Source organism: Citrobacter sp. Cpo221 (assembly GCF_030332345.1).
Classification (GTDB): domain Bacteria; phylum Pseudomonadota; class Gammaproteobacteria; order Enterobacterales; family Enterobacteriaceae; genus Citrobacter; species Citrobacter portucalensis.
This window is the reverse complement of sequence record NZ_JAOWIA010000056.1, coordinates 173,015-228,876: the sequence shown is the minus strand read 5'-3', so window position 1 is coordinate 228,876 and position 55,862 is coordinate 173,015. Positions and strand designations below refer to the sequence as shown.

Annotated in this window: 59 protein-coding genes, 2 tRNA genes and 1 pseudogene (2 of these 62 running past the window's edge); 38 read left to right on the top strand and 24 right to left on the bottom strand. The window is 52.8% G+C overall.

Going from position 1 to position 55,862, the window contains the following annotated elements; genetic code table 11:
* The 6 genes in view from lptB to OGY72_RS15290 are tightly spaced (at most 20 nt apart) and all read right to left on the bottom strand, a layout consistent with a single transcriptional unit that may run on beyond the window.
* A protein-coding gene (gene lptB / locus OGY72_RS15315) for an LPS export ABC transporter ATP-binding protein (RefSeq protein ID WP_003828761.1) crosses the window boundary here: on the bottom strand, positions 1-717 show its 5' portion. The gene continues 9 nt to the left of window position 1, outside the view; 717 of the gene's 726 nt are visible here — the first part of the coding sequence; the start codon lies at positions 715-717; its stop codon lies beyond the left edge, outside the window.
* Between the two features lie 6 nt (positions 718-723).
* Positions 724-1,272: a lipopolysaccharide ABC transporter substrate-binding protein LptA gene (lptA, locus tag OGY72_RS15310; protein WP_003828759.1), complete on the bottom strand. Its 549-nt coding sequence runs from the start codon at positions 1,270-1,272 to the stop codon at positions 724-726.
* Positions 1,241-1,816, bottom strand: a complete 576-nt coding sequence (gene lptC / locus OGY72_RS15305; protein WP_003828757.1) for an LPS export ABC transporter periplasmic protein LptC — start codon at positions 1,814-1,816, stop codon at positions 1,241-1,243. Before lptC ends, lptA begins: the two co-directional genes overlap by 32 nt.
* A complete protein-coding gene (gene kdsC / locus OGY72_RS15300; RefSeq protein ID WP_003025065.1) occupies positions 1,813-2,379 on the bottom strand; it encodes a 3-deoxy-manno-octulosonate-8-phosphatase KdsC in 567 nt (188 codons plus the stop codon). Before kdsC ends, lptC begins: the two co-directional genes overlap by 4 nt.
* Before the next feature lie 20 nt (positions 2,380-2,399).
* Positions 2,400-3,386, bottom strand: a complete 987-nt coding sequence (gene kdsD / locus OGY72_RS15295; RefSeq protein ID WP_126956972.1) for an arabinose-5-phosphate isomerase KdsD — start codon at positions 3,384-3,386, stop codon at positions 2,400-2,402.
* A gap of 13 nt (positions 3,387-3,399) precedes the next feature.
* A complete protein-coding gene (locus tag OGY72_RS15290; protein ID WP_003828751.1) occupies positions 3,400-4,377 on the bottom strand; it encodes a calcium/sodium antiporter in 978 nt (325 codons plus the stop codon).
* Positions 4,378-4,592: 215 nt separating this feature from the next.
* Between OGY72_RS15290 and mlaF the strand changes: the two genes are divergently transcribed.
* From mlaF to murA, 7 genes are all read left to right on the top strand, one after another.
* Complete coding sequence (gene mlaF, locus OGY72_RS15285) at positions 4,593-5,405, top strand: phospholipid ABC transporter ATP-binding protein MlaF (RefSeq protein WP_003828749.1); 813 nt, start codon at positions 4,593-4,595, stop codon at positions 5,403-5,405.
* A 7-nt stretch (positions 5,406-5,412) separates the two neighbouring features.
* On the top strand, positions 5,413-6,195 hold the full coding sequence (gene mlaE / locus OGY72_RS15280) for a lipid asymmetry maintenance ABC transporter permease subunit MlaE (protein WP_003025053.1): 783 nt from the start codon (positions 5,413-5,415) through the stop codon (positions 6,193-6,195).
* Positions 6,196-6,199: 4 nt separating this feature from the next.
* A complete protein-coding gene (gene mlaD, locus OGY72_RS15275; protein ID WP_003828747.1) occupies positions 6,200-6,757 on the top strand; it encodes an outer membrane lipid asymmetry maintenance protein MlaD in 558 nt (185 codons plus the stop codon).
* An 18-nt stretch (positions 6,758-6,775) separates the two neighbouring features.
* Positions 6,776-7,411, top strand: coding sequence for a phospholipid-binding protein MlaC (mlaC, locus tag OGY72_RS15270; RefSeq protein ID WP_003025047.1), 636 nt, complete (start codon positions 6,776-6,778; stop codon positions 7,409-7,411).
* Positions 7,411-7,704 carry a lipid asymmetry maintenance protein MlaB gene (gene mlaB, locus OGY72_RS15265; protein WP_003025045.1) on the top strand — a complete coding sequence of 98 codons (294 nt, stop codon included), beginning with the start codon at positions 7,411-7,413 and terminating at the stop codon, positions 7,702-7,704. The genes mlaC and mlaB overlap by 1 nt, the downstream gene beginning before the upstream one ends.
* Positions 7,705-7,873: 169 nt before the next feature.
* The gene (gene ibaG / locus OGY72_RS15260) at positions 7,874-8,128 is read left to right on the top strand and encodes a BolA family iron metabolism protein IbaG (protein WP_003025040.1); all 255 of its coding nucleotides are present in this window, start codon (positions 7,874-7,876) and stop codon (positions 8,126-8,128) included.
* 53 nt (positions 8,129-8,181) lie between these two features.
* Positions 8,182-9,441 (top strand): UDP-N-acetylglucosamine 1-carboxyvinyltransferase, encoded by a 1,260-nt coding sequence (gene murA, locus OGY72_RS15255; protein ID WP_087052964.1) that lies wholly within the window; start codon positions 8,182-8,184, stop codon positions 9,439-9,441.
* Positions 9,442-9,497: 56 nt separating this feature from the next.
* Here the strand turns inward: murA and sfsB are convergent, their stop codons facing one another.
* Both sfsB and ispB read right to left on the bottom strand, forming a co-directional pair.
* Entirely contained in the window at positions 9,498-9,782 is a 285-nt protein-coding gene (gene sfsB / locus OGY72_RS15250) for a DNA-binding transcriptional regulator SfsB (protein WP_063941611.1), read from the bottom strand.
* A 221-nt stretch (positions 9,783-10,003) separates the two neighbouring features.
* A complete protein-coding gene (gene ispB, locus OGY72_RS15245; RefSeq protein WP_079938266.1) occupies positions 10,004-10,975 on the bottom strand; it encodes an octaprenyl diphosphate synthase in 972 nt (323 codons plus the stop codon).
* A gap of 258 nt (positions 10,976-11,233) precedes the next feature.
* Here ispB and rplU point away from each other — a divergent pair, with 258 nt between their 5' ends.
* From rplU to cgtA, 4 genes are all read left to right on the top strand, one after another.
* Positions 11,234-11,545, top strand: a complete 312-nt coding sequence (rplU, locus tag OGY72_RS15240; protein ID WP_003025032.1) for a 50S ribosomal protein L21 — start codon at positions 11,234-11,236, stop codon at positions 11,543-11,545.
* Positions 11,546-11,564: 19 nt separating this feature from the next.
* Positions 11,565-11,822 carry a 50S ribosomal protein L27 gene (rpmA, locus tag OGY72_RS15235; protein ID WP_003025030.1) on the top strand — a complete coding sequence of 86 codons (258 nt, stop codon included), beginning with the start codon at positions 11,565-11,567 and terminating at the stop codon, positions 11,820-11,822.
* 127 nt (positions 11,823-11,949) lie between these two features.
* Complete coding sequence (locus OGY72_RS15230; protein WP_032945110.1) at positions 11,950-12,915, top strand: DMT family transporter; 966 nt, start codon at positions 11,950-11,952, stop codon at positions 12,913-12,915.
* Positions 12,916-12,930: 15 nt separating this feature from the next.
* Positions 12,931-14,103, top strand: coding sequence for an Obg family GTPase CgtA (gene cgtA / locus OGY72_RS15225; RefSeq protein ID WP_003828732.1), 1,173 nt, complete (start codon positions 12,931-12,933; stop codon positions 14,101-14,103).
* A gap of 105 nt (positions 14,104-14,208) precedes the next feature.
* On the opposite strand, the gene dacB is transcribed toward cgtA, so the two are convergent.
* Positions 14,209-15,642, bottom strand: coding sequence for a serine-type D-Ala-D-Ala carboxypeptidase (gene dacB, locus OGY72_RS15220; RefSeq protein ID WP_032945109.1), 1,434 nt, complete (start codon positions 15,640-15,642; stop codon positions 14,209-14,211).
* Between the two features lie 248 nt (positions 15,643-15,890).
* Between dacB and greA the strand changes: the two genes are divergently transcribed.
* Positions 15,891-16,367 carry a transcription elongation factor GreA gene (gene greA, locus OGY72_RS15215; RefSeq protein WP_003025019.1) on the top strand — a complete coding sequence of 159 codons (477 nt, stop codon included), beginning with the start codon at positions 15,891-15,893 and terminating at the stop codon, positions 16,365-16,367.
* Between the two features lie 153 nt (positions 16,368-16,520).
* Here greA and yhbY read toward each other — a convergent pair whose 3' ends face one another.
* Positions 16,521-16,814: a ribosome assembly RNA-binding protein YhbY gene (gene yhbY, locus OGY72_RS15210; RefSeq protein WP_003025016.1), complete on the bottom strand. Its 294-nt coding sequence runs from the start codon at positions 16,812-16,814 to the stop codon at positions 16,521-16,523.
* A gap of 125 nt (positions 16,815-16,939) precedes the next feature.
* Here yhbY and rlmE point away from each other — a divergent pair, with 125 nt between their 5' ends.
* The 4 genes from rlmE to glmM all read left to right on the top strand — a co-directional run bounded on the left by rlmE (position 16,940) and on the right by glmM (position 21,880).
* Positions 16,940-17,569, top strand: coding sequence for a 23S rRNA (uridine(2552)-2'-O)-methyltransferase RlmE (gene rlmE, locus OGY72_RS15205; RefSeq protein WP_003025015.1), 630 nt, complete (start codon positions 16,940-16,942; stop codon positions 17,567-17,569).
* Between the two features lie 99 nt (positions 17,570-17,668).
* A complete protein-coding gene (gene ftsH, locus OGY72_RS15200; RefSeq protein ID WP_003025013.1) occupies positions 17,669-19,603 on the top strand; it encodes an ATP-dependent zinc metalloprotease FtsH in 1,935 nt (644 codons plus the stop codon).
* 98 nt (positions 19,604-19,701) lie between these two features.
* Positions 19,702-20,550 carry a dihydropteroate synthase gene (gene folP, locus OGY72_RS15195; RefSeq protein WP_048225717.1) on the top strand — a complete coding sequence of 283 codons (849 nt, stop codon included), beginning with the start codon at positions 19,702-19,704 and terminating at the stop codon, positions 20,548-20,550.
* Positions 20,543-21,880 (top strand): phosphoglucosamine mutase, encoded by a 1,338-nt coding sequence (glmM, locus tag OGY72_RS15190; RefSeq protein ID WP_008785919.1) that lies wholly within the window; start codon positions 20,543-20,545, stop codon positions 21,878-21,880. The genes folP and glmM overlap by 8 nt, the downstream gene beginning before the upstream one ends.
* 44 nt (positions 21,881-21,924) lie before the next feature.
* Here the strand turns inward: glmM and dcuC are convergent, their stop codons facing one another.
* Together dcuC and iadA are read right to left on the bottom strand one after the other, a co-directional pair.
* Entirely contained in the window at positions 21,925-23,391 is a 1,467-nt protein-coding gene (gene dcuC / locus OGY72_RS15185; protein ID WP_286548172.1) for a C4-dicarboxylate transporter DcuC, read from the bottom strand.
* Between the two features lie 10 nt (positions 23,392-23,401).
* The gene (gene iadA, locus OGY72_RS15180; protein WP_286548170.1) at positions 23,402-24,535 is read right to left on the bottom strand and encodes a beta-aspartyl-peptidase; all 1,134 of its coding nucleotides are present in this window, start codon (positions 24,533-24,535) and stop codon (positions 23,402-23,404) included.
* A gap of 148 nt (positions 24,536-24,683) precedes the next feature.
* Between iadA and OGY72_RS15175 the strand changes: the two genes are divergently transcribed.
* From OGY72_RS15175 to OGY72_RS15165, 3 genes are all read left to right on the top strand, one after another.
* Positions 24,684-25,577, top strand: a complete 894-nt coding sequence (locus OGY72_RS15175) for a LysR family transcriptional regulator (protein WP_003828716.1) — start codon at positions 24,684-24,686, stop codon at positions 25,575-25,577.
* 167 nt (positions 25,578-25,744) lie between these two features.
* On the top strand, positions 25,745-26,077 hold the full coding sequence (secG, locus tag OGY72_RS15170) for a preprotein translocase subunit SecG (RefSeq protein WP_003025000.1): 333 nt from the start codon (positions 25,745-25,747) through the stop codon (positions 26,075-26,077).
* A 9-nt stretch (positions 26,078-26,086) separates the two neighbouring features.
* Positions 26,087-26,173 (top strand) — tRNA-Leu (locus OGY72_RS15165).
* 196 nt (positions 26,174-26,369) lie between these two features.
* Here OGY72_RS15165 and argG read toward each other — a convergent pair.
* Positions 26,370-27,713 (bottom strand): argininosuccinate synthase, encoded by a 1,344-nt coding sequence (gene argG / locus OGY72_RS15160; protein WP_003828714.1) that lies wholly within the window; start codon positions 27,711-27,713, stop codon positions 26,370-26,372.
* 334 nt (positions 27,714-28,047) lie between these two features.
* Between argG and OGY72_RS15155 the strand changes: the two genes are divergently transcribed.
* The 12 genes from OGY72_RS15155 to mtr all read left to right on the top strand — a co-directional run bounded on the left by OGY72_RS15155 (position 28,048) and on the right by mtr (position 41,928).
* Positions 28,048-28,124: transfer RNA gene (locus OGY72_RS15155), tRNA-Met, on the top strand.
* A 207-nt stretch (positions 28,125-28,331) separates the two neighbouring features.
* The gene (gene rimP, locus OGY72_RS15150; RefSeq protein WP_003024996.1) at positions 28,332-28,784 is read left to right on the top strand and encodes a ribosome maturation factor RimP; all 453 of its coding nucleotides are present in this window, start codon (positions 28,332-28,334) and stop codon (positions 28,782-28,784) included.
* 28 nt (positions 28,785-28,812) lie between these two features.
* Positions 28,813-30,300, top strand: a complete 1,488-nt coding sequence (gene nusA, locus OGY72_RS15145; protein ID WP_003024992.1) for a transcription termination factor NusA — start codon at positions 28,813-28,815, stop codon at positions 30,298-30,300.
* A 24-nt stretch (positions 30,301-30,324) separates the two neighbouring features.
* The gene (infB, locus tag OGY72_RS15140; RefSeq protein WP_003828710.1) at positions 30,325-33,015 is read left to right on the top strand and encodes a translation initiation factor IF-2; all 2,691 of its coding nucleotides are present in this window, start codon (positions 30,325-30,327) and stop codon (positions 33,013-33,015) included.
* A gap of 149 nt (positions 33,016-33,164) precedes the next feature.
* Positions 33,165-33,569: a 30S ribosome-binding factor RbfA gene (gene rbfA, locus OGY72_RS15135; protein ID WP_003024988.1), complete on the top strand. Its 405-nt coding sequence runs from the start codon at positions 33,165-33,167 to the stop codon at positions 33,567-33,569.
* Positions 33,569-34,513 (top strand): tRNA pseudouridine(55) synthase TruB, encoded by a 945-nt coding sequence (gene truB / locus OGY72_RS15130; RefSeq protein ID WP_048225707.1) that lies wholly within the window; start codon positions 33,569-33,571, stop codon positions 34,511-34,513. Before rbfA ends, truB begins: the two co-directional genes overlap by 1 nt.
* 273 nt (positions 34,514-34,786) lie before the next feature.
* Positions 34,787-35,056, top strand: a complete 270-nt coding sequence (gene rpsO, locus OGY72_RS15125; protein ID WP_000059465.1) for a 30S ribosomal protein S15 — start codon at positions 34,787-34,789, stop codon at positions 35,054-35,056.
* A gap of 246 nt (positions 35,057-35,302) precedes the next feature.
* Positions 35,303-37,435, top strand: coding sequence for a polyribonucleotide nucleotidyltransferase (gene pnp / locus OGY72_RS15120; protein WP_008785911.1), 2,133 nt, complete (start codon positions 35,303-35,305; stop codon positions 37,433-37,435).
* Between the two features lie 109 nt (positions 37,436-37,544).
* Positions 37,545-38,429 carry a lipoprotein NlpI gene (nlpI, locus tag OGY72_RS15115; protein ID WP_003024982.1) on the top strand — a complete coding sequence of 295 codons (885 nt, stop codon included), beginning with the start codon at positions 37,545-37,547 and terminating at the stop codon, positions 38,427-38,429.
* A gap of 106 nt (positions 38,430-38,535) precedes the next feature.
* On the top strand, positions 38,536-38,616 hold the full coding sequence (yrbN, locus tag OGY72_RS15110) for a protein YrbN (RefSeq protein WP_010723222.1): 81 nt from the start codon (positions 38,536-38,538) through the stop codon (positions 38,614-38,616).
* Positions 38,609-40,537, top strand: a complete 1,929-nt coding sequence (locus OGY72_RS15105) for a DEAD/DEAH family ATP-dependent RNA helicase (protein WP_003828643.1) — start codon at positions 38,609-38,611, stop codon at positions 40,535-40,537. Before yrbN ends, OGY72_RS15105 begins: the two co-directional genes overlap by 8 nt.
* 146 nt (positions 40,538-40,683) lie before the next feature.
* Positions 40,684-41,928 carry a tryptophan permease gene (gene mtr / locus OGY72_RS15100; RefSeq protein ID WP_003828642.1) on the top strand — a complete coding sequence of 415 codons (1,245 nt, stop codon included), beginning with the start codon at positions 40,684-40,686 and terminating at the stop codon, positions 41,926-41,928.
* Between the two features lie 87 nt (positions 41,929-42,015).
* Here mtr and OGY72_RS15095 read toward each other — a convergent pair whose 3' ends face one another.
* From OGY72_RS15095 to ubiU, 3 genes are all read right to left on the bottom strand, one after another.
* Entirely contained in the window at positions 42,016-43,023 is a 1,008-nt protein-coding gene (locus OGY72_RS15095; RefSeq protein ID WP_286548164.1) for a luciferase-like monooxygenase, read from the bottom strand.
* 178 nt (positions 43,024-43,201) lie between these two features.
* Entirely contained in the window at positions 43,202-44,080 is an 879-nt protein-coding gene (locus OGY72_RS15090; RefSeq protein ID WP_412098584.1) for a U32 family peptidase, read from the bottom strand.
* An 8-nt stretch (positions 44,081-44,088) separates the two neighbouring features.
* Positions 44,089-45,084 (bottom strand): ubiquinone anaerobic biosynthesis protein UbiU, encoded by a 996-nt coding sequence (gene ubiU / locus OGY72_RS15085; RefSeq protein WP_003024971.1) that lies wholly within the window; start codon positions 45,082-45,084, stop codon positions 44,089-44,091.
* A gap of 220 nt (positions 45,085-45,304) precedes the next feature.
* On the opposite strand from ubiU, the gene ubiT reads away from it, so the two are divergent.
* Complete coding sequence (gene ubiT, locus OGY72_RS15080) at positions 45,305-45,829, top strand: ubiquinone anaerobic biosynthesis accessory factor UbiT (RefSeq protein ID WP_003828637.1); 525 nt, start codon at positions 45,305-45,307, stop codon at positions 45,827-45,829.
* Positions 45,823-46,326, top strand: a complete 504-nt coding sequence (locus tag OGY72_RS15075) for a GNAT family N-acetyltransferase (RefSeq protein ID WP_003024966.1) — start codon at positions 45,823-45,825, stop codon at positions 46,324-46,326. The genes ubiT and OGY72_RS15075 overlap by 7 nt, the downstream gene beginning before the upstream one ends.
* On the opposite strand, the gene OGY72_RS15070 is transcribed toward OGY72_RS15075, so the two are convergent.
* Complete coding sequence (locus OGY72_RS15070) at positions 46,313-46,612, bottom strand: GIY-YIG nuclease family protein (RefSeq protein WP_003828636.1); 300 nt, start codon at positions 46,610-46,612, stop codon at positions 46,313-46,315. The genes OGY72_RS15075 and OGY72_RS15070 overlap by 14 nt on opposite strands.
* 52 nt (positions 46,613-46,664) lie before the next feature.
* Between OGY72_RS15070 and OGY72_RS15065 the strand changes: the two genes are divergently transcribed.
* Positions 46,665-47,093, top strand: a complete 429-nt coding sequence (locus tag OGY72_RS15065; protein WP_003828634.1) for a YhbP family protein — start codon at positions 46,665-46,667, stop codon at positions 47,091-47,093.
* A gap of 37 nt (positions 47,094-47,130) precedes the next feature.
* Complete coding sequence (locus OGY72_RS15060; RefSeq protein ID WP_003828632.1) at positions 47,131-47,766, top strand: NAD(P)H-binding protein; 636 nt, start codon at positions 47,131-47,133, stop codon at positions 47,764-47,766.
* A gap of 84 nt (positions 47,767-47,850) precedes the next feature.
* Here OGY72_RS15060 and dolP read toward each other — a convergent pair whose 3' ends face one another.
* The 4 genes from dolP to OGY72_RS15040 are packed head-to-tail and all read right to left on the bottom strand — an operon-like array spanning position 47,851 to position 51,465.
* The gene (dolP, locus tag OGY72_RS15055) at positions 47,851-48,426 is read right to left on the bottom strand and encodes a division/outer membrane stress-associated lipid-binding lipoprotein (protein ID WP_003024954.1); all 576 of its coding nucleotides are present in this window, start codon (positions 48,424-48,426) and stop codon (positions 47,851-47,853) included.
* A 9-nt stretch (positions 48,427-48,435) separates the two neighbouring features.
* Positions 48,436-49,026 carry a DnaA initiator-associating protein DiaA gene (gene diaA / locus OGY72_RS15050; RefSeq protein WP_003024948.1) on the bottom strand — a complete coding sequence of 197 codons (591 nt, stop codon included), beginning with the start codon at positions 49,024-49,026 and terminating at the stop codon, positions 48,436-48,438.
* A 34-nt stretch (positions 49,027-49,060) separates the two neighbouring features.
* Entirely contained in the window at positions 49,061-49,456 is a 396-nt protein-coding gene (locus OGY72_RS15045; RefSeq protein WP_063941604.1) for a YraN family protein, read from the bottom strand.
* The gene (locus OGY72_RS15040; protein WP_286548158.1) at positions 49,414-51,465 is read right to left on the bottom strand and encodes a penicillin-binding protein activator; all 2,052 of its coding nucleotides are present in this window, start codon (positions 51,463-51,465) and stop codon (positions 49,414-49,416) included. The genes OGY72_RS15045 and OGY72_RS15040 overlap by 43 nt, the downstream gene beginning before the upstream one ends.
* 63 nt (positions 51,466-51,528) lie before the next feature.
* Between OGY72_RS15040 and rsmI the strand changes: the two genes are divergently transcribed.
* The 3 genes and pseudogenes from rsmI to OGY72_RS15025 all read left to right on the top strand — a co-directional run bounded on the left by rsmI (position 51,529) and on the right by OGY72_RS15025 (position 52,758).
* A complete protein-coding gene (rsmI, locus tag OGY72_RS15035; protein WP_003024942.1) occupies positions 51,529-52,392 on the top strand; it encodes a 16S rRNA (cytidine(1402)-2'-O)-methyltransferase in 864 nt (287 codons plus the stop codon).
* Between the two features lie 2 nt (positions 52,393-52,394).
* Positions 52,395-52,508, top strand: a pseudogene (locus OGY72_RS24955) (Fic family protein); the annotation flags it as partial.
* 52 nt (positions 52,509-52,560) lie between these two features.
* Entirely contained in the window at positions 52,561-52,758 is a 198-nt protein-coding gene (locus OGY72_RS15025) for a winged helix-turn-helix transcriptional regulator (protein ID WP_032934188.1), read from the top strand.
* On the opposite strand, the gene OGY72_RS15020 is transcribed toward OGY72_RS15025, so the two are convergent.
* The 3 genes from OGY72_RS15020 to OGY72_RS15010 form a co-directional block, all read right to left on the bottom strand.
* On the bottom strand, positions 52,755-53,528 hold the full coding sequence (locus OGY72_RS15020; protein ID WP_003828620.1) for a DeoR/GlpR family DNA-binding transcription regulator: 774 nt from the start codon (positions 53,526-53,528) through the stop codon (positions 52,755-52,757). The genes OGY72_RS15025 and OGY72_RS15020 overlap by 4 nt on opposite strands.
* Positions 53,529-53,639: 111 nt before the next feature.
* Positions 53,640-54,683, bottom strand: coding sequence for a galactitol-1-phosphate 5-dehydrogenase (gene gatD / locus OGY72_RS15015; protein ID WP_286548147.1), 1,044 nt, complete (start codon positions 54,681-54,683; stop codon positions 53,640-53,642).
* Positions 54,684-54,727: 44 nt separating this feature from the next.
* On the bottom strand, positions 54,728-55,862 hold the 3' portion of the coding sequence (locus OGY72_RS15010; RefSeq protein ID WP_003828618.1) for a galactitol-specific PTS transporter subunit IIC. It continues 239 nt past the right edge of the window; only the last 1,135 of its 1,374 coding nucleotides appear in the window; its start codon lies off the right edge, out of view; it ends in the stop codon at positions 54,728-54,730.

Below are 55,862 nucleotides of genomic sequence, written 5' to 3'. Positions count from 1 at the left end.
GAAGTCTTCCCCAAGGTATACGCGCTTAACGTGCTCATCCTGCAGTATTTCTGTTGGCGTGCCGTGCGCGATCAGGTGCCCCTGACTTACGATATAGGCGCGCTCACACACTGCCAGCGTTTCGCGGACGTTGTGGTCGGTAATCAGCACGCCAAGGCCGCTGTCGCGCAGGTGTTCGATGATCCGTTTAATATCAATAACAGAAATCGGGTCAACACCGGCAAACGGTTCATCCAGCAGGATAAATTTCGGATTGGCGGCCAGTGCGCGAGCGATCTCCACGCGGCGTCGTTCACCACCGGAGAGCGACTGACCTAAGCTGTCGCGCAGGTGCTCGATGTGGAATTCTTCCATCAGCTCGTTAGCGCGATCTTCTCGCTGCTCGCTGGTCAGATCGTCACGAATTTGCAGCACCGCCATCAGGTTATCAAACACGCTCAGGCGACGGAAAATCGATGCTTCCTGCGGTAAGTAGCCGATGCCGCGACGCGCGCGCGCATGCAGAGGCAGCAGGCTGATGTCTTCGTCATCAATGATAATGTTACCCGCATCGCGCGGGACAATGCCGACCACCATGTAAAAGGTCGTTGTCTTGCCTGCACCGTTAGGACCGAGCAGACCGACGATCTCCCCGGAGTTGACGGTCAGACTGACATCTTCAACCACACGACGGCCTTTATAGGCTTTTGCAAGGTTCTTTGCAGTTAATGTTGCCATAACGAATCAGTTACCTTTTTTCTCTGCCGGAGCCTTGTTTTTGTCCTGCAACTGCGACGGAACCAGAACAGTGGTGACGCGTTTGCCTTTATCGCTGAAGGCCTGCATTTTCTGCTCTTTTACCAGATAGGTGATTTTATCGCCCGTAATGTTGCTATCGAGCTGTTCCAGATAAGCCTTACCGGTGAGAACGACGAAGTCTTTCGCCAGTTCATAGTGCATCTGCGAGGCGTGGCCTTTAACCGGTTTACCGTTGTCCTGCATCTGGTAAAAGGTTGCTGGATTGCCATAGCCGTCAATCACTTCTTTTCCGTCTTCGCCACCAGGACGAGTCACGACGACTTTATCGGCGTTAATTTTGATGGTGCCCTGAGTCACAATCACGTTGCCAGTAAACGTCACCACGTTGCCCTGCATATCCAGGGACTGCTGGTCCGATTCAATGTGAATCGGCTGCTCGGTATCGCCGGTGACGGCAAATGCCGGAATGCTGGCGGCCAGAAGTGAGCTGGCAAGTACAAGATTAAGGCTGAGTTTGTTTGTTTTGGATTTCATATGAGGTTCTAACCTTTTCAATCAGCTCGGCGTTCTTGCTGCGTAAGTTGCCGCGCATCTTCAGTCCGCTGGAGTTAAATGTTGTGCCATACAACGTCACCAGATCATCGGAAGTGACGTCTTGTGTCACCAGGTTAATCTGCGCGTTATCGGTCGTAATTCTGCGTAGTTGAGAGTCAGGCACCAGGGCGTTAACCTCAACATGGCCGTACAGATACAGCATCCGATCGTTGGTCAATTTGGCTTTATCGGCCTTGATCGTCCAGGTCGGTACTTTATCCTTATCAAACGTGGTTAATACCGGTTGAGTAAACCACGAAACCGCTTGTTCCGAATAATATTCAACGTGTTGTGCGATCAAGTGATAGCTCAGCGCGCCTTCCGGACTATACACAACGGTATCAGTATGTTCGCTCTTATAGGTTGGCTCGTTGTTATTGACGACGACCTGAGCGGTGTCATCTTTGTCTGCCAGATTAATACCAATCATCACAAGGACAGCCAGCGACAGTAGAATGATAACCCAACGTCTGGTTTTGCTCATATCGATTGCCCTTTGGCCTCGTCCAGTTTGCCCTGCGCCAGGAGTAATAAATCGCAGACTTCACGCACAGCGCCACGTCCCCCATTAATACGGGTGACATAATCGGCCCGCGGGATCAGCAAAGGGTGGGCATCTGCCACCGCTACACTCAATCCCACTTGTGCCATCACCGGCCAGTCGATCAGATCATCGCCAACGTAGGCGACATTCTCCGGCGCGATCGCCAGTTTGCTAAGGAGATCGCCAAAGGCAACCAGTTTGTCTGACTGCCCCTGATACAGGTGGGTGATCCCCAAAGTGGCACAGCGATCTTCTACAAGTTTAGCCTTTCGTCCGGTAATAATGGCAACCTCAATACCGGAAGTGAGCGCACAGCGAATTCCGTAACCATCACGGACGTTAAAAGCCTTCAGCTCTTCACCGTTGTTGCCCATATAAATCAGACCATCAGACAGTACGCCATCCACATCCAGGATCAGCAAACGGATGTTTTCTGCCCGGGTGATAACGTCTGCGCTGACGGGTCCATAACAGGTCGCAAGCGACGCACCTGCTTTACTCATTTTCGTTATCCTTGAGTTTCTTACACTACACCTGCACGCAGCAGATCATGCATATGTAACACACCGAGTAACTGGTCGCCATCAGCAACCATTACCGAGGTGATATGACGGGACTGCATTAAGTTCAGGGCATCGACGGCAAGAATGCCCGGACGCACGCGAATGCCTCCAGGGGTCATCACATCGGCAATGCCTAACTGGCGTACATCAACGCCCATATCGAAGACACGACGTAAATCGCCATCGGTGAAAATACCGTCAATCTTCATGGCATCATCGCAAATGACGGTCATGCCGAGATTTTTACGCGTGATCTCAAGTAAGGCGTCACGCAGGCTGGCGTTTTTGGTCACATGCGGGATCTCGTCGCCCGTATGCATAATATCGTTAACGCGCAGTAAAAGCTTACGGCCCAGTGCGCCACCGGGATGAGACAACGCAAAATCTTCCGCGGTAAAGCCGCGCGCTTTTAATAACGCCACCGCCAGGGCATCGCCCATCACCAGTGTTGCTGTCGTACTGCTGGTCGGCGCCAGGCCTAACGGACAAGCTTCCTTGGGCACTTTAACACACAGATGCACATCTGCCGCACGCGCCATGCTGCTTTCCGGACGACCGGTCATGCAGATAAGCGGTACATGAAGACGTTTTAATACTGGGATCAACGCCGCTATCTCATTGGATTCACCGGAGTTAGAGATGGCGATGACCACATCCTGCGGCGAGACCATACCCAAATCGCCATGTGCGGCTTCGCCTGGGTGTACAAAAAATGAGGGGGTGCCGGTGCTGGCAAATGTGGCTGCCATTTTCCGCCCGATATGGCCGGATTTCCCCATTCCCATCACCACCACTTTGCCCGGGCAGCTGAATATTTTCTCGCATGCGAGGGTAAAATTTTGGTTGATGTACTGATCAAGCTCCGCCAGGCCTTCACGTTCAATTGCCAGGACTTCCTTGCCTGCTTGCTGAAAGTCAAAACCCGGTTGCAACTCTAAGTGCGACATAATGCGTTTCCAGTTATCCAACGAGAAGTGGCGATAACCAATACAGCATCGCCAGCCATATGATAAAACCGCCGGTCAGCAGCGCACCTGCGCCGCGACCAATCTGGCGCGGACGTCGCCAGCAGAGTAGTGCAAAAATTACGCTCACCAGCAGCATGACGCTATAGTCGCGGGTGAAGGCCATCGGATTGACTTCACCCGGCGTAATCAGCGCCGGTAGCCCGAGGACGATAACAATATTAAAAATGTTCGCGCCGATAATGTTACCGACGGCAATATCGTTTTCACCTTTACGCAGACCCGCAATCGCCGTTGCCAGCTCCGGCAGACTGGTACCAATGGCGACCACCGTCAGCCCGATGGTAAGTTCGCTCATGGCGAAATAGTTCGCCAGTACGGTAGCGTTATCCACCACCATACGTGTTGCCATTGGCATGATAATCAGCGCAATGCCCAACCACAAAAATGCGACAGGTAATCCGCCTTCGCGCGGCAGCTCAGCTATCTGCTCACGTGTCAGGCTGTCATTGCCTTGTCGCTCGGCCAGACGGGCGATTTTAACAATGAATAGCAGCCATAGCACGGCCAGAAGCAGAAGAAAGAAACCGTCGCTGCGGCTCAACTGCCCGTCATACAGGACAGATGCAGCTAAAATACTTACCAGCAACATTAGCGGTAATTCACGACGCAGAACATCAGAATGCACGGTAAAAGGATGAATCAGCGCCGACAGGCCTAAAATAAGCAGAATGTTGGTGATGTTAGAACCTATGGCGGTCCCGACAGCCAGATCGAGTTGCCCATTCATCGATGCGGCAACGGAGACAATTATCTCGGGTAACGACGTACCCATGCTGACCACGGTCATTCCGATGATAATGGGAGGAATACCGAAATTTCGACATAAAATGGATGCGGCAAATACCAGACGGTCGGCACCGTAGACCACCAGAAGTAAACCAATTATTAACAGCGCCGTCGCTAAAAGCATCTAAAGTCCTTTCTTCAGGTATACTCGCCGGTCCACTTGAAGGATCTTCTGGAAGCCGTAACGAAGTCTTAATTTTGACTTTATGCGGCTAAAAAGTAAAACAAATGCCAGCTTTCGCTAACCAGGACAGGCAATAATCTGTAAATATGTTGGGTTCAGGGCTAAATTGAGCGCCAAACTCTTCGATCAACGAGGCAATAGTAAAGGATGAATCAATGGGTCAGTCTGTGGCGAATCTAGTCGATATGCGCGATGTCAGCTTTTCCCGGGGTGACCGCTGCATCTTTGATAATATTTCCCTGACGGTACCGCGCGGTAAGGTGACGGCGATCATGGGGCCATCAGGCATCGGCAAAACGACGCTGTTGCGTCTGATTGGCGGACAGATCCCCCCGGATAAGGGCGAGATCCTGTTTGACGGTGAGAACGTCCCGGCCATGTCCCGTTCGCGTTTATTTACCGTGCGTAAGCGCATGAGTATGCTGTTTCAGTCTGGTGCGCTATTTACCGACATGAATGTTTTTGACAACGTCGCGTACCCTCTGCGCGAGCATACGACGTTGCCAGCGCCGTTGCTGAAGAGCACGGTGATGATGAAGCTCGAGGCCGTCGGCCTGCGGGGTGCGGCCAAATTAATGCCTTCTGAATTATCCGGTGGGATGGCGCGTCGCGCCGCGTTAGCACGTGCTATCGCGCTGGAGCCAGACCTCATCATGTTTGATGAGCCGTTCGTCGGCCAGGATCCCATCACCATGGGCGTTCTGGTGAAGCTGATTTCAGAACTGAACAGCGCGCTGGGCGTCACCTGTGTGGTGGTATCCCATGATGTGCCTGAGGTACTGAGTATTGCGGATTACGCCTATATAATGGCGGACAAAAAAATAGTGGCCTACGGTAGTGCTCAGGCGCTACAAGAAAATGCCGATCCGCGCGTACGCCAGTTCCTTGACGGCATTGCCGATGGACCGGTTCCGTTCCGTTACCCGGCGGGCGACTACCACATCGATTTACTCAAAACAGGGAGTTAAGCCACCCATGTTGTTAAATGCGCTGGCATCACTCGGACATCGGGGAATAAAAACCCTCAGGACGTTCGGGCGAGCCGGATTAATGTTGTTCAATGCGGTTGTCGGCAAGCCGGAGTTTCGCAAACATGCGCCGCTGCTGATACGCCAGCTCTATAATGTCGGTGTCTTATCGATGCTGATCATTATTGTTTCTGGCGTGTTCATCGGTATGGTGCTGGGGTTGCAGGGATACCTGGTGCTGACGACTTACAGCGCGGAAACCAGCCTCGGTATGCTGGTGGCACTGTCATTGTTACGTGAGCTGGGACCGGTTGTTGCGGCGCTGCTGTTTGCCGGGCGGGCCGGGTCGGCCTTAACCGCAGAAATTGGCCTGATGCGGGCGACCGAACAGCTTTCCAGTCTGGAAATGATGGCCGTCGATCCACTGCGCCGGGTGATTTCCCCACGTTTTTGGGCCGGTGTTATTTCATTGCCGCTGCTGACGATTATTTTTGTCGCAGTCGGGATCTGGGGTGGTTCACTGGTTGGCGTAAGCTGGAAGGGTATTGATGCGGGCTTTTTCTGGTCGGCTATGCAAAATGCCGTCGACTGGCGTCTGGACCTGGTCAACTGTCTGATTAAGAGCGTGGTGTTCGCCATTACGGTCACATGGATTGCATTGTTCAATGGTTATGATGCGATCCCGACCTCTGCCGGGATTAGCCGGGCAACGACACGCACCGTTGTGCACGCCTCTCTTGCCGTTCTGGGGCTGGATTTTGTGCTGACCGCACTGATGTTTGGGAATTGAGTTCATGCAAACGAAAAAAAATGAAATTTGGGTCGGGTTATTCTTGCTGGTTGCGCTGCTGGCTGCGCTGTTTGTCTGCCTGAAGGCAGCGAACGTCACCTCAATGCGTACTGAGCCGACTTACACGATTTATGCGACCTTTGATAATATCGGCGGCCTGAGAGAGCGTTCTCCGGTGCGGATTGGCGGGGTGGTAGTTGGACGCGTATCGGACATCTCGTTAGATCCGAAAACGTACCTGCCGCGCGTGACGCTGGAAATCGAATCGCGTTTTAACCATATTCCTGACACCAGTTCTCTGAGCATCCGTACTTCCGGTCTGCTGGGCGAACAGTATCTGGCATTGAACGTGGGTTTTGAAGATCCTGAGCTGGGAACGTCTATCCTCAAAGATGGCGGTACGATTCAGGACACGAAATCCGCGATGGTGCTGGAAGATATGATTGGTCAGTTCCTTTACAACAGCAACAGTAAAGGTGATGACAATAAGAATTCTGGCGATGCGCCAGCCGCAACTGACGGCAATAATGAAGCCACTACGCCTGCGGGCGCAACGAAATAATCTCAGGAGAATCGACGTATGTTTAAACGATTGATGATGGTGGCTATGCTGGTGATTGCTCCACTTAGCGCGGCAACCGCAGCAGACCAGACTAACCCGTACAAACTGATGGATGAGGCGGCGCAGAAGACCTTTGACCGTCTGAAAAACGAGCAACCAAAAATCCGTTCCAACCCCGATTACCTGCGTCAGGTCGTCGATCAGGAACTGCTGCCTTATGTGCAGGTTAAGTATGCCGGTGCGCTGGTGCTGGGCCGTTACTACAAAGATGCGACTCCTGCCCAACGTGAAGCCTATTTTGCCGCATTCCGTGAATATCTGAAGCAGGCTTACGGCCAGGCACTGGCGATGTACCACGGCCAGACCTATCAGATTGCCCCTGAACAACCGCTGGGTGATGCGACTATCGTACCTATCCGCGTAACCATCATCGATCCAAACGGTCGTCCTCCGGTACGTCTGGATTTCCAGTGGCGTAAAAACTCCCAGACCGGTAACTGGCAGGCGTATGACATGATCGCCGAAGGCGTAAGTATGATCACCACCAAACAAAATGAGTGGAGCGACCTGCTGCGTACCAAAGGTATTGATGGCCTGACGGCGCAGCTGAAATCTATTTCTCAGCAGAAAATCACGCTGGAAGAGAAAAAATAATGACGCAGTCACTCACCTGGACGCGTGAAGGCGACAAGCTGGTGCTGGTGGGAGAGCTGGATCAGGACGTGTTAAATCCCTTATGGGATGCGCGAATTGAGGCGATGAAAGGGGTATCTTGCATCGATCTGAACCAGGTATCCCGGGTAGATACCGGCGGTCTGGCGTTACTGTTGCATCTGATTAATCAGGGCAAGCAGCAGGGAAACAGCGTTTCGCTCACTGGCGTGAACGATAAAGTGTACACGCTGGCGCAGCTTTACAATTTGCCTGACGACGTCCTTCCGCGTTAATTTTTCCAGGCCGGATAAGGTCTTGTGCCACTATCCGGCAAAACCCCTGAGGGGGATCTGCTACTAAAGCCTTGTCTGATTTATCAGCGAGGCTTTTTGCTTATTTATGACAGCGCCACTTTGCTCTAAGATGTTGGGCTGTTTTCACTATCTGACGAATGAAGAGCCCATGGAAAATAATGAAATTCAGAGCGTGCTGATGAATGCACTCTCCCTCCAGGAAGTCCACGTTTCTGGCGACGGCAGTCACTTTCAGGTTATTGCCGTGGGTGAGATGTTTGAAGGCATGAGCCGGGTCAAGAAGCAGCAATCGGTCTATGGCCCGTTGATGGAGTACATTGCGGACAACCGCATTCATGCCGTGTCGATTAAGGCGTTTACCCCAGCGGAATGGGCGCGCGATCGCAAACTTAACGGTTTTTGAGCTACGGGTGATGTGCCGGTAGCGAAGATAAATTCTTAACAGAGAACAGAATAATGGATAAATTTCGTGTTCAGGGGCCAACCAAGCTCCAGGGCGAAGTCACAATTTCAGGCGCTAAAAATGCCGCACTGCCGATCCTGTTTGCGGCGCTGCTGGCTGAAGAACCTGTAGAGATCCAAAACGTCCCGAAACTGAAGGACGTTGACACCTCGATGAAGCTGCTGAGCCAGCTGGGTGCGAAAGTTGAGCGTAATGGTTCCGTGCACATTGATGCGCGTGATGTGAACGTCTTCTGTGCGCCATACGATCTGGTGAAAACCATGCGTGCATCCATTTGGGCGCTCGGGCCGCTGGTTGCCCGCTTTGGTCAGGGCCAGGTTTCACTGCCGGGCGGCTGCACCATCGGCGCGCGTCCGGTTGACCTGCACATTACCGGTCTGGAGCAGTTAGGCGCGACTATCAAGCTGGAAGAAGGCTATGTGAAGGCGTCCGTTGATGGTCGTCTGAAAGGCGCGCATATCGTCATGGACAAAGTGAGCGTCGGCGCGACGGTCACCATCATGTGCGCAGCAACGCTTGCCGAAGGCACCACCATCATCGAAAACGCCGCGCGCGAGCCGGAGATCGTGGATACCGCGAACTTCCTGATTGCGCTGGGCGCGAAGATCACGGGTCAGGGCACCGATCGTATTACCATCGAAGGCGTTGAGCGTCTCGGCGGCGGTGTTTATCGCGTTCTGCCAGACCGCATCGAAACCGGTACCTTCCTGGTGGCTGCGGCAATTTCTCGTGGCAAAATTATCTGCCGTAATGCACAGCCGGACACGCTGGATGCCGTTCTGGCGAAGCTGCGTGATGCGGGTGCGGATATCGAAGTCGGCGAGGACTGGATTAGCCTCGACATGCACGGCAAACGTCCGAAAGCGGTCAATGTGCGTACTGCGCCGCATCCGGCGTTCCCTACCGATATGCAGGCCCAGTTTACATTGCTGAACCTGGTAGCAGAAGGGACCGGCTTCATCACGGAAACCGTGTTTGAGAACCGCTTTATGCACGTGCCTGAGCTGAGCCGTATGGGTGCTCACGCAGAAATCGAAAGCAATACCGTGATTTGCCACGGCGTGGAAACGCTCTCTGGTGCACAGGTTATGGCGACCGATCTGCGCGCATCTGCAAGCCTGGTGCTGGCAGGCTGTATTGCTGAAGGTACGACGGTAGTCGACCGTATTTATCACATCGATCGCGGCTATGAGCGCATCGAAGATAAACTGCGTGCGCTGGGCGCAAACATTGAGCGCGTGAAAGGCGAGTAATCGTCAACGTCTCTTGTAACCCCCAGTTCAGTTGGCCGGGGGTTACAGCTCAATGTTCATTCCGGATTCTTTTTCTCTTTGCGACTCCTCATCATCCGCGTTCTGTCGATGAACTCATGCGTTTTGGCATCGTGATAGCGTGACGGCCAAATTACCCAGGGGTCAGTTCCCAGCGCCTGGGCGATTATCAACTCACCTTTTGGCCATGGTCTCGTTAACGCATTTGCCAGCGTTGATGAACTCAATCCATTTTTACGTGATTCAGCGGCCATTGAGGTCCCTTTCTTGCGCAGTCCGGCGATGATGTCGGCCGGATGCCAGTCAATCAGCTTGCTTTCCATAAATTCATCTCTCCTTTGGTTAACGACTTACGGTTCCACGATCGCTTGTGGCGACACTATAACGCCCGAAGAACGAATGTTCTAAAATGTTCATGTAAAGTGTGTGTATATTCAGAATATGCCAAGATTGTGCGTGATTTTCTGGAGAGGAGGAAATGCTTACTGGAGCTTATAAGAAAATCCCGTGCAGGGCACGGGATGAGAGAGGATGCAGTAGGGAATTAACGGTCGCGCTGTACGGCGATATGTGCCAGACCAATCAGCGCTTCTCTCCACGGCGTATCAGGCAGCACCTGCAGCGCAGCGATAGCCTTATCAGCCTCTTCTTCTGCACGTTGGCGAGTCCACTCCAGGGAGCCGCAGGCGTTCATTGCTTCCAGAACCGGCTCCAGAAGGTGACGACCATTACCTTGCTCAATGGCGTGGCGAATCATTTGCGCTTGTTCTGGGGTGCCGTGGCGCATGGCATGCAGCAGTGGCAGCGTTGGTTTACCCTCATTGAGGTCATCACCGACGTTTTTACCCAGCTGCTCGCCATCTGCGCTGTAATCCAGCAAATCGTCAATTAACTGGAAAGCGGTACCGAGATAACGGCCATAATCCTGCAACCCTTTTTCTTGTTCTTCGCTACAGCCAGCCAGAATACCTGAACATTGGGCTGCCGCTTCAAACAAACGCGCGGTCTTACTGTAGATGACGCGCATATAGTTTTCTTCGGTGATGTCCGGGTCGTTGACGTTCATCAACTGCAAGACTTCACCTTCGGCAATGACGTTGACTGCTTTCGACATGACTTCCAGCACTTTCAACGAGCCAAGGCTGGTCATCATCTGAAATGCTCGGGTATAGATAAAATCGCCAACCAGTACGCTGGCCGCATTACCAAACGCCGCATTTGCTGTGGCTTTCCCACGGCGCATGTCTGACTCATCCACAACATCGTCGTGCAGCAGGGTCGCTGTGTGGATAAACTCGATGAGGGCCGCAATCGTAACGTGCGCATTTTCCTGGTAACCAACGGCCCGCGCGGCGAGGACGGCGATCATTGGGCGAATGCGTTTTCCGCCGCCGCTAACGATGTAGTACCCCAGTTGATTGATCAGCTGAACGTCGGAATTGAGCTGTTCAAGGATTGTCGCATTGACCCCCGCCATATCTTGCGCGGTTAACTCATTGATTTTTTCTAAATTCATCGCAAAAGCCGGGCTTCTCGCCCCGATTACCTTACTGTGTGGGAAGGTAACGTCGGGTTTAGGGTTATAAATATATGCTGATTGTACTGAAAAAACGCCGTAGATAAACGTTACCGTACGTGTTGTGTTTTTTTTCTTCATGTATTGACGGTAGCACTTGTCAAAGGCTCGCGTTTTGCGTAATATTCGCGCCCTATTGTGAATATTTATAGCGCACTCTGAATCATCAAAAAGGTGTGCGCGGAAGCGGAGTTTTTTATGTACGCGGTTTTCCAAAGTGGTGGTAAACAACACCGAGTAAGCGAAGGTCAGACCGTTCGCCTGGAAAAGCTGGACATCGCAACTGGCGAATCTGTTGAATTCGCAGAAGTTCTGATGATCGCAAACGGTGAAGAAGTCAAAATCGGCGTTCCTTTCGTTGATGGCGGCGTTATCAAAGCTGAAGTCGTTGCTCACGGTCGTGGCGAGAAAGTTAAAATTGTTAAGTTTCGTCGTCGTAAACACTACCGTAAGCAGCAGGGCCATCGTCAGTGGTTCACTGATGTGAAAATCACTGGCATCAGCGCTTAAGTTAAGGGGAGCAGATTAAATGGCACATAAAAAGGCTGGCGGCTCGACTCGTAACGGTCGCGATTCAGAAGCTAAACGTCTGGGCGTAAAACGCTTCGGCGGTGAAACAGTTCTGGCTGGTAGCATCATCGTTCGTCAACGTGGTACTAAATTCCACGCTGGCTCCAACGTTGGTTGCGGCAAAGACCACACTCTGTTTGCTAAAGCAGACGGTAAAGTGAAATTTGAAGTGAAAGGCCCGAAAAACCGTAAATTCATCAGCATCGTTGCTGAATAAGTTTTTCGCGTCCCGGTAACGGATAAAAGCCCCGCAACACGTTGCGGGGCTTTTTACATTCGACGGCCGGTAAATACGCTCGTCGCGCCGTGACAACCCGGAAACGAGCTCTTGCAGGGAATACGGCATGAAGCAGCAGGCAGGCATTGGTATTCTGTTAGCACTCACAACGGCAGTATGTTGGGGCGCTTTGCCAATAGCAATGAAGCAAGTGCTGGAGGTGATGGAGCCTCCTACCGTGGTGTTCTACCGTTTTTTAATGGCAAGCGTTGGTCTTGGCGCTATTCTTGCGGTTAAAAAAAAGCTCCCTCCGTTGCGTATTTTTCGCAAAGCGCGTTGGCTGGTGTTGCTGGCTATCGCAACCGGTGGGCTGTTCGGTAACTTCATTCTGTTTAGTTCATCCTTGCAGTATTTGAGCCCAACGGCTTCGCAGGTTATCGGCCAGCTGTCACCGGTTGGTATGATGATCGCCAGCGTCTTTATCCTGAAAGAAAAGATGCGCGGCACGCAGGTTATTGGCGCCATTATGCTTCTGAGCGGCCTGGTTCTGTTTTTTAATACCAGTCTGATCGAGATTTTTACCCGACTCACCGATTACACCTGGGGCGTTATCTTTGGTGTCGGTGCGGCGATGGTCTGGGTGAGCTATGGGGTCGCGCAAAAGGTGTTATTGCGCCGCCTGGCATCACCGCAGATCCTGTTTTTACTGTACACTTTGTGTACGATAGCGTTGTTGCCGCTGGCTAAGCCCGGTGTCATCACGCAGCTCAGCGACTGGCAGCTGGCATGCCTGGTATTCTGCGGCCTGAATACGCTGGTAGGATACGGCGCACTTGCGGAAGCGATGGCGCGTTGGCAGGCGGCGCAGGTGAGCGCTCTTATCACGCTCACACCGCTGTTTACGTTGTTATTTTCAGATTTATTATCACTGGCCTGGCCCGATTTCTTCGCCAGACCGATGCTAAACCTATTAGGTTATCTCGGTGCGTTTATCGTGGTTGCGGGCGCGATGTATTCCGCCATTGGTCATCGAATTTGGGGCGGTTTACGTAAGCATGAAACGGTGGTTTCGCAACCCCGCTCAGGCGAATGATTTACGGAGAGTAAAATGAAGTTTGTTGATGAAGCATCGATTCTGGTCGTTGCAGGTGATGGCGGTAATGGTTGCGTCAGCTTCCGCCGCGAAAAGTACATCCCAAAAGGCGGTCCGGACGGTGGTGATGGTGGTGACGGTGGTGACGTTTGGCTGGAAGCCGACGAAAACCTGAACACGCTGATCGATTACCGTTTTGAAAAATCATTCCGTGCGGAACGTGGTCAGAATGGCGCGAGCCGTGATTGCACCGGCAAGCGTGGTAAAGACGTTACGATTAAAGTACCTGTTGGTACGCGTGTTATCGATCAGGGCACTGGCGAAACCATGGGCGACATGACCAAACACGGTCAGCGTCTGATGGTCGCTAAAGGCGGCTGGCACGGTCTGGGCAACACCCGTTTCAAATCCTCGGTTAACCGTACTCCGCGTCAGAAAACAATGGGTACGCCGGGTGATAAGCGCGATCTGATGCTGGAGCTGATGCTGCTGGCGGACGTGGGTATGCTGGGCATGCCAAACGCCGGGAAATCGACGTTTATCCGTGCGGTGTCCGCGGCGAAGCCGAAAGTCGCTGATTATCCGTTTACCACCCTGGTGCCGAGCCTGGGCGTGGTTCGTATGGACAACGAAAAGAGCTTCGTGGTTGCCGACATTCCGGGACTGATTGAAGGCGCGGCTGAAGGCGCAGGCCTGGGTATCCGCTTCCTGAAACACCTGGAACGTTGCCGTGTACTGCTTCACCTCATCGATATCGATCCGATTGATGGCTCTGATCCAGTTGAAAACGCCCGCATCATTATTGGCGAACTGGAAAAATACAGTCAGGATTTGGCATCTAAACCGCGCTGGTTAGTGTTCAACAAAATTGATTTGATGGACAAGGCTGAAGCGGAAGAGAAAGCGAAAGCGATCGCCGAAGCGTTGGGTTGGGAAGGTAAATATTACCTGATCTCTGCCGCCAGCCAGCTGGGCGTGAAAGATCTCTGCTGGGATGTGATGACCTTTATCATTGAGAACCCGATTGTTCAGGCTGAAGAAGCGAAACAGCCAGAGAAAGTTGAGTTCATGTGGGATGATTATCACCGCCAGCAGCTCGCTGAAGTCGAAGACGAAGCGGAAGATGACTGGGATGACGATTGGGACGAAGACGACGAAGAAGGCGTTGAGTTCATCTACAAGCGTTAATCGCATTAAAAACCCCGGACATGTTGCCGGGGTTTTTGCTTCCTGGTATCTCTGTCGGCCGGATAAGGCACGTTAATGCCGCCATCCGACAATCAAATTACCCATTTAGTTGTTCTGATAAATATCCTTGTACAACCGGCTCTCGAAGCGCACCAACGGAATACGGCGATTACGCTGGTCAGCTGGCTCTACCGCATAACCAGATAAATACTGCACGAATGCCATGCGTTGGCCACTTGCCGTGGTGATGAAACCTGCGAGGTTATAAACCCCCTGCAGCGAGCCTGTCTTCGCCGATACTTTGCCATCCACACCAGCCTGATGCAGACCCGCACGGTATTGCAGGGAGCCGTCGTGGCCCGCCAGCGGCAGCATAGTGATAAAGTTCAGCTCGTTATCGTGTTGAGCGATATATTGCAGCACCTGCATCATGGTCGCTGGGGCAATCAGGTTATGGCGGGAGAGGCCAGAACCGTCGGCAATAATGGTGTTGCCGATATCAACGCCTGCCTGCTGACGTAAAATCTGGCGCACGGCATCAGAACCCGCCCGCCAGGTGCCCGGCACGTTAAACCGGGCATGACCAATCATACGGAAAACGGTATCGGCAATCATGTTGTCCGATTTTTTCAGCATAATCTTAAGCAGGTCATGTAGCGGCGCAGACTGTTTACTGGCGACCACCGTTCCTGGTTCGTTGACCAACGTCTGGCGCAGCAGCGTACCGCTGTAGGTGATACCTGCTTGTTTTAGCTCATCTTTGATAATTGCCCCGGCATAGCTGGCACCGTCCTGAATGGCGAACGCCAGCGGCAGCGGATCGGCTCGTTGTGGCAGGCATCCGGTCAGCGTATAGCGGTTGAGATCGCCGGGAACCACATCCAGTTCACAATATTGCGCTTCCGCAGAACCTCGGGCGAGGGTACGCACCTGACTGAACATGGTGACCGGGTAATAAGATGCCACGCGAATAAAGGCGAGATCGTTGGGTTTTTGCGCGCTGTAGAGTGAAACCGAGAAACAGTTTCTATCGACAATAGCCGCTGCGGGCGGTGCGCTAAAACACTGCGTCATATCGTTCCAGGGCCAACCGGGCGCTTTATCATGACTGGCAAAAATTGAGGTGTCGATCAGGACATTTCCGGCAATTTGCGTCACACCTGATTTTTTTAGGGTTGCCACCATATTGCGAATATCCTGGCGTTTTAGCGTCGGATCGGCACCAAATCGTGCCACTAAGTCACCTTTCAATACGCCGCCTTCCACGCTGCCTTTGGTCTCAAGCGTGGTGGTAAAACGAAAGTCAGGCCCGAGCTGAATCAATGCCGCCAGCGCGGTGATTACTTTCTGGGTGCTGGCGGGCAGCGCCATCTGCTGGCTATGAAAATCAATAGCGGGTGCAGGTGCGCCAACCTTCTGTACCATAAGGGCGAGGTTGGCCCCGGCAGGGAGCTGATTGATATACTCGTCGACGTTCGCAGCCTGAACGCTGAACGCTATACTGGCAGTCAATCCGATGGTAAATCTGGAAAATCGCATAATCTCGCGCTAACAACCTGGAAACAGGCCGTCATACTACGGCGCAACGCCCCAAAAAGTAAACGATGACCCATAAGGAACTCCAGGGTAAAATGATCATCAAATAGAGAATTGTAGCTGACCTGGGACCTTGAGCCCCGGGTCGGTATTTTTTTGCTTCTGACTCTGGCATGACACACGCCAGGGTGGGCTTAGCAGCCGGGGTGAGAGCAACTACCCCCTACAGGAATGTTCAAGAGGTATAACAAATGCAAGCTATCCCGATGACCTTACGTGGTGCTGAAAAACTGCGCGAAGAGCTGGATTTTCTGAAATCTGTGCGCCGTCCTGAAATTATTGCCGCTATCGCTGAAGCGCGTGAGCACGGTGACCTGAAAGAGAACGCGGAGTATCACGCGGCGCGCGAACAGCAGGGTTTCTGCGAAGGACGCATTAAAGATATCGAAGCTAAACTGTCCAACGCGCAGGTAATCGACGTTACTAAAATGCCGAACAATGGCCGCGTTGTTTTCGGTGCGACGGTTACCGTTCTGAATCTCGATAACGATGAAGAGCAGACATGGCGTATTGTCGGCGATGATGAAGCCGATTTTAAACAGAACCTGATTTCAGTGAACTCGCCTATCGCTCGTGGCCTTATCGGTAAAGAGCAGGATGACGTCGTGGTTATCAAAACGCCGGGCGGCGAAGTGGAATATGAAGTGACGAAGGTAGAATACCTGTAATTCGCATCTTGGTTAAGATGTTGATACATTGTAAAGAAAGGAAAAAGGCCGCATAGCGGCCTTTTATCAACGAAGAGAGCGTGGCATTTTGCTCTCCTGCTAGCGGAAAACCCCGCGTTTTACACAAACTTCGTGTGCAACTTTGGGATATTCTTAGCGTGGCAGCGAGATTTTACGTTCTTTAGTCGGGCGATACAGTACCAGCGTTTTGCCGATGACCTGTACATTGCAGGCGCCGGTTTCGCGTACGATAGCTTCCACGATCAAGGTTTTAGTATCGCGATCTTCCGAGGCGATTTTCACCTTGATAAGTTCATGGTGCTCTAACGCTTGTTCAATCTCGGCCAGTACCCCTTCGGTCAAACCATTATTGCCAAGCATAACTACAGGCTTGAGCGGATGTGCCAGACCTTTCAGGTGCTGTTTTTGTTTAGTACTCAGATTCATCGTATATTTTTGCTTACGTTGGGATTGAAAACGGGTCATTCTACCGCCATCTCCCATATATCACCAAATAGCTGTGTAGAAATTTACACCATTGGTTACGATGAACTGCCCTTTGGGAATGTGAAATGACAGGTAAAAAGCGTTCTGCCAGCTCGAGTCGCTGGCTTCAGGAACACTTTAGCGATAAATATGTTCAACAGGCACAGAAAAAGGGGTTACGTTCCCGTGCCTGGTTTAAACTTGATGAAATACAGCAAAGTGACAAAATTTTTAAACCGGGGATGACGATAGTTGATCTCGGTGCTGCACCCGGTGGCTGGTCGCAATATGCAGTTACGCAGATCGGCAACACCGGCCGCATTATCGCTTGCGATCTTTTACCTATGGATCCAATCGTTGGTGTGGACTTCCTTCAGGGCGACTTTCGTGATGAATTAGTCCTGAAAGCGTTACTTGAACGCGTAGGTGACAGTAAAGTACAAGTTGTCATGTCTGATATGGCGCCAAATATGTGTGGAACACCGGCGGTGGATATTCCCCGGGCCATGTATCTGGTAGAGCTGGCGCTTGGAATGGCTCGTGATGTATTAGCGCCAGGTGGTAGTTTTGTAGTGAAGGTGTTCCAGGGCGAAGGCTTCGATGAGTATCTAAGAGAGATTCGCTCCCTGTTTACGAAGGTCAAAGTTCGTAAGCCGGACTCTTCTCGCGCCCGTTCGCGTGAAGTGTATATTGTAGCGACCGGGCGTAAACCATAACCGGCAGATTTCAAACGAAAGTTTGAAAGAAACTGGATATAGAGTATCCTGACGCTGTTTTTAACACAGTTGTAATATGAGGTTAATCCCTTGAGTGACATGGCGAAAAACCTAATTCTCTGGCTGGTCATTGCCGTTGTGCTGATGTCAGTATTCCAGAGCTTTGGGCCCAGCGAGTCTAATGGCCGTAAGGTTGATTACTCTACCTTCCTGCAAGAGGTCAATCAGGACCAGGTTCGTGAAGCGAAGATCAACGGACGTGAGATTAACGTTACCAAGAAAGATAGTAACCGTTACACGACCTACATCCCGGTTAACGATCCGAAGCTGCTTGATAACCTGCTGACCAAAAACGTCAAGGTTGTTGGCGAACCACCTGAAGAGCCGAGCCTGCTGGCTTCTATCTTCATTTCCTGGTTCCCAATGCTGCTGCTGATTGGTGTCTGGATCTTCTTCATGCGTCAGATGCAGGGCGGTGGTGGCAAAGGTGCCATGTCGTTCGGCAAGAGCAAAGCGCGCATGCTGACGGAAGATCAGATCAAAACGACTTTTGCTGACGTTGCGGGTTGTGACGAAGCAAAAGAAGAAGTCGCTGAGCTGGTTGAGTATCTGCGCGAACCGAGCCGTTTCCAGAAACTGGGCGGTAAAATCCCGAAAGGCGTCCTGATGGTTGGTCCTCCGGGTACGGGTAAAACCCTGCTGGCGAAAGCTATCGCAGGTGAAGCGAAGGTTCCATTCTTCACAATTTCCGGTTCTGATTTCGTGGAAATGTTCGTGGGTGTCGGTGCATCTCGTGTGCGTGACATGTTCGAACAAGCCAAGAAAGCGGCACCGTGCATCATCTTCATCGATGAAATCGACGCCGTAGGTCGCCAGCGTGGCGCAGGTCTGGGCGGTGGTCACGATGAACGTGAACAGACGCTGAACCAGATGCTGGTTGAGATGGACGGCTTCGAAGGTAACGAAGGTATTATCGTTATCGCAGCAACTAACCGTCCAGACGTTCTTGACCCTGCGCTGCTGCGTCCAGGCCGTTTCGACCGTCAGGTTGTGGTTGGTCTGCCAGACGTTCGCGGTCGTGAACAGATCCTGAAAGTGCATATGCGTCGCGTACCGCTGTCTCCGGATATCGATGCGGCAATCATTGCACGTGGCACGCCTGGCTTCTCCGGTGCGGACCTCGCGAACCTGGTGAACGAAGCGGCGCTGTTTGCTGCTCGTGGCAACAAGCGCGTAGTGTCGATGGTTGAGTTCGAAAAAGCGAAAGACAAAATCATGATGGGTGCGGAACGTCGCTCCATGGTGATGACGGAAGCGCAGAAAGAATCTACCGCGTATCACGAAGCTGGCCACGCGATTATCGGTCGCCTGGTACCGGAACACGATCCGGTGCACAAAGTAACGATTATCCCGCGCGGTCGTGCGCTGGGTGTGACCTTCTTCCTGCCTGAAGGCGACGCAATCAGCGCCAGCCGTCAGAAACTGGAAAGTCAGATCTCCACACTGTACGGTGGCCGTCTGGCGGAAGAGATCATCTACGGTGCTGAACATGTTTCTACCGGTGCGTCGAACGACATTAAAGTCGCGACTAACCTGGCGCGTAACATGGTTACTCAGTGGGGCTTCTCCGATAAACTCGGTCCGTTGCTGTACGCTGAAGAAGAAGGCGAAGTGTTCCTGGGACGTTCTGTGGCGAAAGCTAAACACATGTCCGATGAAACCGCTCGCATTATCGATCAGGAAGTTAAACTGCTGATTGAGCGTAACTATGACCGTGCACGTCGTTTGCTTAACGAAAACATGGACATTCTGCACTCGATGAAAGATGCGCTCATGAAATATGAGACCATCGATGCGCCGCAGATTGACGATCTGATGGCTCGCCGCGATGTGCGTCCGCCAGCGGGTTGGGAAGAACCGGGTTCTTCTAATAACAACTCTGGCAGCACCGGCAAGCCGAGTGCACCGCGTCCGGTTGATGAACCGCGTGCGCCGGACTCTGGCACTATGTCAGAGCAACTGGGCGACAAATAAGTTATCGTTGATGATGACCGTGTTTTAATTGAAAACCCTGGGGCTTGCTCCGGGGTTTTTCTTATCTGCATATTCAAGATTTTACCAGGGATAAAACTATGAAACTCTTTGCTCAGGGTTCTTCACTGGATCTCAGCCATCCGCACGTCATGGGGATTTTGAACGTCACGCCAGATTCTTTTTCCGATGGCGGAGCGCACAACTCTCTGGTTGAGGCGGTAAAACACGCAAACCTGATGATTAACGCCGGGGCGACTATCATTGATGTGGGCGGTGAGTCCACGCGTCCGGGCGCGGCTGATGTGAGTGTGGAAGAAGAGTTGCAGCGAGTGATCCCAGTGGTCGAGGCGATTGCTCAGCGTTTTGAAGTGTGGATTTCGGTCGATACCTCAAAACCCGAAGTGATTCGCGAATGCGCCAGAGTTGGCGCGCATATCATCAATGATATTCGCTCACTCTCGGAGCCTGGAGCGCTGGAAGCCGCAGCGGAGACCGGATTGCCGGTTTGCCTGATGCATATGCAGGGGCAGCCGAAAACCATGCAGGAAGCGCCAAAGTATGAGGATGTTTTTGCTGAGGTAAACCGTTACTTTGTTGAGCAAATAGCACGTTGCGAGCGGGCTGGAATCACAAAAGATAAATTGTTGCTCGACCCCGGATTCGGATTCGGTAAAAATCTCACTCACAACTACACATTACTGGCACGTTTGTCTGAGTTTCATCATTTTAATCTGCCATTGCTGGTTGGGATGTCACGAAAATCAATGGTTGGCCAGTTACTGAATGTGGGGCCATCTGAACGCCTGAGCGGTAGCCTTGCGTGCGCGGTGATTGCCGCAATGCAGGGGGCGCAGATCGTTCGTGTCCATGACGTCAAAGAAACCGTAGAAGCGATGCGTGTGGTGGAAGCCACATTGTCTGCAAAGGAAAAAAAACGCTATGAGTAATCGTAAATATTTTGGCACTGATGGGATCCGCGGTCGCGTAGGCGATGCCCCAATTACTCCTGACTTTGTGCTCAAGCTGGGCTGGGCTGCAGGGAAAGTGCTTGCTCGTCATGGTTCACGTAAAATTATTATCGGTAAAGATACGCGTATTTCCGGCTATATGCTGGAGTCTGCGCTGGAAGCGGGCCTGGCTGCCGCCGGACTCTCAGCCTCATTCACAGGGCCAATGCCAACACCCGCCGTTGCGTATCTGACGCGCGCCTTCCGTGCTGAGGCCGGGATTGTTATCTCCGCTTCGCACAACCCGTACTATGACAACGGGATTAAATTCTTCTCTACCGACGGGACTAAACTGCCGGATGCAGTGGAAGAAGCCATTGAAGCCGAGATGGAAAAAGCGATCACCTGCGTGGATTCCGCTGAACTGGGTAAAGCCACACGTATCGTTGATGCTGCCGGTCGCTATATCGAGTTTTGCAAAGGCACCTTCCCGAACGAATTGAGCCTGAATGAGCTTAAAATTGTGGTGGATTGCGCTAACGGTGCGACGTACCACATTGCGCCAAATGTACTGCGTGAACTGGGTGCAAACGTGATTGCCATTGGCTGTGAGCCAAACGGTGTGAATATCAATGAAGAAGTCGGTGCCACCGACGTCCGTGCCCTGCAGGCGCGCGTGATTGCGGAAAAAGCCGATCTGGGTATTGCGCTGGATGGCGATGGCGACCGCGTCATTATGGTTGACCACGAAGGTAATAAGGTCGATGGCGATCAGATCATGTACATCATCGCCCGTGAAGCCCTGCGTCAGGGTCAGCTGCGCGGTGGCGCGGTAGGTACGCTGATGAGCAACATGGGCCTCGAGCTGGCGCTGAAACAGCTGGGTATTCCGTTTGCCCGTGCAAAAGTTGGCGACCGTTATGTGCTGGAAAAAATGCAGGAAAAAGGCTGGCGTATCGGTGCCGAAAACTCTGGTCATGTGATCCTGCTGGACAAAACCACCACTGGTGACGGCATCGTGGCGGGCCTGCAGGTGCTGGCGGCGATGGTGCGCAACCATATGAGCTTGCACGACCTGTGCAGCGGCATGAAAATGTTCCCACAGCTGCTGGTTAACGTACGATACACAGCAGGTAGCGGCGATCCGCTGGAACATGAAAACGTGAAAGCGGTGATGGCGGAAGTGGAAGCGGCGCTGGGTAACCGTGGACGCGTCCTGCTGCGTAAGTCTGGTACCGAACCGTTAATTCGTGTGATGGTTGAAGGTGAAGACGAAGCGCAGGTGACTGAATTCGCCCACCGTATTGCCGATGCTGTGAAAGCGGCGTAATTCCGAAGAAAGTGAAAGCCGGAGTCTGAGACTCCGGTTTTTTTTTACTGTACGGCAAGCGGCTGTTTACGTCGGCGCTGCCAGAAGTAACCACCGACCATCAGTAGCACAAGGGCTGCCAGCCACGGCAGAACCGCCAGCAGATGCCCAGACCGGGCAAAGGTTAACGCAATCATCAGTAGCCAACCGCCCAGCATCGGAATCGCGGTACGCTTAACAATATCCACAGGCGAGACACCTGCAATCCCTGCGATAGCAATGATTACGCCGGCGATGGGCGATAACGTACGACCAATACCCGCAGAGATCTGGATAGGCAACATCATGACAGCGATATCGCTGCCGATATGACGGCTGATGTCCGGCACCATGGGTGCGAAGGAGAAAAATGCCGCATTCCCGGAGCCCATCAGCGCTGAAATTGCGAAGGTGATCAGGGTCATCAGCAGGATAATAGAGGCGGCGCTGAGGCCAAATTCACCGGAAAGCGACAACAGTGCGTCAACGGCGCCAATGGCTTTCAGTCCGGCGGAAAAGACTTCACCGGCGATAATCAGCGTCACGACGGTGGCAAAAACGCTACCCATGCTGTCAAAAACCTTTTGTACGCCAGCCATCACCTCACGCGCCTTGCGATGACGGCAGTACTCACAAACCAGCGTAATAGCGAGGCTTATCAGTACGGCGGTATCCAGCGTGATCTTGAGTGAGCTGAATATTAAATCGCTGCACACCAGCATCAATACCAGCGGCAGCATGGGCAGAAACAGCCAGGCGATAGGTGCGTCGGCTTCATCAGTCGCCGTTAATGTCTGCATTTGCTGAGCTGTATTGTCGCCACTTTCCCGACGGTCAAAAAAGCGTTGCACAACAATATGCAGTAGGGCGATGAAAAGAATGACGGGTACAACGATCGGCAACTGATCCTGCACGAAATAGTTCACGACCTCGATGCCTGCAGTTTTGGCGGCGAGAACAGAGTTGCCGGAACCGGGGCCAAACTCAACCGCACAGGTACTGGCGATAACGGCGGCAACCGCGGCGCGGCTACAGCCAAGACGGGTAAGCAATGGGTAAAGCGTCGCCATCAACAGCAGACCCAATCCGGTGGCGCTGCTGATAAACAGCGACAGGAATTGACCCAGTAGCAGTGCCAGCCCCAGCAGCAGATAAGGCGAGTTCAGGCGTTGCAAAGGACGAGATGTCACCCGAACCAGTACCTGGCTTGCGCCAATGGCCGACATATAGGTGGCAAAACCACCAATCAGCATAATTTGCAGACCGAGGCCGCCGAGACGCACGCTCAGGGTATCGCGAATAAACTCAAAGGCGTCAAAGGGGCCAAATCCAGTGCTCTTTTTCACCAGGCCACTGAGTGAGGTCATTCCGCTAAAATGCGCGATAAGCAACAGCACAATCCCGGTCAATAACAGTACCGACTGGGGGTGATATTTTTTGAGGATTAGACGTCCGGCAAAAATGATGGCGATTAGCGCCAGCAGTAACGACATTCTTGCCCCCTTACTCGAAGTTGCCGGTAACCAGGCACTCGCCATCCCGCAGCAACGGTTTACCCGCGGCAAACAGATGGGCCAGCGAGAGGTCATCATTGAGTACACAGATATCAGCACGTTCTCCGGCGCAGAGCACGCCCCCGGAAATACCCAGCGAGCGCGCAACGTTTGCCGTCAGCATCGCGATGGCCTGTGGCACCGGAATCCCGACATCAATCAGGCGAGGAAGCAGGTTAAGATTGCCTGCGACCGGTGCTGCGCTTAAACCTTCAACGATACCCTGAGCGTTAAAGCGTGGAACGCTGCCATTGCCGTCAGAACTGATCGTGATGCGCTCCGCCGGAACCTGTGCTTCGAGTGCGTGGAGAATCGCTTGCTCCTGAGGCATAAAACGACTGCCACCTGACGTAACATCGATATGGCCGCCGCGATGGGCAAAAGCAATTGCCTGTTCGAACAAGGGCTCAGTTCTCGCAACATGCGTCGGTGAAATATGGTGAATCGGAATACCCGCATCACACAGCTCAATAAGTTGCGACATCCCTTCCGGCAGATTCCCCAAGTGCACATGCAGCAAGCCTTTTTTCCCTGCCAGCAGGGAAGCGACGCGAATATCGCTCACTATCCTCAGCAACTCCTGGAAAGAGGGGTAAGAGCCACGGTGATCGGCGAGGGCGATTTTTACACCAAGAATTGCCGGAATGAAGGCCATATCATCGCGGATGGATCGCGTAATAGTTGGGCTGGGAACGGCGTAGGCTCCCGTGTGCATAAACGCGCGTAATCCCTCAAGGTTGAGAGACTGCATTTTAGCGTAGAGGTCTTTGGGTGAACGAGAAATGGCATCGGTGCCTAACACGCCAACCACCGTGGTAATACCTGCCTGAATCAGATCGCGCAGCTTGACGGCGGGCGTCCGACTGGAAAATCCGGCTTCACCACCGCCACCGGTAAGATGAACATGCTGATCGATGATACCAGGGATAACCCATTTACCCCGACAATCGATGACCTCGTTGATGCCATCAAACAATGAAATATCTTTTTCTACCGCCACAATTCGGTCGGCATGAATGAGCAGGGAGCAGAGGCCTAAATCCTCAGGAGAAAAAACACGGGCATTGGTCAATAAAGTAAACATAGCGGTCCTGTCAAACGTCGAGGGTGAGAGTCGGCAGGTGAAACGAAATATTGTTGTTATGATGCCCACCATAAAGCCATTACTATAACTATGACTATTACCGATTTGTTATTGGAGGATGCGGTTATGGCATGGCGGAGAGCACAACGTGGATTGTAAGTGGCTGGAAGATTTTCTGGCCTTGAGCCAGCATGGAAACTACTCTCAGGCCGCGGCGCAGCGGCATATTACTCAACCTGCGTTGAGTCGGCGTATAAAGGCGCTGGAAGAGGTGCTGGGCGTACCTTTGTTTGACCGGACAACGACCCCCGTCACGCTGACGCGCTATGGTGAACGCTTTGAGCCTTATGCCCGGCATGTCCTCAGCACGTTAACAGAGGCACGTCATGAGCTGTCGGCGATGACGCCAGCAACGGATAACACGCTGGTGATGGTCAGCCTGCATACGCTGTCGGTGAATATCCTGCCGGATATGATCAACTACCTGCGACAGAGTGAGCCGCAGTTAAACTTTACGGTAAACGCCAGTATCCAGGGGATAGACAACCACTTCAATGCCCTGATGAACCGGCAAATTGATTTGCTGGTGACCTACGATTTACCGTCCGCGCAGCCTGGGCTGGAGATCGCTGGAGGGTTAAAACGTTCCCTATGGCGGTATGAGCGATTTATACCGGTTATTTCAGCCCAGTTGGCTGATGCGCTTAATGATCCGCATGCTCCGATTCCGTGGCTATGCTACAGCGACTACACCTTTGTCAGACGTATTATTGAGTCGGCAGAACAACGCGTCCGCCCACGGCTAAAAAAAGTATTTGAGAGTGGTTTAAGCGAAACGATACGAGAAATGGTACTGCGCCATATGGGAGTGGCCTGGTTACCTGAATCGATGGTGGCGGAAGAGTTGGTGAATCAGCAAATTATTCACTGCTGGCCAGAAAATACAGATCTGATTTGTGAAATCCCCGTTGTGGTATGGGCGAATCTTGAAGATCAACGTGCTGTTATGCAGAGATGCTGGGAGAAGTTGCTGCGTTTTTGATTGATATGGCGATTTTTTCCGCAGTTGATACAATGCTAACAAATTGCCCTTGCGAAGGTTATTCGCTTTGGTTAGTATTCACACCCGCTTCAGTGGGAAACAGTAAATATTCCCGCTTTAATGGTCGAAGCATTGTACGCGGCAACTCCGCAAGGAACAGGTTGATTATGCACGAAGCTCTTTTAGTAGTTTTCCTTATTGTGGCAATTGGCCTGGTAGGCTTGATCATGCTGCAGCAAGGCAAAGGCGCTGATATGGGAGCCTCTTTTGGCGCAGGCGCTTCTGGTACTCTGTTTGGTTCAAGTGGTTCTGGTAACTTCATGACCCGTATGACAGCTGTATTGGGAACCTTGTTCTTCATCATCAGTCTGGTGCTGGGTAACATGAACAGCAATAAGACCAATAAAGGAAGTGAGTGGGAAAATCTGAGCGCACCGGCGAAAACCGAGCAAACTCAGCCAGCTGCTCCGGCTCAGCCGACCAGCGATATCCCACGCTAAGTATTCTGTACCGAGGTGGTGGAATTGGTAGACACGCTACCTTGAGGTGGTAGTGCCCTAACGGGCTTGTGGGTTCGAGTCCCATCCTCGGTACCAAATTCCAAAAAAAAGACGCTGCAAAGCGTCTTTTTTTTCGTCTGTTATTTATGGCTGTCTGTAGGTCGGATAAGCGTAGCATCATCAGGCGTTGTAATAATGTCGGATGGCGGCGTAAACGCCTTATCCGACCTACAGACATCCTATATTCCGCGCATAAAAAAGGCCGCTTGCGCGGCCTTAAGATAGTGAATCTTTACTTCGCCTTATTTTCCAGATTCTCAACCTGCGGCAGGCCGGTTGCGGAAGAGGCGGTCAGCAGGCCAGACTGCGCATAGCCGAACAGCTTCTCGCGGGTATCGGTGATATCCAGGTTACGCATGGTCAACTGACCGATACGGTCGTCCGGAGAGAATACGGAGTCGCCTTTTTCCATCGTCAGACGTTCTGGTTTGTACGTCAGATTGTCAGACACGGTGTTGAGGATTGAGTAGTCATTACCACGACGCAGTTCCAGCGTGACTTCACCGGTAATCTGGCTGGCAACCCAACGCTGCAGACCGTCACGCAGCATCAGCGCCTGAGAGTCGAACCAGCGTCCCTGATACAGCAGACGACCAAGCTGGCGACCATGTGCGTGATACTGCTCGATGGTATCTTCGTTGTGAATACCGGTCAGCAGACGCTCGTAGGCGATATGCAGCAATGCCATCCCCGGGGCTTCGTAGATGCCACGGCTCTTTGCTTCAATGATACGGTTTTCAATCTGATCGCTCATACCCAGACCGTGACGGCCGCCGATACGGTTGGCTTCCAGCATCATCTCAACGTCGTCGCTGAAGGTTTTACCGTTCAGCGCAACCGGATGACCCTGTTCAAAACGAACGGTAACTTCTTCCGCAGGAATTTTGACGTTTTCGTCCCAGAATTTGACGCCCATGATCGGGTTAACAATCTTGACGCTGGAGTTCAGAAATTCCAGATCTTTAGCTTCGTGCGTTGCACCCAACATATTGGAGTCAGTGGAGTAGGCTTTCTCAACGGACATCTTGTAGTCGAAACCACAGGCAATCATAAATTCGGACATCTCATGGCGACCGCCGAGTTCATCGATAAAATCGGTATCCAGCCATGGTTTGTAAATCTGCAGTTCGGCGTTGGTCAGCAGACCGTAACGATAGAAACGTTCAATATCGTTACCTTTATAGGTGCTACCGTCGCCCCAGATGTTTACACCATCTTCTTTCATTGCGGCAACCAGCATGGTGCCGGTCACGGCACGGCCCAGCGGGGTGGTATTGAAGTAGGTCAGTCCGCCAGTGGTGTTGTGGAATGCTCCGCACTGAATGGCAGCGATCCCCTCGGCAACCAGCTGCTTACGGCAATCTACCAGGCGAGCATTCTCAGCACCATATTCCATTGCACGGCGAGGAATGGCGTCATAGTCATCCTCATCCGGCTGACCCAAATTCGCAGTATATGCATATGGGACAGCCCCTTTTTGTCGCATCCATAGCAGTGCTGCACTGGTGTCCAGGCCGCCGGAAAAAGCGATACCAATACGTTGACCTACCGGGAGATGCTTGAGAATCGTCGTCATAAAATAAAACCCTGCTTGATAGACTGATGAAGAGGTCGGCTTATTACGCTGATTGCATTTTTATGCAAAATAAATGAGTTTTCATTTAATCATCTTTTCTGGATGACAGGAAGAGTTTAGTGATAATTTCGTTAAATAACGGCGTGGGCGGCATATTTATCTTGCTGGGCTAGCGCTGGGCAGCATTCATTGATTTGCATAGTCGTAACAAGGTTGACATAACGCATAGTGAATCAATATACTGTGCGCAGATTTTACGTCCCGTCCTCGGTACCAAATCCCAGCAGTATTTGCATTTTTTACCCAAAACGAGTAAAATTTGCCACGTTTCAGGCGCGGGGTGGAGCAGCCTGGTAGCTCGTCGGGCTCATAACCCGAAGGTCGTCGGTTCAAATCCGGCCCCCGCAACCACTTTCCCTTAGAGTTCTTTTTCAAATATACTGTGAAGACTTAGGCCTTCGTAGCTGGATTTGAAAAAAATTCTTTCGGAAGGTTCTCCGAACCGCAGGTGCGGTTATAGGGTTCAGTTATCTAAAGCCCCGATTTATCGGGGTTTTTTGTTATCTGACTACAGAATAACTGGGCTTTAGGCCCTTTTTTTATGTCTTGGGGGTGGGCTTGTCCACATTAGAGCAAAAATTAACAGAGATGATTACAGCGCCAGTTGAAGCCCTGGGCTACGAACTGGTCGGCATCGAATTTATTCGTGGTCGCACATCCACACTGCGCATCTATATTGATAGTGAAGATGGCATCAATGTTGATGATTGTGCTGATGTGAGCCATCAGGTAAGCGCCGTGATGGATGTCGAAGACCCAATCACCGTTGCCTATAACCTTGAAGTCTCCTCTCCGGGTCTCGACCGTCCTCTGTTCACAGCTGAACACTACGTGCGTTTCCTGGGTGAAGAAGTCACGCTGGTTCTTCGTATGGCGGTACAAAACCGTCGTAAATGGCAGGGCGTTATCAAAGCGGTGGACGGTGAGATGATCACGGTCACAGTCGAAGGCAAAGATGAAGTGTTCGCGCTGAGTAATATCCAGAAGGCGAACCTGGTTCCCCACTTTTAACAGTCTGGATTGAGGTGAAAAGCCCGCGATGAACAAAGAAATTTTGGCTGTTGTTGAAGCCGTATCCAACGAAAAAGCGTTGCCACGCGAGAAAATTTTTGAAGCGCTGGAAAGTGCGCTGGCTACAGCAACAAAGAAAAAATATGAGCAAGAGATCGACGTTCGCGTAGAAATCGATCGTAAAAGCGGTGATTTCGATACCTTCCGTCGTTGGGTAATCGTAGAAGAAGTTACTCAGCCGACCAAAGAAATTACGCTGGAAGCGGCACGCTTCGAAGACGAAAGTCTGAACGTGGGCGAATATGTTGAAGATCAGATTGAATCTGTCACCTTTGACCGTATCACCACCCAGACCGCGAAGCAGGTTATCGTACAGAAAGTACGTGAAGCTGAACGCGCAATGGTTGTTGATCAGTTCCGCGAACACGAAGGCGAAATCGTCACCGGTGTGGTGAAGAAAGTAAACCGCGACAACATTTCTCTGGATCTGGGCAGTAATGCTGAAGCTGTGATCCTGCGTGAAGACATGCTGCCGCGTGAAAACTTCCGCCCTGGTGACCGTATTCGTGGCGTTCTGTACTCAGTTCGCCCGGAAGCGCGCGGTGCACAGCTGTTCGTAACCCGTTCCAAGCCGGAAATGCTGATTGAGCTGTTCCGCATTGAAGTGCCGGAAATCGGCGAAGAAGTTATCGAAATTAAAGCGGCTGCTCGCGATCCGGGATCGCGTGCGAAAATCGCCGTTAAGACCAACGACAAGCGTATTGATCCGGTCGGCGCCTGTGTTGGTATGCGCGGTGCGCGCGTTCAGGCGGTTTCTACCGAACTGGGCGGCGAGCGTATCGATATCGTCCTGTGGGATGATAACCCGGCGCAGTTCGTGATTAACGCAATGGCACCAGCAGACGTCGCTTCTATCGTGGTGGATGAAGACAAACACACCATGGATATCGCGGTTGAAGCCGGTAACCTGGCTCAGGCGATTGGACGTAATGGTCAGAACGTCCGCCTGGCTTCACAACTGAGCGGTTGGGAACTCAACGTGATGACCGTTGATGACCTGCAAGCGAAGCATCAGGCTGAAGCACATGCAGCCATCGATACCTTCACCAAATATCTCGATATCGATGAAGATTTCGCGACCGTTCTGGTGGAAGAAGGTTTTGCGACGCTGGAAGAACTGGCCTACGTGCCAATGAAAGAACTGCTGGAAATTGACGGCCTGGATGAACAGACCGTTGAAGCGCTGCGCGAGCGTGCTAAAAACGCACTGACCACTCTGGCACTGGCCCAGGAAGAAAGCCTCGGTGATAACAAACCGGCTGACGATCTGCTGAATCTGGAAGGATTGGATCGTGAGATGGCCTTCAAACTGGCGGCCCGTGGTGTTTGTACGCTGGAAGATCTCGCTGAACAGGGCATTGATGATCTGGCTGATATCGAAGGGTTGACCGACGAAAAAGCCGGTGAGCTGATTATGGCTGCCCGTAATATTTGCTGGTTCGGCGACGAAGCGTAATAAACTGTAGCAGGAAGGAACAGTATGACAGATGTAACCGTAAAAACGCTGGCAGCAGAGATACAGACTTCCGTAGATCGCCTGGTACAGCAATTTGCTGATGCCGGTATTCCGAAGTCTGCTGACGACTCTGTGTCCGCACAAGAGAAACAAACCTTACTGGCGCATTTGAACCGTGAAAACGGCTCAGCGCCGGATAAGTTGACATTGCAGCGTAAAACGCGCAGTACTCTCAATATTCCAGGTACCGGTGGAAAAAGCAAATCGGTACAAATCGAAGTCCGCAAGACACGCACCTTTGTGAAACGCGATCCGCAAGAGGCTGAACGCCTTGCCGCGGAAGAGCAGGCGCAGCGTGAAGCGGAAGAGCAAGCCCGTCGTGAGGCAGAAGAAGCTGCCAAACGCGAGGCGCAACAAAAAGCCGAACGTGAGGCCGCAGAACAAGCTAAGCGTGAAGCCGCTGATAAAGCGAAACGTGAAGCTGCGGAAAAAGACAAAGTGAGCAATCAACAGACCGACGATATGACTAAAACCGCCCAGGCCGAAAAAGCCCGCCGTGAAAATGAAGCCGCAGAACTGAAGCGTAAAGCGGAAGAAGAAGCACGTCGCAAGCTTGAAGAAGAAGCGCGCCGCGTAGCGGAAGAAGCTCGCCGTATGGCGGAAGAAAACGAGAAAAATGGTGTGAATAACGCTGAACCTGTCGAAGACACCAGTGATTATCACGTCACCACCTCTCAGCATGCTCGCCAGGCTGAAGACGAGAACGATCGTGAAGTTGAAGGCGGTCGTGGTCGTACTCGCAGCACTAAAGCAGCGCGTCCGGCGAAAAAAGGTAACAAACACGCTGAATCTAAAGCTGACCGTGAAGAAGCACGTGCAGCGGTTCGCGGCGGTAAAGGCGGTAAGCAGCGTAAAGGTTCCGCTCTGCAGCAGGGCTTCCAGAAGCCAGCTCAGGCCGTTAACCGTGACGTTGTGATCGGCGAAACCATCACCGTTGGCGATCTGGCGAACAAGATGGCGGTCAAAGGCTCTCAGGTCATCAAAGCGATGATGAAACTGGGCGCAATGGCGACCATCAACCAGGTCATCGACCAGGAAACCGCACAGCTGGTTGCCGAAGAGATGGGCCACAAAGTTATCCTGCGTCGTGAAAACGAGCTGGAAGAAGCAGTAATGAGCGACCGTGACACCGGCGCTGCGGCTGAACCGCGCGCACCGGTAGTGACCATCATGGGTCACGTTGACCACGGTAAAACGTCTCTGCTGGACTACATTCGTTCAACGAAAGTGGCCTCTGGCGAAGCGGGCGGCATTACTCAGCACATCGGTGCGTACCACGTTGAAACTGACAACGGTATGATCACCTTCCTGGACACCCCGGGTCACGCCGCGTTTACCTCCATGCGTGCTCGTGGTGCTCAGGCAACGGATATCGTTGTTCTGGTTGTTGCAGCAGACGACGGCGTGATGCCGCAGACTATCGAAGCTATCCAGCACGCGAAAGCGGCAGGTGTGCCGGTAGTTGTTGCAGTCAACAAAATCGATAAACCGGAAGCGGATCCAGATCGCGTTAAAAACGAACTGTCCCAGTACGGCATCATGCCGGAAGAGTGGGGCGGCGAGAGCCAGTTCGTTCACGTTTCTGCGAAAGCGGGTACCGGTATCGACGAACTGCTGGATGCTATCCTGCTGCAGGCCGAAGTACTGGAACTGAAAGCTGTGCGTAAAGGTATGGCGAGCGGTGCGGTTATCGAATCCTTCCTGGATAAAGGTCGTGGCCCGGTTGCTACCGTCCTGGTTCGCGAAGGTACCCTGAACAAGGGTGATATCGTTCTGTGTGGTTTCGAATACGGCCGCGTTCGTGCGATGCGTAACGAACTGGGTCAGGAAGTACTGGAAGCAGGTCCGTCCATTCCGGTGGAAATCCTCGGTCTGTCCGGTGTTCCGGCTGCGGGTGACGAAGTTACTGTTGTTCGTGACGAGAAGAAAGCGCGTGAAGTTGCACTGTACCGTCAGGGCAAATTCCGTGAAGTTAAACTGGCTCGTCAGCAGAAATCTAAACTTGAGAACATGTTCGCCAACATGACCGAAGGCGAAGTTCACGAAGTGAACATCGTGCTGAAGGCTGACGTACAGGGTTCTGTAGAAGCGATTTCCGACTCTTTACTGAAACTGTCTACCGACGAAGTAAAAGTGAAGATCATCGGTTCTGGCGTAGGTGGTATCACCGAAACCGACGCGACCCTGGCTGCGGCATCCAACGCGATTCTGGTTGGCTTCAACGTACGTGCTGATGCCTCTGCACGTAAAGTTATCGAATCAGAAAGCCTGGATCTGCGTTACTACTCCGTCATCTATCATCTGATCGACGAAGTGAAAGCTGCGATGAGCGGCATGCTGTCTCCGGAGCTGAAACAGCAGATCATTGGTCTGGCTGAAGTTCGTGATGTGTTCAAATCACCGAAATTCGGCGCTATCGCAGGCTGTATGGTTACCGAAGGCACGATTAAACGTCACAACCCAATCCGCGTACTGCGCGACAACGTGGTTATCTATGAAGGCGAGCTGGAATCCCTGCGCCGCTTCAAAGATGACGTTAACGAAGTCCGCAACGGTATGGAATGTGGTATCGGCGTTAAGAACTACAACGACGTTCGCGTTGGCGATATGATCGAAGTGTTCGAGATCATCGAGATCAAACGTACAATTGCTTAAGGTTGTTTGGGTGTAGGCCGGATAAGGCGTTTACGCCGACATCCGGCAATGTAATGCCTGATGGCTCTACGCTTATCAGGCCTACAGCCTAATCACCGAATTATTTTCAAAAGGGGCTGAATGCCCCTTTTTTGTCTGGAGAATTTATTATGGCGAAAGAATTTGGTCGCCCACAGCGTGTCGCGCAGGAGATGCAGAAAGAAATCGCACTCATCCTGCAACGCGAAATCAAAGACCCGCGTGTTGGCATGATGACCACCGTATCGGGTGTTGAGATGTCCCGTGATCTGGCATATGCCAAAGTATTCGTGACTTTCCTCAACGATCAGGACGAAGCTGCTGTGAAAAACGGCATTAAGGCACTGCAGGAAGCCTCTGGTTTTATCCGTTCTCTGCTGGGTAAAGCAATGCGTCTGCGTATCGTGCCTGAGCTGACTTTCTTCTACGACAACTCGTTGGTTGAAGGGATGCGCATGTCCAACCTGGTGACCAGCGTGGTGAAACATGACGATGAGCGTCGTGTGAACCCAGCGGACGACAGCAAGGAGGACTGATGAGTCGTCCTCGTCGTCGTGGTCGCGATATTCACGGTGTCCTGCTGCTGGATAAGCCGCAGGGCATGTCCAGCAATGACGTGCTGCAAAAAGTAAAGCGCATCTACAATGCCAACCGCGCGGGACATACCGGCGCGTTGGATCCGCTGGCGACAGGTATGCTGCCTATCTGCCTCGGTGAAGCGACAAAGTTTTCACAGTATTTGCTGGATTCTGACAAACGCTATCGCGTGGTTGCCCGTCTGGGCCAGCGTACTGACACTTCCGATGCCGATGGGCAGATCGTGCAGGAGCGTCCGGTAACCTTCACCGCAGAACAACTGGCGAGCGCGCTGGAGACTTTCCGCGGCGATATCGAGCAGATTCCGTCGATGTATTCGGCGCTGAAGTATCAGGGTAAGAAGCTGTACGAATATGCGCGTCAGGGCATTGAAGTGCCGCGTGAAGCGCGCCCGATTACCGTCTATGAGCTGCTGTTTATCCGTCACGAAGGTAACGAACTGGAGCTGGAAGTTCACTGCTCCAAAGGCACCTATATTCGTACCATCGTTGACGATCTCGGTGAGAAGCTGGGCTGCGGCGCGCACGTAACGTATCTGCGTCGTTTGACGGTCAGCAAGTATCCGGTGGATCGTATGGTCACGCTGGAACACCTGCGTGAGCTGGTCGAACAGGCAGAACAGCAGAACATTCCGGCGGCTCAGCTGCTTGATCCTTTGCTGATGCCAATGGATAGTCCGGCATCGGACTATCCTGTTGTTAATTTGCCTTTAACATCGTCGGTTTACTTTAAAAATGGTAATCCGGTACGGACGACAGGCGCCCCGCTGGAAGGGCTGGTACGCGTGACGGAAGGTGATGACGACAAGTTTATTGGCATGGGGGAGATGGACGATGAAGGTCGTGTCGCCCCCCGCCGCCTGGTGGTTGAGTATCCTGCATAGCGCTCTCTGTCTTGCGATAAAAGGGCGCTGCGAGTAGAATACTGCCGCTTAACGTCGCGTGAATTGTTTAACAATCTGCGTGGCGTATACACAAAATCATTCGAGCTGCATCAAGGCGGCAAGTCTGAGGATCCTCAGGAGCTTACTTAGGTAAGTGACTGAGGTGAGCGGACGCAGCCAACGCAGAGTCAGTTTGAAGGATAAAGTGTATACACTGGGATAGCTGAATTAGAGATCGGCATCCTTTCATTCTTATCACTTTGGAGTTTTAAAATGTCTCTAAGTACTGAAGCTACCGCTAAAATCGTTTCTGAGTTTGGTCGTGATGCAAACGACACCGGTTCTACCGATGTTCAGGTTGCTCTGTTGACTGCACAGATTAACCACCTGCAGGGCCACTTTGCAGAGCACAAAAAAGATCACCACAGCCGTCGTGGTCTGCTGCGCATGGTTTCTCAGCGTCGTAAACTGCTCGACTACCTGAAACGTAAAGATGTTGCACGTTACACCGCGCTGATCGAGCGTCTGGGCCTGCGTCGCTAATTCTTTCGAGTTTCAGAAAGAGGGGGCCTTCATGGCCCCTTTTTTCCAGCAGATGGCAGCAATTCGCTGGAAACTAATGTATTGTTGCTATGAATGATCTTCCGTTGCAGAGGTTCGCGCGGCTAATGAGAGGCTTTACTCATGCTTATGGGTTAGGGTTGTCATTAGTCGCGAGGATGCGCAGAAGATCGGGTATTAACGATGGCGCAAAAATGTGCCGTCAAAAAATAGAGAAAGGATATTATTTTGCTTAATCCGATCGTTCGTAAATTCCAGTACGGTCAGCATACCGTTACGCTGGAAACCGGCATGATGGCGCGTCAGGCGACTGCCGCTGTTATGGTTAGCATGGATGACACCGCGGTATTCGTTACCGTTGTTGGTCAGAAAAAAGCGAAACCAGGCCAGGACTTTTTCCCGCTGACCGTTAACTATCAGGAGCGTACCTACGCTGCTGGCCGTATCCCGGGTAGCTTCTTCCGTCGTGAAGGCCGTCCGAGCGAAGGCGAAACCCTGATCGCGCGTCTGATTGACCGCCCGGTTCGCCCGCTGTTCCCGGAAGGCTTCGTTAACGAAGTTCAGGTTATCGCGACCGTTGTTTCCGTTAACCCGCAGGTTAACCCGGACATCGTGGCAATGATTGGTGCATCTGCTGCGCTGACTCTGTCTGGTATCCCATTCAACGGCCCGATCGGTGCTGCACGTGTTGGTTACATCAATGACCAGTACGTACTGAACCCGACTCAGGACGAACTGAAAGAAAGCAAGCTGGACCTGGTTGTTGCAGGTACTGAAGCAGCCGTACTGATGGTTGAATCCGAAGCTGAACTGCTGAGCGAAGACCAGATGCTGGGCGCTGTTGTGTTCGGTCACGAACAGCAGCAGGTTGTGATTCAGGCGATCAACGAGCTGGCGAAAGAAGCTGGCAAACCGCGTTGGGACTGGCAGCCAGAAGCCGTCAACGAAGCGCTGAACGCACGCGTTGCCGCACTGGCAGAAGCTCGCTTGAGCGATGCTTACCGTATCACTGACAAACAAGAGCGTTATGCTCAGGTTGACGTGATCAAATCTGAAACCATCGCGACTCTGGTGGCTGAAGACGAAACCCTGGACGCTAACGAACTGGGTGAAATCCTGCACGCTATCGAGAAAAACGTTGTTCGTAGCCGCGTACTGGCAGGCGAGCCGCGCATCGATGGCCGTGAAAAAGACATGATCCGTGGCCTGGACGTGCGTACTGGCGTTCTGCCGCGTACCCACGGTTCCGCACTGTTCACCCGTGGCGAAACTCAGGCGCTGGTTACTGCGACCCTGGGCACCACGCGTGATGCGCAGAACCTCGACGAACTGATGGGCGAGCGTACTGACAACTTCCTGTTCCACTACAACTTCCCTCCGTACTGCGTAGGTGAAACCGGTATGGTCGGTTCTCCGAAGCGTCGTGAGATTGGTCACGGCCGTCTGGCGAAGCGTGGCGTACTGGCAGTAATGCCGGAACTGGATAAATTCCCGTACACCGTGCGTGTGGTTTCTGAAATCACCGAATCTAACGGTTCTTCTTCCATGGCTTCCGTATGTGGTGCTTCCCTGGCGCTGATGGACGCAGGTGTGCCGATCAAAGCCGCCGTTGCGGGTATCGCGATGGGTCTGGTGAAAGAAGGCGACAACTTTGTTGTTCTGTCTGACATCCTGGGCGACGAAGACCACCTGGGCGATATGGACTTCAAAGTGGCGGGTTCCCGCGACGGTATCTCTGCACTGCAGATGGATATCAAAATTGAAGGTATCACCAAAGAAATCATGCAGGTTGCTCTGAACCAGGCTAAAGGTGCGCGTCTGCACATCCTGGGTGTGATGGAACAAGCGATCAACGCTCCGCGCGGCGACATTTCTCAGTTCGCTCCGCGTATCCACACCATCAAGATCAGCCCGGACAAGATCAAAGATGTTATCGGTAAAGGCGGTTCTGTTATCCGTGCTCTGACCGAAGAAACCGGCACCACCATTGAAATCGAAGATGATGGTACCGTGAAGATTGCTGCGACCGACGGTGAGAAAGCGAAATATGCTATCCGTCGTATCGAAGAGATCACCGCAGAGATCGAAGTTGGCCGTATCTACAATGGTAAAGTGACCCGTATCGTTGACTTTGGCGCGTTCGTTGCCATCGGTGGCGGTAAAGAAGGTCTGGTACACATCTCTCAGATCGCTGACAAGCGCGTAGAGAAAGTGACCGACTACCTGCAGATGGGCCAGGAAGTACCGGTCAAAGTTCTGGAAGTTGATCGCCAGGGCCGTGTACGTCTGAGCATTAAAGAAGCAACTGAGCAGTCTCAGCCTGCAGGCGAACCGGAAGCTCCGGCAAGCCAGGGCGAGTAAGGTTGCCATTGCCCTCCGTGAAAGCGGAGGGCCTTTAACCCGGCAGGATGCCTTGTTAGCAACCGGGGAACCTGGACGTTCATTCAATCGTTGTCTTCGGGAGTGGGAAATGAAGCCTTTTTTGCGCTGGTGTTTCGTTGCGACAGCACTCACGCTGGCTGGATGCAGTAATTCCGCCTGGCGAAAGAGTGAAGTCCTCGCAGTACCATTGCAACCGACTTTGCAGCAGGAAGTGATTCTGGCACGTATGGAACAAATTCTTGCCAGTCGGGCTTTAACCGATGACGAACGCGCACAGCTTTTATATGAGCGCGGAGTGTTGTATGATAGTCTCGGTCTGAGGGCACTGGCGCGAAATGATTTTTCACAAGCGCTGGCAATCCGACCAGATATGCCTGAAGTATTCAATTACTTAGGTATATATTTAACGCAGGCAGGCAATTTTGATGCTGCCTATGAAGCGTTTGATTCTGTACTTGAGCTTGATCCAACTTACAACTACGCGCACTTAAATCGCGGTATCGCATTGTATTACGGCGGTCGCGACAAGTTAGCGCAAGATGATCTGCTAGCGTTTTATCAAGACGATCCCAATGATCCTTTCCGTAGTCTGTGGCTTTATCTTGCCGAGCAGAAGCTCGATGAGAAGCAGGCTAAAGAAGCGTTGAAACAACGCTTTGAGAAATCGGATAAAGAGCAATGGGGATGGAACATTGTCGAGTTCTACCTGGGCAACATTAGCGAAGCAACGCTGATGGAACGCCTGAAGGCGGACGCAACGGATAACACCTCGCTCGCTGAGCATCTCAGTGAAACCAACTTCTATTTAGGTAAGTACTACCTAAGTCTGGGGGATTTGGACAACGCTACGGCATTGTTCAAACTGGCGGTGGCTAACAACGTTCATAACTTTGTTGAGCACCGATACGCATTGTTGGAATTATCGCTCCTGGGCCAGGACCAAGATGACCTGGCAGAATCGGACCAGCAATAGCTGACGTACACATCAGCCCGTAATCTTTTTTGATTGCCATCACCTTCACGGGTGAGGGCGTTGTTGTTCGTTAATACACCTACTTTGAGCCGGTTCACACTTTTCAATGAAAATTGCAGATCAATTTCATGATGAGTTATGTAGACTGGCCGCCATTAATTTTGAGGCACACGTACTACATGGCTGAATTCGAAACCACTTTTGCAGATCTGGGCCTGAAGGCTCCTATCCTTGAAGCCCTTAACGATCTGGGTTACGAAAAACCATCTCCAATCCAGGCAGAGTGCATTCCGCATCTGCTGGGCGGCCGCGATGTTCTGGGTATGGCCCAGACAGGTAGCGGCAAAACTGCAGCGTTCTCTTTACCGCTGCTCAACAATCTTGATCCTGAGCTGAAGGCACCTCAGATTCTGGTGCTGGCACCGACCCGCGAACTGGCGGTTCAGGTAGCAGAAGCCATGACGGATTTCTCTAAACACATGCGCGGCGTGAACGTGGTTGCCCTGTACGGCGGCCAGCGTTATGACGTGCAATTACGTGCCCTGCGTCAGGGGCCACAGATCGTCGTCGGTACGCCGGGCCGTCTGCTGGATCACCTGAAGCGCGGTACTCTGGACCTCTCCAAACTGAGCGGTCTGGTACTGGACGAAGCTGACGAAATGCTGCGTATGGGCTTCATCGAAGACGTTGAAACCATCATGGCGCAGATCCCGGAAGGTCATCAGACCGCTCTGTTCTCTGCAACCATGCCGGAAGCGATTCGTCGTATTACCCGCCGCTTTATGAAAGAGCCGCAGGAAGTACGTATTCAGTCCAGTGTTACTACCCGTCCTGACATCAGCCAGAGCTACTGGACTGTGTGGGGCATGCGTAAAAATGAAGCGCTGGTGCGTTTCCTGGAAGCAGAAGACTTTGATGCGGCGATTATCTTCGTTCGCACCAAAAATGCGACCCTGGAAGTAGCAGAAGCGCTGGAGCGTAGCGGTTATAGCAGCGCTGCACTGAACGGCGACATGAACCAGTCCCTGCGTGAGCAGACTCTGGAGCGTCTGAAAGATGGTCGTCTGGATATTCTGATTGCCACCGACGTTGCGGCCCGTGGCCTGGACGTTGAGCGTATCAGCCTGGTTGTCAACTACGACATCCCGATGGATTCCGAGTCTTACGTTCACCGTATCGGCCGTACCGGTCGTGCGGGTCGTGCGGGTCGTGCGCTGCTGTTCGTTGAGAACCGCGAGCGTCGTCTGCTGCGTAACATCGAACGCACCATGAAGCTGACTATTCCGGAAGTAGAACTGCCGAACGCAGATCTGCTGGGCAAACGCCGTCTGGAAAAATTCGCCGCTAAAGTACAGCAGCAGCTGGAAAGTAGCGATCTGGATCAGTACCGTGCTCTGCTGGCGAAAATGCAGCCGGAAGAAGAGCTGGATATCGAAACGCTGGCAGCTGCACTGCTGAAAATGGCTCAGGGCGAACGTCCTCTGATCCTGCCGCCAGATGCGCCGATGCGTCCGAAACGCGAATTCCGCGACCGTGATGACCGTGGTCCGCGTGACCGCAACGATCGTGGCCCTCGTGACCGTAATGACCGTGGTGGTGAAGACCGTCCGCGTCGTGAACGTCGTGACGTTGGTGACATGCAGCTGTACCGCATTGAAGTGGGCCGTGATGACGGTGTTGAAGTTCGTCATATCGTTGGTGCGATTGCTAACGAAGGTGATATCAGCAGCCGTTACATCGGTAACATCAAGCTGTTTGCTTCCCACTCCACCATCGAACTGCCGAAAGGTATGCCGGGCGACGTGCTGCAGCACTTTACCCGTACTCGCATCCTGAACAAGCCGATGAACATGCAGCTGGTTGGCGATGCAGTTCCGCACACCGGTGGTGAGCGTCGTGGCGGTGGTCGTTTCAGCGGTGAGCGTCGTGAAGGCGGTCGCGGTGAAGGTCGTAACTTTAGCGGTGAACGTCGTGAAGGCGGTCGTGGCGATGGTCGTCGTTTCAGCGGCGAACGTCGTGAAGGCAACCGTGGTCCGCGTCGTGACGATTCTTCTGCTCCGCGCCGTGATGACTCTGCTGGTCGTCGTCGTTTCGGCGGTGATGCATAAGCCTTTTAGCTTTATAGCTGTAAAGTAAAATATACGGCCCCGATCTCAACAATCGGGGCTTTTTTTATTTCAATTGTACTCGTGTACTGGTACAGTGCAGCACATTGAGATGTAGTCACAAGATAAATGACTGGAGAGATGGCTAAATGGCAACACTAACCACCACCCAAACGTCACCTTCGCTGCTCGGCGGCGTGGTGATCATCGGCGGCACCATTATTGGCGCGGGGATGTTTTCTCTGCCAGTGGTCATGTCCGGGGCGTGGTTCTTCTGGTCAATGGCGGCGCTGATCTTTACCTGGTTCTGCATGCTGCACTCCGGGCTGATGATCCTTGAAGCTAACCTCAATTACCGCATTGGCTCCAGTTTTGACACCATCACGAAAGATCTGCTGGGCAAAGGCTGGAACGTGGTGAACGGCATCTCGATTGCTTTCGTTCTCTATATTCTGACCTACGCGTATATCTCGGCGAGCGGATCAATCCTGCACCACACCTTCTCGGAGATGTCGTTGAACGTTCCTGCACGTGCGGCAGGTCTTGGTTTTGCGCTGCTGGTGGCGTTTGTGGTGTGGTTAAGCACCAAAGCGGTGAGCCGCATGACGGCGATTGTGCTGGGTGCGAAGGTAATTACCTTTTTCCTGACTTTCGGCAGTTTATTAGGGCACGTTCAGCCCACAACGTTGTTTAACGTGGCGGAAAGCAACGCTTCGTATACGCCGTACCTGCTGATGACGCTGCCGTTCTGTCTGGCCTCATTCGGCTATCACGGCAATGTCCCGAGCCTGATGAAGTACTACGGCAAAGATCCGAAGACCATCGTTAAGTGTCTGGTTTACGGCACGCTGCTGGCGCTGGTGCTGTATACCGTGTGGTTACTGGGGACGATGGGTAATATCCCGCGTCCGGAATTTATTGGTATTGCACAGCAAGGCGGTAACATTGATGTGCTGGTACAGGCGCTGAGCGGTGTGTTAAATAGCCGCAGTCTGGATCTGCTGCTGGTGGTGTTCTCCAACTTTGCGGTGGCGAGTTCATTCCTCGGTGTTACGCTCGGTCTGTTTGACTATCTGGCGGATCTGTTTGGCTTTGATGACTCGGCAATGGGACGTTTCAAAACGGCATTGCTGACGTTTGTCCCGCCAATTATCGGTGGCTTGCTATGGCCGAACGGTTTCCTGTACGCCATTGGCTATGCAGGACTCGCGGCAACCATCTGGGCCGCCATTGTTCCGGCGCTGCTGGCCCGTAAATCTCGCGAGCGTTTCGGTAGCCCGAAATTCCGTGTCTGGGGCGGTAAGCCGATGATTGCGCTGATCCTGGTATTCGGTATCGGCAACGCGGTTATCCATATTCTCTCGAGCGTTAATTTGTTACCGGTTTATCAGTAAAACCGTTGCCCGGTGGCGCTACGCTTACCGGGCCTACATCACCGTGTAGGCCGGATAAGGCGTAGCCGCCATCCGGCACAAATAGTACTATCCCAACAATTCCTGCTTCACATCCATCGCCAAATCAAACGAATGTAGACGTGCCTGATGATCAAAAATCTGGCCGTTAACCATAATCTCATCGGCCTGGGTTTCACGCAAAATGGCGTCGAGACCATGTCGCACTTTTACCTTATCACCGACCAGCGACATGCTCAGCGCCTGTTGTACGCCGTACTGCTCAGAAGCGGACCACAGCTGATGCATATTCTCTACCGGCGGCGGTAGCTGGCCGGTTTCGCCACGACGCAGCTTCATAAATGCCTGCTGCATCGAGGTGAAAAGAAATTCGGCATCGCGATTGCTGTCGGCGGCAATAATGTTGATGCACACCATCGCATACGGTTTTGCCAGACGCGCTGAGGGCTTGAATTGGCTGCGATACAGATGCAGTGCCTGGTGCAGCATATCCGGAGCAAAGTGCGAGGCGAAGGCAAACGGCAGACCAAGCTGGGCCGCCAGTTGTGCGCTGTACAGGCTGGAGCCTAATAACCAGACGGGGATCTGCTCGCCGTAGCCGGGAACCGGACGTACATGGGGGTTAGGATCGCGGGCGTCGAACCAGTCCACCAGTTCAGCGACGTCGCGTGGGAAGTTATCGATATCACCGCTCATATGGCGGCGCAGTGCGCGCATGGTTGGCTGATCGCTGCCCGGTGCGCGACCAAGCCCGAGATCGATTCGTCCCGGATACAGCGTATTCAGGGTACCGAACTGCTCGGCGATCACCAGCGGCGAATGGTTAGGCAGCATCACGCCGCCAGACCCGAGATGCAGCGTGGTGGTATTAGCAGCCAGATAACCAATCAGCACTGAGGTAGCGGCGCTGGCGATGCCGGTCATGTTGTGATGTTCCGCCAGCCAATAGCGGTGGTAACCGCGTTTTTCGGCCAGTTGAGCGAGATCAAGCGAGTGTGTGAAGGCCTCTTTTGCCGAGGATCCTTCAGGGATCGGCGCCAGATCCAGCACCGAGAACGGAATAGTTTTGTCAGTCATAACGGCTCACTTTGTTACCGGTTAATCTTTTAATACTGCATTAAAGATTAGCGAATGTTGTTAACAAAGTGAGCTTTATACGGCGGGTACCGAATATAACATGCCCGATGGCGCTGCGCTTATCGGACCTACGGGATCGCTATTTGTAGGCCCGATAAGGCATTTATGCCGTATCCGGCTAGTCCTGCAGCTCCAGTCCAGCCAGTCGCTTCCAGTAGCCGTTACAGTCACTGTGGGCAGCAAGCGGTAATGGGGCACTGCCATTTTCATTGGCGCGGAAGGCGTCGAGCATGGCGAATGTTTCAGTGCCTGAAGGGGACAGACGCACAATATCAACCAGCCCCTGCATCGATGTCAGTTCGTTGCCGAGGTTGTAAACATAGCCGCTCATGGTCTGGATCCCGTTGAGGACAAAGACCTGCTGATTCTCCTGCGACAGCACATTGCGCCCGTTCGGATATTTTATGCAGCAGGTTTCACACTCGTCTTTTGGACGGTCTTCAGAGCGTGCGGTAAAGCAGCGGGCAGAGTACGCCAGCGGCAGATGCCCGTAGCTCAGCACCTCAACTTCAAACTGATTGCGAATACCCAGCTCATCACACTGGTTGAGCAGGTTTGCCAGCCAGTCGCGGGAAAGCTCTACCGGCATACACCAGCGCACCATGCCTTGTTTGAGCAGCATACGCAGGGTAACTGCGTTGTAGCAGTTGAGCGCATGCCCGGCGACAAACGGCAGCTTACGCTCGGCGCACATGTTTACCACCCCGAGATCGCTGGCTTCCAGCAGGAAGTCACCGTTTTCGACATAGCGCTTCAGCTCTCCCAGTTCAGAAGAGGCCTGCACCAGCGCCAGTGTTGACAGCACAACTTGTTTACCGCTGCCAGCGAGCGATTTCGCCATATCGAGCCAGTCGCCCACTTTGGTGGCGCGGCGTTTACTGCATACCGCTTCACCAAGATAGATAACGTCGGCCTGGCTTACGGCAGCCTGCTGATAAAAATCTTCCAGCGTTTCTTTCGGCCAGTACCACAGCACCGGCCCTAAGGAATATTTCATTGCTTCTCTCACTGCCATTTACGGTGATACGCGCCAAGCGTGGTCTGTGTGCCTTCGGACATTGAACCGAGCGTTTCCATCCACGCGGCCTGCGGGACGTAGTTTTGCGGGTCGGCCATACAGCGGTCGATCGCCTGACGCCACACTTTCGCCACCTGACTGACATAGGCCGGGCTGCGCTGACGTCCTTCGATTTTCACCGAGGCAATATTGGCTGCCAGTAGTTCCGGCAGCAGCTCCAGCGTGTTCAGGCTGGTGGGTTCTTCCAGCGCATGGTAACGCTCGCCGTCAACCAGATAGCGGCCTTTGCATAGCGTCGGATAACCGGCGTTTTCCCCGTCCTGATAGCGGTCGATCAGCACTTCATTCAGACGGGATTCCAGCCCTTGTTGGGTCTGCTGCCAGCGAACAAAACGCGCGGGAGAGCAGGCGCCAACCGTGTTAGGCGATTCACCCGTCAGGTAGGATGAAAGATAACACCGGCCTTCCGCCATAATGCACAGGCTACCGAAGGCGAACACTTCCAGGGGAACTGGCGTGACGCGAGCGAGCTGCTTCACCTGATGAATAGACAGCACGCGCGGCAGCACCACGCGGGCGACGTCAAAGTTGCGATGATAGAAATTAATTGCCTCTTCATTGGTTGCAGATGCCTGAACAGAGACATGGCGCTCAATATGCGGGTAGCGCTCTGCGGCATACTCAAGCATGGCGAGGTCGGCAAGGATCAGCGCATCTGCACCGAGTTGTGCTGCCATATCCACGGCACGTTGCCAGCGCGCGTAACCATCCGGGTGCGCAAAGGTGTTAATCGCAATGTGCAGCTTACGGCGGTGCTGATGGACAAAACTCACCGCTTCCTGCAATTTTTTCTCGGTAAAATTAAGGCCGGCGAAATGACGGGCGTTGGTATCATCTTTCAGCCCGATGTAGACAGCATCAGCGCCGTTCTCGATGGCCGCCTTAAGCGCCGGTAGGTTTCCGGCAGGGCAGAGCAGCTCCATAATTTATCCTGAACGTTGCGCCGTGATGGGCGCAGAAATGTTAACGAATGGGGATTTTAGTTAACCTTGCTGAGACAATTTTTGATTTGAGGCAGTTAAAGTCGTATTGGTGACACCAATAAAGAGGTAACAATTTCGCATCGAATTGTTGATTTATGCCGCTATGTCGTTTATTTGATATGGCAAAATAGCAGGACTATTGAAACAGGGAGTAAAGCTCGTGTTGGATAAACTGCGTTCACGCTTAGTACAATTTGGTCCTTCTCTGATGAGTGTACCAGTTAAACTGACGCCCTTTGCGCTGAAGCGCCAGGTTCTGGAGCAGGTCCTGAGCTGGCAGTTTAGTCAGGCGCTGGCCGATGGGGAGCTGGAGTTTCTCGAAGGTCGCTGGCTGAGCATTCATGTGCGTGACATTGACCTCAAATGGTATACCTCTGTTGAGAACGATAAACTTATCGTCAGCCAGAATGCAGATGCGGATGTGAGTTTTAGCGCCGATGCCAGCGATCTGCTGATGATCGTGGCCCGCAAGCAGGATCCGGATACGCTTTTCTTCCAGCGTCGTCTGGTGATTGAAGGTGATACAGAATTAGGGCTATACGTAAAAAATCTGATGGATGCCATCGAACTGGAGCAGATGCCTAAAGCGTTGCGCGTCATGCTGATGCAGTTGGCAGATTTTGTTGAGGCGGGGATGAAAACGTCGCCAGAAACCAAACAGACCTCGGTAGGTGAGCCATGCTGATTCGAGTTGAAATTCCCATTGATGCCCCTGGTATTGATGCGCTGCTGCGCCGTTCATTTGAGAGTGATGCGGAAGCGAAATTAGTGCACGACCTGCGTGAAGATGGTTTCTTAACGCTGGGTCTGGTTGCTACCGATGACGAAGGTCAGGTAGTGGGTTACGTCGCGTTCAGCCCAGTCGATGTTCAGGGTGAAGATCTGCAATGGGTCGGCATGGCGCCGCTCGCGGTGGATGAAAACTACCGGGGGCAGGGCCTGGCGCGTCAGCTGGTCTATGAAGGACTCGATTCACTGAACGAGTTTGGCTACGCAGCTGTGGTTACGCTGGGGGATCCGGCCCTGTACAGCCGCTTTGGCTTTGAGCTGGCGGCCCATCATGATCTGCGTTGCCGCTGGCCGGGCACCGAAAGCGCGTTCCAGGTTCATCGCCTGGCGGACGATGCGCTGGAAGGCGTGACGGGCCTTGTGGAATACCACGACCACTTCAATCGTTTTTAAGCTCCGGGGTTTGCAGGCTGCTCAGTAGCGCCTCAAGCCCTTCGCCTTCGACAAGGCGCTCTTTCTGCCGCTTGGTGAGCTGTTTGACGCGATACTCTATGCGCAGGGCCAGTGAACGGTCGCCAACCTGCGCCGCAAATGCCAACGTGAGTTCCCCCTTTCCGCGTAGCGCCTTCGCGCCTTTCCCACTTTGATGCTGCTTATAGCGGCGCTGCACATCGGTGGTTATTCCGGTGTATAAGGCGTTGTCTGCGGTACGGATCAGGTACAGATACCAGGGTGTCATTGTCACCATCGACGTGATAATTTTCAGGCCTACAGTATAAAAGAGAACAGAAATGGAAACACTGACTGCGGTGTCTCGCTGGCTGGCAAAACAGCACGTCGTGACCTGGTGCGTACACCATGAAGGTGAATTGTGGTGCGCCAATGCGTTTTACCTGTTTGATGCGCAGAAGATGGTGTTCTATGTGCTGACTGAAGAGAAAACGCGTCATGCGCAGATGTCCGGACCCCGCGCGCCGATTGCCGGTACAGTAAACGGTCAGCCTAAAACCGTCGCTCTGATTCGTGGCGTACAGTTTAAAGGGGAAATCCGGCGTCTTGAGGGGCAGGAGAGCGAAGACGCGCGTAAAGCCTACAACCGCCGTTTCCCCGTTGCCAGAATGCTGCCAGCGCCCGTATGGGAGATTCGACTGGATGAAGTCAAATTTACGGACAACACGCTGGGCTTCGGTAAAAAGATGCACTGGCTGCGTGATCTATAGTTAGAAGAGTGATTGAAGACCCTGGGGAAGATAAGCGATGAGTCAGGTGTTAATAACAGGTGCCACGGGGCTGGTGGGCGGACATTTGCTGCGTATGCTGCTCAATGAACCCCGGGTCAATGCCATCACGGCACCAACGCGTCGACCGCTGGCTGATACGGTTGGTATCTATAACCCCCATGATCCGCAGCTAACCGATGCTCTGGCGCAGGTCACCGATCCGGTCGATATTGTCTTTTGTTGTTTGGGGACTACCCGGCGTGAAGCGGGCAGCAAAGAGGCGTTTATCCATGCTGACTATACGCTGGTGGTAGATACGGCCCTGACGGGACGTAGGTTAGGCGCCCAGCATATGCTGGTAGTGAGTTCGATGGGTGCCAATGCGAATTCACCGTTTTTTTATAATCGGGTGAAAGGTGAAATGGAGCAGGCGCTGATCGCGCAGAATTGGCCACGGCTGACGATTGTCCGGCCTTCAATGCTCCTGGGTGATAGGGACAAGCAGCGGACGAATGAGATGTTTTTAGCGCCGTTGTTCAGGCTGCTGCCGGGTAACTGGAAGTCGATTGAAGCGCGCGATGTTGCTCGGGCAATGCTGGCAGAAGCGCTGGCGCCTGGGCATGAAGGGGTTTCGATCCTGACCTCTTCTGAGCTACGCGAAAGGGCTAAATAAAAAAATGCCGGATGGCGCTGACGCTTATCCGGCCTACAAACGATTACGTTCTATAGGCCGGATAAGATGCCATTTACAGGCGTGTTACTTAATAAACGTAAAGGCTGTCGTGACGCGTTTCACGCCGCTTACCCGGCTGGCGATATCCGCCGCCGCCTTCGCTTCACGCTCGGTCACCAGACCTAACAGGAACACTTCCCCGTTCTCAGTCGTTACTTTCACGTTAGAGGATTTCACCTGATCGCTGGTCAGTAACTGGGAACGTACTTTGGTGGTTATCCAGGTATCGTTGGACGCATCGCCCAGACCAATTGGCTGGCCCTGACGGATCTCATTAAAGACCTCAGTCGTTCCTTCTACACCCATCGCAATCTGTTTTGCCCGCGCAGACAGTTCGCTATTTGGCGACTGACCTACCAGCAGCACTTTACCCTGATAAGCGCTCACGTTGATTCGCGCTTCTTTCTTGATTTGGGCATCTTTCGACAACGCCGTATTGACGCGTAATTCCAGGGTTCCGTCATCTACCTGGGTGCCGACGCTGCGAGGATCCGTCGCGGCTTTAGTCCCGACAGCTGCAGTTCCAACAACGGCGGCAGCGACACAGCCTTGCAGCAGCAGTGCAGCGATAATCACAGCAAGCGGCGAAAATGCCTTCATGTGTACTCCTTAATCATCCTGGTGAGGGAAAAGCGTGTTATCGATAAGATCGCAAAGGCAGTTGACCGTCAGCATGTGCATTTCCTGAACGCGGGCGCTGTGGTGTGAGGGAATACGGATTTCAACATCCTGTGGCCCCAGTAATCCGGCCAGTTCCCCTCCGTCATACCCGGTCAGCGCGACGATTGTCATGTCGCGTGTCACGGCGGCTTCAACGGCTTTTACGATATCGCGGCTATTACCACGCGTAGAGATTGCCAGCAGAACATCACCTGCATGTCCCAGCGCACGGACTTGTTTTGCATAAACTTCGTCGTGCAGGCGATCGTTGGCAATCGCAGTTAAGACCACATTATCAGTATTTAGTGCAATCGCAGGTAAACTTGGGCGTTCTGTTTCAAAACGATTGATCATGCTGGCAGCAAAATGCTGTGCGTTGGCAGCGGACGTCCCATTACCACAACAGAGAATTTTGTTGCCATTGAGCAGGGACTGAACCAGCGTCATGGCGGCACGGGAGATTGCATCCGGAAGTGCTTCAGCCGCAGCTATCTGAGTTTGAATGCTTTCTGTAAAGCAGACTTTAATTCTATCTAACACGCTAATCCTTAAGAACCAGGCTCTGAATCTTCAACTATGAGCGGTCGTTGAACGCGTCCTTAAACCACTCAACATCATTTCCGGTGAAGGCTAACACATCGAACCGGCAATCCACAGTATCAAAACTCCCATTGTGGCGCGCAAGCCACAAGCGGGCGGTCTGTAATAATTTGTGTTGTTTGCTCCGGGTCACACTCGCCGCCGCACTGCCGAACTGTGCTGAGCGTCGGTAGCGAACCTCAACAAATACGGTGGTGTTGCCTTCACGCATTATCAAGTCGATTTCGCCGCCACGTTCACGCACGTTGGCGGCGATAAAATGCAGTCCCTTGCTCAGCAGCCAGTCACGCGCGGTGGATTCCCACGCGTCACCGGTCTGTTTACTCGTTAACTGGCGGGGACGACTTGTCCTTGCTGGTATTTGAGCCATGATAACTTCCTGTTAATCACACAATCCTGCGTTGCGGTTAAGGCCCCGGTATTGCCGTTAATTTCGAAACCCTGCACCTGACGCATTTGCGAGAAGTGGTTGGCAAGCGACCAGGCATCGACACCCATGGCATACATACGCGCCAGCGAGTAGTCGTTACGAACCGCGCCAAGCGCCTGCTGCATGAGAGGCGCGTTAGCGCCTGCCAGCATCGGAATTTCGCTGTACTGCAAGCCTTCCATCTCCAGACGGAAATCCGGGCCGGCAGTGCCCTGCGCACTACGAGAGCTGGCGTACAGTGTTGCTCCGCTCTGGCTGCCGTTGCGCATGGCGATCATCGGCTTAATAAATGCAATTTCTTCCGGCGTCGCCAGAATATACACGGCATCAACACGACCGCTGCCGCCGGTGATTTGCGCATCGGTAGGTGCTGCCGGGATGGTCAGACCGCCAATCGTCACGCCGGGTTGGGCTGGCACAGAGGAGGCCACCGGGCTGCCTGTCAGGGAAATCCCCGAGCCGCCGTTGACGCCCATTTTAAGTTCAGCGGTGGAGCCGAACTTCTGCTGCAATACCACGCCGCCACCCAGTTTTTGCCATTCCTGTGCAAAGGCGTTGGCAACGCGATCGCCTAATGAACTCCGTGGAATCAACAACAGCGGCGTCTGTTTTCCCTGATCGCGGATGTGGCGTGCGGCGTCGCGCGCTTCATCTTCTGGCGACAGGGCGAAGTAGCAGACGTTCGGCAGATTTTTCACCGACTCCGGCTGGTTAAGCGCCAGGACGTTCAATGGCGTGTTGCTTTTCATCAGCTCTTCAACATTGTTCTTCAACAGCGGGCCAACCACGATGCTGGCGCCATCCTGCTGTACCTGAGTCAGGATCTGGTTCAGCGGCTGTGATGAAGTGTCGTAGATTTTCAGCTCAGCGGATGGATTCGCCGGTGCGCTGGTGGTTGTTGGCTGAGCTGGTGCTGCGGGCTGCACAGCAGGGGTTTCTGGCTGGGCCGGCGTCTCGTTGGTCAGATCGCTTACTGACGCCTGAGAAGGGCTGGCAACGCCGTCAGTTGTTTGCGGCTGTTCCGTGGTTGTCGCGGCAGCTGGAACTGCGGCAGGAGCGACAGCAACAGGGTCTGCTACGGGTTGCGTGCCCAAATTTTTCGCAGCTTCAAAGCCTTGCTGAATAGTCCGGCCAAATACAGCGGCCTGACCGTTCAGTGGTAACAGCAGGGCGATTTTGCTGGTGGAGGCGGGCTTAAAGCTCTGCACGTTAACCAACTGTGTTGGTAACAGTTTTGCCCCTGGGTTTTGCGGATAACGTTTCTGCCAGTCCGCAATACCGGCTTTCATCATGTCCGGATCGTTACGGTTATCGAACCAGACGCGTTGAAGATCCAACCAGCCTTGCAGCACATTTTCATCAGCATTGATGACCAGCGCCTGCGCTTGCTCCTGGGTCATGGACGACAGCGCCTGCCAGGTGGCGTCCATATTTTTCTGCTTAGCATTCGCGGCCAGCAGCGGTTCCTGGGCGATCAGGGCGCGCAGCAGCGTCAGAGATGGGCGACCCTGGTTGACGTCGATTTGCGCCTGCCAGTAGCGTGCCTGTTGGTTTTGATCGAAATCGGCGGGAGTTAACTTATCCAGCAGGGCCTGTGCGCCAGCGACATCTTTCTGCGCGAGCTTAATCTCGACGGCCAGCAGTGACTGCTCACGCTGCTGGGTATCGCTTAGCTTCTGCGGTAGCTGGTTAAACAGTTCGATTGCCTGCTGGCTCTTGCCTTCTTTCAGCAGTGCACGAATGGCGAGTAATTGCCAGTTGGTCTTGCTATCATCTGAGCTTTGCTGCATTTGTTGCAGATAAAAGCCGGAATCAGCCTGCGCAGTGCCCTGCATATGGGCTGCACTCTGGTCTGGCGCCTGGGTGCCACAGCCTGCGAAAATCAGTGCTGCCAGAATGACTGGTAGCGCGCGTGCGGCTTTCAAACGAGAAAATGTTGAGGGTACCATACTGTATCCAGTGATATTTTTTTACTCAATGCTCAATATTAAATCGGCAATACGGACGACACAATGAAACAACACGAATCGGCGGATAATTCTCAAGGCCAACTCTTTATTGTACCTACTCCTATAGGAAATTTGGCTGATATTACCCAACGAGCGCTCGAAGTTTTACAAGCCGTTGATTTGATTGCCGCTGAAGACACTCGTCATACAGGATTATTGTTACAACACTTCGCGATTAACGCGCGTCTGTTCGCGCTACATGACCACAACGAGCAGCAAAAGGCCGAAACGCTGGTCGCGAAGCTCAAAGAAGGACAAAACATTGCGCTGGTTTCCGATGCCGGAACGCCGCTGATTAACGATCCTGGCTACCATCTGGTGCGTACCTGTCGCGAAGCGGGGATCCGCGTTGTTCCTCTGCCTGGTCCTTGTGCGGCGATTGCTGCCCTGAGCGCTGCAGGCCTGCCTTCAGACCGTTTTTGCTATGAAGGATTTCTGCCTGCCAAATCGAAAGGGCGTCGTGATGCGATGAAAGCCATTGAGGCCGAGCCGCGTACGCTTATTTTTTATGAATCTACCCACCGCTTGCTGGATAGCCTGGAAGACATGGTTGCCGTGTGGGGCGAATCCCGTTACGTGGTGCTGGCGCGCGAGCTGACCAAAACCTGGGAAACTATTCACGGTGCACCGGTCGGTGAATTGCTGGCGTGGGTCAAGGAAGATGAAAACCGTCGTAAAGGTGAAATGGTGCTGATTGTCGAAGGGCATAAAGCGCAGGAAGACGACCTTCCTGCCGATGCGCTGCGTACGTTGGCCTTATTGCAGGCAGAACTGCCGCTGAAAAAGGCCGCCGCGCTGGCTGCTGAAATCCATGGCGTGAAAAAAAATGCGTTGTATAAGCACGCGCTGGAACAGCAGGGAGAGTAAAAGTGAGCACCTACCAACCGCCTTTCGTGGTCACTCCATTGATCCTCATCCAGGTCATTGAAATTGGTGAGTTGATGGGGCATTGGGCTGCGATGGCTGGTAGGGCATCTCCTCTTTATCTCTGCTTTGCAGGAGGGATTGGGAAAACCATCAGCCTTGTCGGAAGAAATGTCGGCTGATTTACTGGATATAGACAAACGCATTCTACAAATATTGTCGAATCAGCCGAGCAGATCCGCCAAAGGTATCGCTAATGAGTGTGAAATCTCAGTCCGGACCGTAGAACGCTATCTGAAAGCGTTGCAGCTAAAAGGTAAACTGCAACGCGTTGGCGCGACAAAAGGGGAGATGTGGCGGGTAATTTAAACGACCAGCAGTTCAACGCCTGTTTTGGCCAGCGCTGATTTATCCTGTTTGCTGATACTGTCGTCGGTTATTACGCAGTTAATCTTTTCCATTGGCAGCACCTGATTAAAACCACGTCGATTAAATTTTGTCGCGTCCAGTACGGCAATGACCTTATGTGCTGCCGCCGCCATCACGCTACTAATCGAATAACCTTCGTTGAAGGTCGTGATACCGTTAGTAGCATCAATCCCGTCAGCGCCCACGAACATCAGGTCAGCGCTTATTCCTTGTAGGGAACGTTCAGCGATAGTGCCATGCATTGAATGCGTTTTGTGGCGCACAGTGCCGCCGCAGACGACCAGCGTAATGTCTTTGTTTTCCGATAACGTGAACGCGGCAGGCAGGCTATTGGTAATAACGGTGATATTACTTTTTCGGTTTAGCGCTTCAGCAATCAATAAGGTGGTGCTTCCGCTATCCAGAATTACGGTCATTCCTTCCTCAACCATTGCCGTTGCGGCCTGGGCAATCCGTTTTTTGGGATCGCTGGCAAGCTGATACCGATCTTCTAATAACACTTCCTGATTGTCACCTTCAGCCAGATGGCTTCCTGGTTTTGCCGCACCGCCGTGAAAACGGGTGACCAGACCCTTCTCTTCTAATAACCGTAGGTCGGCGCGAATGGTTACTTCAGAAATACCAAAGGTATTCGAAAGGTCCATTACCAGTACGCTGCCTTGCGTGTTAATCAGGTCGACAATTTTATTCCTTCTCTCAAATGAGTTCATATTGATTTGCCTGATAATTTAATTATCACTAGTTTAATCGAAGGATTGCGAAAGGTGAACGCTAAATTTCGAAAGTAAATGTGAGCCAGCGCAGGTTGCTGGCTCATGGGTTCAGGATAGTTTGAGTAGAATTTTTCCTTGCATCGGCGCGCCGTGGAGTGACTTGACGGCGCTGGCAAAGCTTTCGGCATCGCCAGTGTGAGCAATTAACGGCTCAAGCTGTAGGCGTTTTTCCGTCAATAAACGGGCAGCGGTTTCCCACTCTTCTCCAGGCCATGGGCTGGAATAGTTCATCCAACTGCCAAGAATGGTTAATTCTTTACGTAATATTTGCCCAAAGACACCTGAAGCAAGCGTCAGATCGTGATGCAATGTGCCGACTAACGCTAGTTGAGCACGAGGGCCTGCAATCTCAATCGACAGCGTCACAGTTTGCGGGGTTCCCGCTGTTTCCAGCACGAGTTGGTCAAACTGAATATTTTCCAGGCCCGCGTGGATCTCAGCCGCACTCATCTCACGACTATTAAACACATGGGTTGCCCCCAGTTCTTTTGCTAATGCCAGCTTTTGCGGGTTGATATCAATCGCCGTGATACTTTTTGCACCGAGTTCACGGGCACATTGCATTGCCAGCAAACCGATAGTACCAGCACCAACGATAATCACATTTTTCCCTTCGCATCCCTGAGCCAGATGAAAAGCATGCAGACCGACGGTAATCGGTTCAATGAATGCGCCATCATCAATCGGCATATCTGAAGGCAGGCGGAACAGGTTGGCGCGTTTTACAACCACATATTCTGCGTTCCCGCCTTCGCTTCGTGAACCGACAAACTGATATTGTTTACATAACGAGAAGTATCCCCGCTCGCACTGAGGGCAATGAAAGCAGGGAAGCAGCGGTACGCAGGCCACGGCATCACCGGGTTGTAAGTCGGTTACGCTTGCGCCGTAGGACTCAACATAACCACTGAACTCATGCCCGAGCGTGATTGGATAAAAGTGCGCACCATGATTGAAGATACGGGGAATGTCTGAGCCGCAAAGCCCTGAACTGACCACTTTGACCAATACATCTTCATCAGTTTGCAGTTGTGGTATGGGACGTTCTTCAACGCGTACGTCGCCCTCAGCGTGAATAACCACTGATTTCATAAGTGTCTCCAGAAATGTGAAGGGGAGCAAATGCTCCCCAGAAATTAAGATGCGGTCTGGCTTTCCGTTATGGCTGCCGCTTTTTCAGCCGCCACGAAATTACGTGCCCGACGCCAGGTCAGCAATACACCCAACAGGTATATAGCAGCGATGATGATGAAGCCCACCACGTTCTGCCAGGTGAAGAGCTGGATTAGCAGCCAGGTGATTGGGGAGCCGCCCTGATCCATTGAGGCCACCATGCCACCGGCTTTCAATGCGCCTGCATTAGCGGCAAGCTGGGTATGTAAACCAATAGTTTGTGTGGCTATCCACAGGGTGATACCCATAATGATGACGCCAGAGATCAGCGTGCGGAACAGGTTCCCCTGATGAACGGCTACCGCCATGGCGACAAAGAAACCAATGGTCGCGAGATCGCCGAATGGCAGAACCTGGTTTCCGGGTACCAGAACAGCAATCAGAATGGTCAGCGGGATAAAGATTAGACTGGCGGAAACCACCGACGTATGGCCGAGCAGTAGTGCAGGATCCAGACCGATTAAGAACTCCTGTCCGCCAAATTTTGCCTGCAGGCGTTTACGGGCATGTTTAGCAATAGGAGTCAGGCCATCCATAATCGGTTTAATGACACGCGGCATGAGCAACATAACGGCAGCCGTTTTCACCGCCAGTTGCAGCACAGCTTTAACGTCATATCCAGCCAGCATGCCGATCACTAATCCCATCACAAAACCGACGGTTACAGGTTCGCCGAAGGGTCCGAAGCGTTTTTGGACATCATCCGCGCTGAAATGAATGCGGTTCAGTCCGGGGATTTTTTCAATGATCGTATCAACCAGGACAGCTATCGGGCCCAGGTATGCCGAGGAACCGTGTGGAATGGCAATGCCTTCCAGGCCAAAAAAGTCGCGCGTGTCTTTGGCAAACCAGTCACCCAGTTTATAGACGAAGGCGGCATGAACAACCACGCCGAGAATGCCCAGCCAGTATGAGCCGGTCGCCAGATGCAACATGGCACCGGTAAACGTCATATGCCAGATATTCCAGATGTCGACGTTCACCACACGGGTCATGCGGGTAACCAGCATCAGGATATTCACCCCAATGGCGACTGGAATCGCAATTAACGCAATTTGCGAAGCCCAGGTCATTGGTGATGAGCCAGGCCAACCGACA

Excerpts from the sequence above, each read along its gene's own strand:
- lptA (WP_003828759.1), bottom strand. The coding sequence starts at position 1,272 with ATGAAATCCAAAACAAACAAACTCAGCCTTAATCTTGTACTTGCCAGC.
- lptC (WP_003828757.1), bottom strand. The coding sequence starts at position 1,816 with ATGAGCAAAACCAGACGTTGGGTTATCATTCTACTGTCGCTGGCTGTC.
- kdsC (WP_003025065.1), bottom strand. The coding sequence starts at position 2,379 with ATGAGTAAAGCAGGTGCGTCGCTTGCGACCTGTTATGGACCCGTCAGC.
- kdsD (WP_126956972.1), bottom strand. The coding sequence starts at position 3,386 with ATGTCGCACTTAGAGTTGCAACCGGGTTTTGACTTTCAGCAAGCAGGC.
- OGY72_RS15290 (WP_003828751.1), bottom strand. The coding sequence starts at position 4,377 with ATGCTTTTAGCGACGGCGCTGTTAATAATTGGTTTACTTCTGGTGGTC.
- mlaF (WP_003828749.1), top strand. The coding sequence starts at position 4,593 with ATGGGTCAGTCTGTGGCGAATCTAGTCGATATGCGCGATGTCAGCTTT.
- mlaE (WP_003025053.1), top strand. The coding sequence starts at position 5,413 with ATGTTGTTAAATGCGCTGGCATCACTCGGACATCGGGGAATAAAAACC.
- mlaD (WP_003828747.1), top strand. The coding sequence starts at position 6,200 with ATGCAAACGAAAAAAAATGAAATTTGGGTCGGGTTATTCTTGCTGGTT.
- mlaC (WP_003025047.1), top strand. The coding sequence starts at position 6,776 with ATGTTTAAACGATTGATGATGGTGGCTATGCTGGTGATTGCTCCACTT.
- mlaB (WP_003025045.1), top strand. The coding sequence starts at position 7,411 with ATGACGCAGTCACTCACCTGGACGCGTGAAGGCGACAAGCTGGTGCTG.
- ibaG (WP_003025040.1), top strand. The coding sequence starts at position 7,874 with ATGGAAAATAATGAAATTCAGAGCGTGCTGATGAATGCACTCTCCCTC.
- murA (WP_087052964.1), top strand. The coding sequence starts at position 8,182 with ATGGATAAATTTCGTGTTCAGGGGCCAACCAAGCTCCAGGGCGAAGTC.
- sfsB (WP_063941611.1), bottom strand. The coding sequence starts at position 9,782 with ATGGAAAGCAAGCTGATTGACTGGCATCCGGCCGACATCATCGCCGGA.
- ispB (WP_079938266.1), bottom strand. The coding sequence starts at position 10,975 with ATGAATTTAGAAAAAATCAATGAGTTAACCGCGCAAGATATGGCGGGG.
- rplU (WP_003025032.1), top strand. The coding sequence starts at position 11,234 with ATGTACGCGGTTTTCCAAAGTGGTGGTAAACAACACCGAGTAAGCGAA.
- rpmA (WP_003025030.1), top strand. The coding sequence starts at position 11,565 with ATGGCACATAAAAAGGCTGGCGGCTCGACTCGTAACGGTCGCGATTCA.
- OGY72_RS15230 (WP_032945110.1), top strand. The coding sequence starts at position 11,950 with ATGAAGCAGCAGGCAGGCATTGGTATTCTGTTAGCACTCACAACGGCA.
- cgtA (WP_003828732.1), top strand. The coding sequence starts at position 12,931 with ATGAAGTTTGTTGATGAAGCATCGATTCTGGTCGTTGCAGGTGATGGC.
- dacB (WP_032945109.1), bottom strand. The coding sequence starts at position 15,642 with ATGCGATTTTCCAGATTTACCATCGGATTGACTGCCAGTATAGCGTTC.
- greA (WP_003025019.1), top strand. The coding sequence starts at position 15,891 with ATGCAAGCTATCCCGATGACCTTACGTGGTGCTGAAAAACTGCGCGAA.
- yhbY (WP_003025016.1), bottom strand. The coding sequence starts at position 16,814 with ATGAATCTGAGTACTAAACAAAAACAGCACCTGAAAGGTCTGGCACAT.
- rlmE (WP_003025015.1), top strand. The coding sequence starts at position 16,940 with ATGACAGGTAAAAAGCGTTCTGCCAGCTCGAGTCGCTGGCTTCAGGAA.
- ftsH (WP_003025013.1), top strand. The coding sequence starts at position 17,669 with ATGGCGAAAAACCTAATTCTCTGGCTGGTCATTGCCGTTGTGCTGATG.
- folP (WP_048225717.1), top strand. The coding sequence starts at position 19,702 with ATGAAACTCTTTGCTCAGGGTTCTTCACTGGATCTCAGCCATCCGCAC.
- glmM (WP_008785919.1), top strand. The coding sequence starts at position 20,543 with ATGAGTAATCGTAAATATTTTGGCACTGATGGGATCCGCGGTCGCGTA.
- dcuC (WP_286548172.1), bottom strand. The coding sequence starts at position 23,391 with ATGTCGTTACTGCTGGCGCTAATCGCCATCATTTTTGCCGGACGTCTA.
- iadA (WP_286548170.1), bottom strand. The coding sequence starts at position 24,535 with ATGTTTACTTTATTGACCAATGCCCGTGTTTTTTCTCCTGAGGATTTA.
- secG (WP_003025000.1), top strand. The coding sequence starts at position 25,745 with ATGCACGAAGCTCTTTTAGTAGTTTTCCTTATTGTGGCAATTGGCCTG.
- argG (WP_003828714.1), bottom strand. The coding sequence starts at position 27,713 with ATGACGACGATTCTCAAGCATCTCCCGGTAGGTCAACGTATTGGTATC.
- nusA (WP_003024992.1), top strand. The coding sequence starts at position 28,813 with ATGAACAAAGAAATTTTGGCTGTTGTTGAAGCCGTATCCAACGAAAAA.
- infB (WP_003828710.1), top strand. The coding sequence starts at position 30,325 with ATGACAGATGTAACCGTAAAAACGCTGGCAGCAGAGATACAGACTTCC.
- rbfA (WP_003024988.1), top strand. The coding sequence starts at position 33,165 with ATGGCGAAAGAATTTGGTCGCCCACAGCGTGTCGCGCAGGAGATGCAG.
- truB (WP_048225707.1), top strand. The coding sequence starts at position 33,569 with ATGAGTCGTCCTCGTCGTCGTGGTCGCGATATTCACGGTGTCCTGCTG.
- rpsO (WP_000059465.1), top strand. The coding sequence starts at position 34,787 with ATGTCTCTAAGTACTGAAGCTACCGCTAAAATCGTTTCTGAGTTTGGT.
- nlpI (WP_003024982.1), top strand. The coding sequence starts at position 37,545 with ATGAAGCCTTTTTTGCGCTGGTGTTTCGTTGCGACAGCACTCACGCTG.
- yrbN (WP_010723222.1), top strand. The coding sequence starts at position 38,536 with ATGAAAATTGCAGATCAATTTCATGATGAGTTATGTAGACTGGCCGCC.
- OGY72_RS15105 (WP_003828643.1), top strand. The coding sequence starts at position 38,609 with ATGGCTGAATTCGAAACCACTTTTGCAGATCTGGGCCTGAAGGCTCCT.
- mtr (WP_003828642.1), top strand. The coding sequence starts at position 40,684 with ATGGCAACACTAACCACCACCCAAACGTCACCTTCGCTGCTCGGCGGC.
- OGY72_RS15095 (WP_286548164.1), bottom strand. The coding sequence starts at position 43,023 with ATGACTGACAAAACTATTCCGTTCTCGGTGCTGGATCTGGCGCCGATC.
- OGY72_RS15090 (WP_412098584.1), bottom strand. The coding sequence starts at position 44,080 with ATGAAATATTCCTTAGGGCCGGTGCTGTGGTACTGGCCGAAAGAAACG.
- ubiU (WP_003024971.1), bottom strand. The coding sequence starts at position 45,084 with ATGGAGCTGCTCTGCCCTGCCGGAAACCTACCGGCGCTTAAGGCGGCC.
- OGY72_RS15075 (WP_003024966.1), top strand. The coding sequence starts at position 45,823 with ATGCTGATTCGAGTTGAAATTCCCATTGATGCCCCTGGTATTGATGCG.
- OGY72_RS15070 (WP_003828636.1), bottom strand. The coding sequence starts at position 46,612 with ATGACACCCTGGTATCTGTACCTGATCCGTACCGCAGACAACGCCTTA.
- OGY72_RS15065 (WP_003828634.1), top strand. The coding sequence starts at position 46,665 with ATGGAAACACTGACTGCGGTGTCTCGCTGGCTGGCAAAACAGCACGTC.
- OGY72_RS15060 (WP_003828632.1), top strand. The coding sequence starts at position 47,131 with ATGAGTCAGGTGTTAATAACAGGTGCCACGGGGCTGGTGGGCGGACAT.
- dolP (WP_003024954.1), bottom strand. The coding sequence starts at position 48,426 with ATGAAGGCATTTTCGCCGCTTGCTGTGATTATCGCTGCACTGCTGCTG.
- OGY72_RS15045 (WP_063941604.1), bottom strand. The coding sequence starts at position 49,456 with ATGGCTCAAATACCAGCAAGGACAAGTCGTCCCCGCCAGTTAACGAGT.
- OGY72_RS15040 (WP_286548158.1), bottom strand. The coding sequence starts at position 51,465 with ATGGTACCCTCAACATTTTCTCGTTTGAAAGCCGCACGCGCGCTACCA.
- rsmI (WP_003024942.1), top strand. The coding sequence starts at position 51,529 with ATGAAACAACACGAATCGGCGGATAATTCTCAAGGCCAACTCTTTATT.
- OGY72_RS15025 (WP_032934188.1), top strand. The coding sequence starts at position 52,561 with ATGTCGGCTGATTTACTGGATATAGACAAACGCATTCTACAAATATTG.
- OGY72_RS15020 (WP_003828620.1), bottom strand. The coding sequence starts at position 53,528 with ATGAACTCATTTGAGAGAAGGAATAAAATTGTCGACCTGATTAACACG.
- gatD (WP_286548147.1), bottom strand. The coding sequence starts at position 54,683 with ATGAAATCAGTGGTTATTCACGCTGAGGGCGACGTACGCGTTGAAGAA.